Below are 57,065 nucleotides of genomic sequence, written 5' to 3'. Positions count from 1 at the left end.
GCGGACGATGCGCAGGCCGAGGCTCCTGGAGTTGGCCGGATCGAAGCCGTCGGGCGGGCCGGCGCCGTCGTCGCGGACCGTCAGAACATGGGTCTCGCCGGACTGGTCGAGATCGACGCGCACCTGGCCCGCGCGGGCTTCGCCGAAGCCGTGCTCCAGCGCGTTGTTGAAGCTCTCCAGCATGACCAGGGTGACGGGCGTGGCCTGGTCGGGGTGCAGGGGCTGGTCGCCGCCCTCGATGGTCAGGACGACCTTCGCGCCGGCCGCCTGCGAGGCGTCGTTCAGGACAGCCTCGGCGAAGGTCCGGAAGGGCGCGGGGTCGCCCACGGCGTTGTGCAGCTCCCGCTGGATGCTGGCGATCAGGGCGATCCGGCCGCCAGCCTCGTTGAGGGCGTGGCGGGCGTCCTCGTCGGCGACGCCGGCGGACTGCAGCCGCAGCAGCGAGCCCACGACCTGGATGTTGTTGCTGACCCGGTGGTGCAGCTCGCGATACAGCAGATCCCGGCTGTCGGCCAAGGCGGCGTAGCGCGCCCGCTCCTCCTCCAGCTGACGCAACGCCCGACGCATGCCGTCGATGAAGAAGATGTCGATCACCACCACGAAGGCGTAGAACGCCAGGGCCACGCTGGTCGGAAAGGTGACGTCGAACGTGCGGTAGGGCGGGATGAAATAGTACCAGGCCGCCGCGCCCGACAGGACCGCGCACAGGATCGCCGGCCGCAGGCCCGCGAAATAGGCGGTGATGACCACGGCCGGGAAGAAGGTCAGATAGGGAAAGCCGGGCGGGAACCAGTCGTTCAGCATCAGGCGCAGCGCCCAGGCCGCCAGGGTGGCGAGGACCGCGAACCCATAGCCGGCGAGCTTGCCGCGAATGAACGCTCCCATCGCCAGGCCCCCTCTGCTGATGAACCCGGATGCGGCAAAGCTCGCGGCGCGTCAAGCGACGACCCGACATAGCGGCGCATCGCCCCGGCGCACAGCAAAAGGCCCCGGAGATCGCTCTCCGGGGCCTTCGCTTAGATCAGTTCAGCTGACGCTGAGATCGATCGACTACTCGATGATCTTGGCGACGACGCCGGCGCCGACCGTACGGCCGCCTTCGCGGATGGCGAAGCGCAGGCCTTGGTCCATGGCGATCGGGGTGATCAGCTCGACGTCCAGCTCGGCGTTGTCGCCCGGCATGATCATTTCCACGCCTTCCTTCAGCTTGATGATGCCGGTGACATCGGTCGTGCGGAAGTAGAACTGCGGACGGTAGTTGGTGAAGAACGGGGTGTGACGGCCGCCTTCTTCCTTGTTCAGGATGTAGGCTTCGGCCACGAACTTGGTGTGCGGGGTGATCGAGCCCGGCTTGCAGAGGACCTGGCCGCGCTCGACGTCTTCACGCTTGGTGCCGCGCAGCAGCACGCCCACGTTGTCGCCGGCTTGACCTTGGTCCAGCAGCTTGCGGAACATTTCGACGCCCGTGCAGGTCGTCTTCTGGACCGGACGGATGCCGACGATCTCGACTTCCTCGCCGACCTTCACGACGCCCTTTTCGATACGGCCCGTGACCACGGTGCCGCGGCCCGAGATCGAGAACACGTCTTCGACCGGCATCAGGAACGGCAGGTCAACCGGACGTTCCGGCTGCGGGATGTAGGCGTCGACCTGGGTCATCAGTTCGTTGATGCGGTCTTCGCCGATGGCCGGATCACGGCCTTCGACGGCGGCCAGGGCCGAACCCTTGACGATCGGAATGTCGTCGCCCGGGAACTGGTAGCTGCTGAGCAGCTCGCGCACTTCCATTTCGACGAGCTCCAGCAGCTCTTCGTCGTCGACCATGTCGACCTTGTTCATGAACACGACCAGGGCCGGCACGCCGACCTGACGGGCCAGCAGGATGTGCTCGCGGGTCTGCGGCATCGGGCCGTCGGCGGCCGACACGACCAGGATCGCGCCGTCCATCTGGGCCGCGCCCGTGATCATGTTCTTCACGTAGTCGGCGTGGCCGGGGCAGTCGACGTGAGCATAGTGACGGTTGGCCGTCTCGTACTCGACGTGCGCGGTGTTGATCGTGATGCCGCGGGCCTTTTCTTCCGGCGCGGCGTCGATGTCGGCGTAGTTCTTGGCGGTCGCGCCGCCCGACTTCGCCAGCGTGATCGTGATCGCCGCCGTCAGCGTCGTCTTGCCATGGTCAACGTGACCGATGGTGCCGATGTTGCAGTGCGGCTTAGTGCGTTCGAACTTTTCCTTGGCCATCTTCTTAGCTCCAGGACCCCAGAGGGGCCTTCAAAATAGGTGGGACTTCTGGGTGTTGCGAGAGGGTTCCAAGGAACCCTCTCGATCTCTAACCCACGCTTTTCCTTGGGAAAAGCTTAGGCGTACTTCTTGATCACTTCGTCGGCGACGTGTTGCGGCACCGGATCGTAGTGATCGTAGACCATGCTGAACTGAGCGCGGCCTTGCGACATGCCCCGCAGGGTGTTCACGTAACCGAACATGTTGGCCAGCGGCACGTAGGCGTTCACGACAGTCGCGTTGCCGCGCATGTCCTGACCCTGGATCATGCCACGGCGGCTGTTCAGATCGCCGATGACCGAGCCCAGGTATTCTTCCGGCGTCACGACCTCGACCTTCATGATCGGCTCGAGCAGCTTCGGATTGCCCTTCTCGCGCAGTTCCTTGAAGGCGGCGCGGGCGGCGATTTCGAAGGCCAGGACCGACGAGTCGACGTCGTGGAACTTGCCGTCCGTCAGGGTCGCCTTGAAGTCGATCAGCGGGAAGCCGGCCAGCAGGCCGTTGTCCTTGACCGATTCCAGGCCCTTCTGGACGCCCGGGATATATTCCTTCGGCACCGCGCCGCCGACGATCGCGTTCTCGAACACAAAGCCCGAGCCGGGCTCGCCCGGTTCAAACGTGATGATGACGCGGGCGAACTGGCCCGTACCACCGGTCTGCTTCTTGTGCGTGTAGTCGATCTCGACCTTGCGGCCCAGCGATTCACGATAGGCGACCTGCGGCGCGCCGATGTTGGCCTCGACCTTGTAGGTGCGCTTCAGGATGTCGATCTTGATGTCGAGGTGCAGTTCGCCCATGCCCTTCAGGATCGTCTGGCCCGAACTCGTGGTCGGTCGAGACGGTGAAGGACGGATCCTCGGCGGCCAGCTTCTGCAGGGCGACGCCCAGCTTTTCCTGGTCGGCCTTCGACTTGGGCTCGACGGCGATCTCGATCACGGGCGCCGGGAATTCCATGCGCTCCAGGATGACCGGCGACTTCAGCGGATCGCACAGGGTGTCGCCCGTGCGGGTTTCCTTGAGGCCAGCCAGGGCGACGATGTCGCCGGCATAGGCTTCCTTGATGTCTTCGCGGTTGTTCGAGTGCATCAGCAGCATGCGGCCGACGCGCTCGCGCTTGTCGCGCGTGGCGTTCAGCAGCGACATGCCGGTTTCCAGCTTGCCCGAGTAGATGCGGCAGAAGGTCAGCGAACCGACGAAGGGGTCGTCCATGATCTTGAACGCCAGAACCGACAGCGGCTCGTCGTCCGAGGCGTGACGCACGACTTCTTCTTCGGTCTTGAAGTCGATGCCCTTGGTCGGCGGGATGTCCAGCGGCGACGGCAGGTAGTCGACGACGGCGTCCAGGAGCGTCTGCACGCCCTTGTTCTTGAAGGCCGAGCCGCAGAGGATCGGATAGAAGGCGCCGGTCAGAACGGCCTTGCGCAGGCACTTCTTGATCGTGGCTTCCGAGGGCTCTTCGCCGCCCAGATAGGCTTCCATCGCCTCGTCGTCGAGTTCGACGGCGTTCTCGACCAGATAGGCGCGGGCTTCGATCGCCTTGTCCATCAGGTCGGCGGGGATTTCCTCGTCGCGGAAGTTCGCGCCCAGGGCGTCGTTGTCCCAGACCACGGCCTTCATGCGGACCAGGTCCACGAGGCCCTTCAGGTTCGTTTCCGAACCGATCGGGAATTGGATCGGCACGGCCTTGGCGCCCAGACGGTCGCGGATCGATTCCACCGACTTGTCGAAGTCGGCGCCGATCTTGTCCATCTTGTTGACGAAGACGATGCGCGGAACCTTGTACTTGTCGGCCTGACGCCAGACGGTTTCCGTCTGCGGCTCGACGCCGGCGTTGCCGTCCAGCACCGTCACGGCGCCGTCGAGCACGCGCAGCGAGCGCTCGACTTCAATCGTGAAGTCGACGTGCCCGGGGGTGTCGATGATGTTGAGGCGCTTGCCGTTCCAGAAAGCGGTCGTCGCGGCCGACGTGATCGTGATGCCGCGTTCCTGCTCCTGCTCCATCCAGTCCATCGTGGCGGCGCCGTCGTGGACTTCGCCGATCTTGTGCGACTTACCCGTGTAATACAGGATCCGCTCGGTCGTCGTGGTCTTACCGGCGTCGATGTGCGCCATGATGCCGAAGTTGCGGTAGTCTTCGATTTTTATGCTGGCGGGCCATGATGAAGCTCTGCGTAGCGCTGCGGTGAGGCAGGGACATTTAAACGTGCGGCGCGGGCGGTTTATCGCAAACCGCCCGCGCCTGAAAGAGTGCTGGTCGCGAAAAGCTTACCAGCGATAGTGCGAGAACGCCCGGTTGGCTTCAGCCATCTTGTGGGTGTCTTCGCGCTTCTTCACGGCGGTGCCGCGGTTGTTCGAAGCGTCGAGCAGCTCACCAGCCAGCTTTTCGGTCATGGTGTTTTCACCGCGCTTGCGAGCGGCGGTCACCAGCCAACGGATGGCCAGGGCGCGGCGACGGTCCGGACGGACTTCAACCGGCACTTGGTACGTGGCGCCGCCGACGCGGCGCGAACGGACTTCGATCGCGGGAGCGACGTTGTCCAGAGCGGAGTGGAAGGTCTCAAGCGGACCTTGGTCCTTGCGCTTGGAACTTCCAGGATGTCGAAAGCACCATAGATGATGTTTTCGGCGACGGCTTTTTTGCCTTCGTACATCACGTAGTTCATGAACTTCGTGACAACCAGATCCCCAAACTTGGGGTCCGGCAGGACTTGACGCTTCTCTGCGCGGCGACGGCGGGACATTCTTCTTTTTCCTTACTTCGGACGCTTGGCGCCGTAGAGCGAACGACGCTGCTTACGATCCTTGACACCTTGGGTGTCGAGGACGCCGCGCAGGATGTGATAACGGACGCCGGGCAAGTCCTTGACGCGGCCGCCGCGGATGAGCACCACCGAGTGCTCCTGCAGATTGTGGCCTTCGCCCGGAATGTAGCACACGGCTTCGATGCCAGTGGTCAGACGGACCTTGGCGACCTTACGCAGAGCCGAGTTCGGCTTCTTCGGGGTCGTGGTGTAGACGCGCGTGCAGACGCCGCGACGTTGAGGGCAGCCCTTCAGGGCCGGCACCTTGTTCCGCACCGGCTTCGGAGAGCGCGGCTTACGGATGAGCTGGTTAATGGTAGGCATTAAGTCTCTGCTCTGATGGAAGCGTGTGCCTTTCGGCCGGGGCGCTTCAGGTCCTTGTCTTTGTTGTTCTTGGTTCAAGGCTCCGCTTGGAGACCCGATAAACACGAAACTCGCCGGGGCGCGGGAAGCACACCGGCGGGTTCTCCGCCCGCGAGGACGGAAGCTCATCGGAACGGACGCGAACGACCGCCTCGAAAAAGAGCGCGGTATGTACTCGCGAAGGGGCTCAACGTCAACCGCCTGTTCCCGCGCCGGTTAACGCCGCCTTAAGGAGCCTCCCAAGGCCAAGATTTCGCCACCGCAAGCTGTGCAGGTTCGCGTCGGGATGGAGCGCCTTGTCTCATCCGCCTCGCGCACCACGTGGGGAGGGCGACGGCAAGGCTGGGGAGGCCAGGTGAGAATCATCGTGAGGCGCGGCAGGGACAATCGGCGGCGGGCGACGATTCTCGCCGGATCGTTGCTGCTGCACGTGGCGCTTCTGGCCTGGCTGGCGATTCCCGCGCGGCCTCTGCTTGAGAACATGGTCGCCGACGACCTGTCGGTGATGACCCTGGACCTTGAGCGTCCGGTTCCCGAGACGCGTCCGGGAGCCCCGCCCCGCGCCCGCCTCGGCGGCGACCGCCGCGCCCTCGCCCGCCCCATCCTTCCAGGCGCGCGCGCCGGCCCGGTCCGCGCCGGCCGGCGTTCCGACCCTGTCGGTTCCCGCGACGGGAATCGCCCGCCCGGGAACGGCGATCCGTCCCGCGCCGCTGCCCGGCGAAGGCGCGGGCGACCTGAAGACGGCCCTGCGGGGCAGCGCCACGGGCTGCGTCAGCGCCGACGCCGTCGGCCTGAACCGTCGCGAGCGCGAGAAGTGCGACGAGCGCTTCGGCGCCGCCCCGCCGCGCGGGACCTATGCCGGCCCGCTGAACGCGGCCAAGGCGCGCGAGTTCGAGGCCCAGGCGATCATGCAGGAGCTGGCCCGCAAGGCGAACGAAGCGCCGATGGGGCTGGGTGTCGACCATCGCAGCAAGGACCAGCCCGGCACGATGAAGGAAATCCCCTTCGTGCTCGGCGCCGAACAGGACGGCCTGGGTCGCACGCGTAACGCCCAGCAGCAGCGCCTCAAGCAGCTGCGCGACTACGACAAGGCCGACGCCCGCGCCAAGCAGCGGTCCCGCGAGAACGACCAGCGCTAGAGAGCGAGCCGCCGAAAAAGGGGGTTTCCTCCGTACGCCCTCGGAATACCCTCCCCGCCAGGTTGGCGCGCGGGCCCAAGGGGCGCGCCTTGGTTGTGAGGGGACGTCATGCGTTTTTCGGCTTCATTGTGCGCCGCGCTGATCCTGGTCACGTCGACGACTCCGTCGGCGGCGATGGCCCAGGACTATTCGCAATTTTCCGACGCCGCGCTGGATCGCGAACTGGCGGCCAAGGCCGACGTGCAGCTGTACGTCATGGTGCCGATGCGCGACGGCGTGCGGTTGGCGACCCACGTCTATCGCCCCAAGGGCGCGACCGGGCCGCTGCCGACCATCCTGATCAAGACGCCCTATAACGAGATGCCCTACAAGGCCGCCAGCACCCGCAACGCGCTGGACGCCATCAAGCACGGCTACGCCCTGGTGCTGCAGAACGAGCGCGGCCGCTACTATTCCGAAGGCGAGTGGGAGATCCTGGGTCATCCGCAGACCGACGGCTATGACACTCTGACCTGGATCGCCAAGCAGAGCTGGTCGAACGGCAAGGTCGGCACGCGCGGCTGCTCGTCGACGGCCGAATGGCAGCTGGCCCTGGCCGGCCAGAACCACCCGGCCCACGCCGCCATGGTTCCGCAATCGTCGGGCGCCGGCATCGGCAAGGTCGGCGAGTTCCAGGAACAGGGCAACTGGTACACCGGCGGCGTGCCGCGCAACCTGTTCTTCGTCTGGCTGTACGGCGTCGACAATCCGTTGCGCGCCCAACCGCCCAAGGGGCTGGATTCCAAGACCATCGCCCGCCTGGCCAAGTACAACGACCTGGAGGCCAAGAAGCCCGAGGTGAACTGGCCCACCCAGATTCGCCACCTGCCGGTCAACGAGATGCTGCAGGATCTGGGCGAGCCCAAGGGCACGTTCGAGGAACTGATCAACCGCGACGGCCCGGCCGACCCGGCCTGGCGCAAGGGCGGCCTCTATCACGACGACAAGGGCTGGGGCGTCCCGGCCCTGTGGTTCAATTCTTGGTACGACGTGTCGATCGGCCCGAACATGGCCCTGTTCAACCACGCCCGCGCGGTGAAATCGGACAAGGAAGCCAGCGACAACCAGTACGCCATCGTCACGCCCAGCAACCACTGCGGCTTCAACGCCCGCGTGCTGCAGGCCCCCTACAAGTCCGGCGACCGCGACATGGGCACGGTCAATTTCGACGCCGACAAGGAGGTCTACGCCTTCTTCGACCGCTGGCTGAAGGGCGACGTCAACGCCTTCCCGAAGTCGACGCCGCCGGTCCGCTACTATTCGATGGGCGCCAACAACTGGAAGCAATCGGCCCAGTGGCCGCCGGAGGGCTCGGCCCCGATGAAGCTCTATCTGCGCTCCAGCGGCCGCGCCAACAGCCTGGCCGGCGACGGCAAGCTGACGGCCGTCGCGCCGGAGGCCGGGGAACAGGCCGACCGCTACGCCTATGATCCTGCCAATCCGGTCCAGACCGTGGGCGGCGGCGACTGCTGCAATGGCGGCCTGGTCATCGCCGGGGCCTTCGACCAGCGCGGCGTCGAGACCCGCGACGACGTGCTCGTCTACACCAGCGAGCCGCTGACCGAGCCGCTGGAGGTCTCCGGCTTCGTCCGCGCGGTCCTGAAGGTCTCGTCGGACGCCAAGGACACCGACTTCGCCGTCAAGCTGGTCGACGTCGGGCCGGACGGCACGGCCTATATCCTGGGCGACACCATCATGCGGGCCCGCTATCGCGACAGCTACGAGAAGCCCGCGATGATGACGGCCGGCCAGACCTACACGGTCAAGCCGACGCCGATCACCACCAGCAACACCTTCCTGCCCGGCCACCGCATCCGCGTGGAGGTCACCTCGTCCAACTTCCCGAAGTTCGTCCGCAACCTGAACACCGGCGGCGACAACGAGAAGGAGACCAAGTTCGTGGTGGCCAACAACGCGATCCACCACGCGGCGGGGGATGAATCCTACATCGAGCTGCCGGTGGTGGGGCGGAAGTAGGCGAGACCGCGCCGGCCCCTCCCTCTCTCAGCGAGAGAGGGAGGGGCCGATGAGGTCACGCGACAAGCCGCCCCGCGGTCACTATCTACGCAGCACGATCGAATAGAGTGACCTGAAAGGACGACGACATGGCTTTGCTCGACCAGCTCAAGGCTGACCAACTGGCGGCGCGCAAGCAGAACGATCGCCTGAAGGCCGACCTGCTCACCACCTTGATCGGCGAAGCCACGCAGATCACGACCGAGGAATTCAAACGCGGCGTGACCGAGGTCACCGATGACAAGGTCGTCGCCACCGTCGCCAAGTTCTCGAAGAACAGCAAGCTGACGCTGGAAAACCTTGCGTCCGAACGCGCCCGCCTGGCCGAGGCCGGCGGCGATGCGTCGAAGGTGGACGAGCGGATCAAGGCGGCCGAGACCGAACTGGCGATCCTGTCGTCGTACGGCCCCAAGCAGATGACGGAAGCCGAACTGCGCGCGGCCATCGACGCCTTCAAGGCCAACAACCCCGACGCCAATGTCGGGGCGATCATGGCCCACCTGAAGACCAACTTCGGCGGTCAGTACGACGGCAAGGCGGCCAGCGCCCTGGCCAAGGGCTAGACCGCCTTCCTCTCCCGCCCCTCCCTCTATGAGAGAAGGGCTTTTAGGCCGCTCGGCGCATCGACGCCGCGCCGCCGACCTTGAAGCGTTGGACGAGGGCGGCGAGGCCGTTGACCTCGTCCAGCAGCGCCTGGCTGGAAGCCGCCGAGCGGCTGGCCATGGCCGTCGTATGCTGGGTGCCCTGGTCCATCTGGTTCACGGCCGTATTGACCTGTGACAGGCCGGCGGACTGTTCCTGGGCCGAGGCGGCGATCTCGGTGATCACGCCGCTGATCGCGCCGACCTGGTTGGCGATGCGCTGCAAGGTCTCGCCCGCCGCGCCGACGAGCGACACGCCCGCCTCCACCTGGCGCGCCGAGTCGCCGATGTGGATCTTGATCTCCTTGGCCGCGTCGGCCGAGCGCTGGGCCAGGGCCCGCACCTCCTGGGCGACGACCGCGAAGCCGCGACCGGCCTCGCCCGCACGAGCGGCCTCGACGCCGGCGTTCAGGGCCAGAAGGTTGGTCTGGAAGGCGATCTCGTCGATCACCCCGATGATCTGGGCCACCTGGCGCGACGAGGCCTCGATGCCGCCGATCGCCTCGACCGCCGAGGCCACGACCTCGCGGCTGCGACCGGCCTCGGCCTGGGCGTCGCCGACCGCGCGGTGGGCCTCCTTGGCGCCATCGGCCGTGCGGCGGACGGTGGCGGTGATCTCGTCGAGCGCGGCGGCGGTCTCTTCCAGGCTGGCGGCCTGGGCCTCGCTGCGGCGCGACAGATCGTCGGCGGCGCCAGCGATGCCGCCGGCTCCGGCGTTCAGGCCCGACACGGCCGAGACCACGGCGCCCATGGCGTCTTCCAGGCCCTCCACGGCGCGATTGAAGTCGGCGCGCAGGCCTTCGTAGTCGGGGGCGAAGGGTTCGCTCAGGCGCACGGTCAGGTCGCCGGCCGACAGGCGGTGGAGGCTCTCGGCCAGGCGGCGCACCACCTGGGCCTGCTCACCCGCGCGGCGGGCGTTGTCGGCGCCGGTGGCGTCGCGCTCGGCTTCCGAAGCCTCGCGATGGGCGGCGGCCTCGGCGGCGATGCGCCTCTTCTCCAGCGCCTCGTCGCGAAAGCGATGCACGGCGTCGGCCATCAGGCCGATATCGTCCGCCCGGCCGGCGAACGGCAGGGTGACGGCGAGGTCGCCGCCCATCAGCCGGCTCATGGCGTCGCGCAAGGTCGACAGCGGCGAAAGCTGGCGACGGGTCATGAGCACCGAGAGACCGCCCCCGGCCGCGCCCAGCAGCACGCAGGCCAGCGCCAGCAGGGTCACCTGGCGATAGACCGGCTGGAAGTAGTCGGCCTGGGGCACGCCGACATAGAGCACGCCGATCACCTGGCCCGACGCGTCCTTGATCGGATCGTAGGCGACGAAGAACGGCTTGCCGAGGATCTTGGCCTCGCCGCGATAGGCCTCGCCCCTGCCCAGCACCGCGTCGTGGACGGGACCCCGGGCCAAGGAGGTGCCGACGGCGCGCGAGCCGTCGTCCTTGGTGACGTTGGTGGTGATGCGCGTGTCGCCCATGAAGACGGTGGCGGTGCCGCCGACCAGGGCCTTGACGCGATCAACGCCGTCGAAGTCGCCGTTCAGCGCATGGTCGCCGACCAGCAGCTTGTCGCCCTCGCGGCGGAAGCTCTTGCCCCGCTCGCCGATGACGTCCCACGCCACCCGCATGCTGGCCTCCTGCGCCTGCGTCGCCTGACGACGGGCGAAGTCCAGCGAGCTGTGCGCCACGATCGCCAGGACCGCGACGGTCAGGACGAGGAAGGCGGCGGCGATGGTCAAGCTGACCTTGGTCGAGATGCTGGCGCGCATGAGCTCTGGGCTTTTTGAGGCGGATCAAAAAGCTGCATCGCCCCTGGGGCTTAAAATCTTGATGAATATCAACGTTATGAAAACGTCACCACGACCCACCGCGACGTTTGGTCGCGGCGGCGTGACATGCTGGGACGGCCCCCAGCGGTCGAGTTGGTCCGTCCCAGGCGACGCTTCCGGCTCTTAGAACGTCGCGGCCGGCGTCGGGCCGGGCGGGATCGGCGGAACGCTCGGCGTCCCCCGGGGTTGTGCAAGCGTCTCGCGGCGAGCCCGCGCCCCCTTCCCGCCCCCCGAGGTTCGATCATGACCGACTATGCCGACAGCCTGACTCCCCAGACGACCGCCAAAGCCGCCCGCGCCAAGGTCGAGCCCAAGCTCAAGGCCGTCGCGAGCAGCGCCCACGACGCCTATGACAGCCTCAAGGAGGTCGCCTCCGAGGCGGTCGACGAAACCCGCGCCCGGGTCAAGGACATCGCCGCCCAGGCCAGCGACGAGATCCAGACCCGCTATGGCGACCTCGAAGCCTGGGCGCGACTGAAGCCGGCCCGGGCCCTGGGTATCGCGGCCGGTCTCGGCGTGGTCCTGGGCCTGTTGCTCCGCGGCCGCTCGACCAAGACCATCTACGTGCGCGAACCGCGCTAGAGCATTTTTCGATCCTACTGGATCGATAAAGGGCTCTAGTCCTTTGTTTTAACGCATTTTCTGGCGACGAACCGGCGGTCACTTCGTCGGAAAATGCTCTGGCCTTACTCGCCCAGCACCTTCCTGAGCGACGCCTCGATCTGGCCGCCGCACCAGGTGTCGCCGTAGTCCTCGCGGGCCTTGTCGGCCAGCGCGCGCAGCGGCGGCAGCTGGGCGACGCGACGGACCAGGGCGGCGGTCATGGGCGCGGCCTCGTCGAGAAGCTCGCCGATCGACGCGAAGCGCTCGGTCAGGGTCGACCACAGGGTGGCGGTGACGACATCGGCGACGCCGGGCGTCTCGCCGCCCAGCAGGAAGCCGGCGTCGGCCGTCAGGCCATGACGGCGGCCGGTCTCTTCCCAGAAGGACATCCATTTCTTCAGGCGGGGCACGAATGCGGCCCAGCGCTTGTCGGTCCACATCTCGCGCCCGCCGTCATTGGTCATCTCGTCGATGACGTCGTTGGCGTCGCAGACGATCTTCAGCGTCAGGGCGCGCAGCTCCGGCGTCGACGGCAGCAGGTCCAGCGTATCGCCCAGATAGAGGACGATCGCCGGCGTCTGCGCGATGGCGACCTTGGCCTTCTTGTCGACCAGCATCGGCGGTCCCATGAACGGGACCGGCATGGCCTTCACCGGCCCGCCCATCAGGTCCGCGATCGCCGCGTCGCCGCCTTCCGTCCAGCTCTTGCCGGCATGGGCCAGGACGGCGCGCACGAACTGCCCGCGAAACGGCGCGGACCAGTAGTAGAGCTCGTAATCGGACATGGCGTTCTCCAGTCGCTGAACGTCCCGGACAACGAAAAAGGCCCGGGATCGCTCCCGGGCCTTTCCGTATCTGCTCTAAGCCAGAAGGCTTACTCCGAATCCGCGAGCGCGATCTCGGCCGGCAACGGCTCCATCGCTTCTTCGCGCTGCTGGGCCAGCTGCTCGTCGCGCTTGGCGGCGACGCGCTGCAGGCTGCGCAGATAGGAACCCGTGCCCGCGGGGATCAGGCGACCCACGATGACGTTTTCCTTCAGGCCTTCCAGGGTGTCGGTCTTGCCGTGCACCGAGGCTTCGGTCAGGACGCGGGTCGTTTCCTGGAACGACGCGGCCGAGATGAAGCTCTTGGTCTGCAGCGAGGCCTTGGTGATGCCCAGCAGCACCGGCTGGGTCACGGCCGGACGGCCGCCGCGGGCGATCGCCTTGTCCTGTTCCTTGTCGAACTCCGGCTTGTCGAGGTGGTCGCCCTTGATCAGGCCGGTGTCGCCGGGCTCGAGGATCTCGACCTTCTGCAGCATCTGACGAACGATCGTCTCGATGTGCTTGTCGTTGATCGGCACGCCCTGCAGACGATAGACCTCCTGGATCTCGTCGACGAGGAAGTTCGCCAGGGCCTCGACGCCCAGGATGCGCAGGATGTCGTGCGGATCCGGGTTGCCGTCGATGATGTACTCGCCCTTGGAGATGAAGTCCCCGTCGTGGACGGCGATGTGCTTGCCCTTCGGGATCAGGAACTCGACCGCCTCGGCCTGGTTGCCATCGGCGTCGACGTCCGGCGTGATCTTGATCCGGCGCTTGTTCTTGTAATCCTTGCCGAATTCGACACGGCCGTCCATTTCCGCGATGACCGCGCAGTCCTTCGGACGGCGGGCTTCGAAGAGTTCGGCGACGCGCGGCAGACCACCGGTGATGTCCCGGGTCTTGGCGCCTTCGGTCGGGATACGCGCGATCACTTCACCCGGCTTCACTTCGTCGCCATCGGCGACGGAGAGAATGGCGCCGGCCGACAGGAGGTAGCGAGCCTCGCCGCCGTTCGACAGGCGCTTGTACGAGCCGTCTTCCGACAGCACGCCCATGGCCGGACGCAGGTCCGAACCGCGGGCCGACGTACGCCAGTCGGCGATGACGCGCTGGGCGATGCCGGTCGCCTCGTCGACTTCCTCGCGGATGGACAGGCCATCCACCAGGTCCTCGGCGCGGATCTTGCCGGCCACTTCGGTGATGATCGGGGTGGTGTAGGGGTCCCAGTCGCCGAGGCGTTGGCCGCGCTTGACCGTGTCGCCGTCCTTGACCCGCAGGCGGGCGCCGTACGGCGGCTTGTAGGTTTCGCGCTCCTTGCCGTCGACCAGCACGCTGACCGAGGTGTTGCGGCTCATGATGACCAGCGCGCCGTCGGCGCCGACAACGGTCGGGCCGATCACGCGGACCGTACCTTCGTTGGAGGCTTCGAAGAACGACTGCTCGGCCACCTGGGCGGTGCCGCCGATGTGGAACGTACGCATGGTCAGCTGCGTGCCGGGCTCACCGATCGACTGGGCGGCGATGACGCCGACCGCTTCGCCGATGTTCACCGGGGTGCCGCGGGCCAGGTCGCGGCCGTAGCAGGCGCCGCAGACGCCAACCTTGGCTTCGCAGGTCAGGACCGAGCGGACCTTCACCGACTGGACGACCGCCGCCTCGATGGCGTCGGCGATGTTCTCGTCGATATAGGTGTCGGCCGGAACGACCAGCTCGCCGGTGCCCGGATCCTTGACGTCCTCGGCCGTGAAGCGGCCCAGGACGCGGGTGCCCAGCGAGACCAGCACGTCGCCGCCCTCGACGACGGCGCGCAGGGTGATGCCCCGCGTGGTGCCGCAGTCTTCCTCGACGATGATGCAGTCCTGCGCGACGTCGACCAGACGACGGGTCAGGTAGCCCGAGTTGGCGGTCTTCAGCGCGGTGTCGGCCAGACCCTTACGGGCGCCGTGGGTGGAGTTGAAGTACTCCTGAACGGTCAGGCCTTCCTTGAAGTTCGAGACGATCGGGGTCTCGATGATCTCGCCGGAGGGCTTGGCCATCAGACCGCGCATGCCGCCCAGCTGCTTCATCTGAGCTTGCGAACCACGGGCGCCGGAGTGGGCCATCATGTAGATGGCGTTGATTTCCTTCTCGCGGCCGTTCTCGTCCTTATGCTTCATCTGAAGCTCGGCCATCATCTCGTCGGCGACGCGGTCGGTGGCCTTGGCCCAGGCGTCAACGACCTTGTTGTACTTCTCGCCCTTGGTGATCAGGCCGTCGGCGTACTGTTGCTCGTACTCCTCGGCCAGCTTGCGGGTCTCATCCACGATCGCGGTCTTGCGCTGCGGAATGATGATGTCGTCCTTGCCGAACGAGATGCCCGCCTTGGCGGCTTCCTTGAAGCCCAGGCCCATGATCTTGTCGGCGAAGATGACCGTCGCCTTCTGACCGCAGTGACGGTAGACGATGTCGATCAGATTGCCGATTTCCTTCTTGGTCAGCGCCTTTTCGATCAGGCGGTGGCCAATCTGCGGGTGGTGCGGCAGCAGGGCGGCGATCTTCATGCGGCCCGGCGTGGTGTCGATCACCTTGCGCAGAAGCTGACCGTCCGGGGTCATCTCGGTGTGACGCGCCTTGATCTTGGCGTGCAGCGAGACGACGCCGGCGTCCATGGCGGCTTCGATTTCACCCAGGTCGGCGAAGATCTTGCCTTCGCCCGGCTCACCCTCGCGGGCCACCGACAGGTAGTACAGGCCCAGGACGATGTCCTGCGACGGCACGATGATCGGGCGACCGTTGGCGGGCGACAGGATGTTGTTGGTCGACATCATCAGGACGCGCGCTTCCAGCTGAGCTTCCAGGCTCAGCGGGACGTGCACGGCCATCTGGTCGCCGTCGAAGTCGGCGTTGAACGCGGCGCAGACCAGCGGGTGCAGCTGGATGGCCTTGCCCTCGATCAGCTTCGGCTCGAACGCCTGGATGCCCAGACGGTGAAGCGTCGGCGCGCGGTTCAGCATGACCGGGTGCTCGCGGATGACCTCTTCGAGGATATCCCACACCTGCGGCTGCTCGCGCTCGACCATGCGCTTGGACTGCTTGACGGTGCCCGACAGGCCCTTGGCGTCCAGCCGCGCGTAGATGAACGGCTTGAACAGCTCCAGAGCCATCTTCTTGGGCAGGCCGCACTCGTGCAGCTTCAGCTCGGGACCGACGACGATGACCGAACGGCCCGAATAGTCGACGCGCTTGCCCAGCAGGTTCTGGCGGAAGCGGCCCTGCTTGCCCTTCAGCATGTCGGCCAGCGACTTCAGCGGACGCTTGTTGGCGCCCGTGATGACGCGACCGCGACGGCCGTTGTCGAACAGGGCGTCGACCGACTCCTGCAGCATCCGCTTTTCGTTGCGGATGATGATGTCGGGGGGCGCGCAGCTCGATCAGGCGCTTCAGGCGGTTGTTACGGTTGATGACCCGGCGATACAGATCGTTCAGGTCCGAGGTCGCGAAGCGGCCGCCGTCCAGCGGCACCAGCGGACGCAGTTCCGGCGGGATGACCGGAACGACCGTCAGCACCATCCACTCGGGACGGTTGCCCGACTCCTGGAAGGCTTCCAGGATCTTCAGGCGCTTGCTGAACTTCTTCTGCTTCATGTCCGAGACGGTGCCGGACAGTTCCTCGCGCAGGCGCTCGGCCTCTTTCTCGAGGTCGATGGCCTTGAGCAGGTTCTGGACGGCCTCGGCGCCGATCTCGGCGGTGAAGCTGTCGTCGCCGTACTCTTCCTGGGCGCGCATGTAGTCGTCTTCCGACAGCAGCTGGTGCTGCTTCAGCGGGGTCAGGCCCGGCTCGGTGACGATGTAGTATTCGAAGTACAGGACGCGCTCGATGTCCTTCAGCGGCATGTCGAGCATCATGGCGATGCGCGAGGGCAGCGACTTCAGGAACCAGATGTGGGCGACCGGCGAGGCCAGCTCGATGTGGCCCATGCGCTCGCGACGGACGCGGGCCAGGGTGACTTCAACACCGCACTTTTCGCAGATGATGCCCTTGTACTTCATGCGCTTGTACTTGCCGCACAGGCATTCGTAGTCCTTGGTCGGGCCAAAGATACGGGCGCAGAACAGGCCGTCACGCTCGGGCTTGAACGTGCGGTAGTTGATGGTTTCCGGCTTCTTGATCTCGCCGAACGACCACGAGCGGATCTTTTCCGGCGAGGCCAGCGAGATGCGGATCTGGTCGAAGGTCGGAGCGGCCTGGACCGGATTGAAGATGTTCAGGACTTCCTGGTTCATCTTGGTTCCTTCTGCGGGAGCGTCCCGCGAAAATTCAAAGTTGGAGAGGGCTGACGGGAGGCCCCTCCCCCGCGATCACGCGGAGGAGGGAGGTCCGGATCAGCTGTTCTCCAGCTCGACGTTCAGGCCGAGCGAGCGCATTTCCTTGACCAGCACGTTGAAGCTTTCCGGGATACCGGCTTCGAACGTGTCGTCGCCACGGACGATCGACTCGTAGACCTTGGTCCGGCCGGCCACGTCGTCGGACTTCACCGTCAGCATTTCCTGCAGGGTGTAGGCCGCGCCGTAGGCTTCCAGCGCCCACACTTCCATTTCCCCGAAGCGCTGACCGCCGAACTGGGCCTTACCACCCAGCGGCTGTTGCGTGACGAGCGAGTACGGACCGATCGAACGGGCGTGGATCTTGTCGTCGACCAGGTGGTGCAGCTTCAGCATGTAGATGTAGCCGACCGTGACCGGACGCTTGAACTGGTCGCCGGTCTGACCGTCGAACAGGATCGACTGGCCCGACGGATTGACGCCGGCCATTTCGAGGTGCTCCTCGATATCGCTCATGCGCGCGCCGTCGAACACGGGGGTGGCGATCGGAACGCCCTTGCCCAGGTTCTTGGCCAGCTCGACCAGCTCTTCCTCGGTTTCCGGCAGCTCTTCGTCCGGGCCGTAGATGTCGCGCAGGCGATCGATCAGGGCCTGCTTCTGACCGCCGTGCTGCCAGTCTTCCAGCAGGTTGGTGATCTGCTTGCCCAGGTTGGCGCAAGCCCAGCCCAGGTGGGTCTCGAAGATCTGACCGACGTTCATGCGCGAGGGCACGCCCAGCGGGTTCAGAACGACGTCGACGTGCGTGCCGTCGGCGAGGAACGGCATGTCCTCGATCGGCAGGATGCGCGAGATGACGCCCTTGTTGCCGTGACGGCCGGCCATCTTGTCGCCCGGCTGCAGCTTGCGCTTCACGGCCACGAAGACCTTGACCATCTTCATGACGCCCGGAGGCAGTTCGTCGCCGCGCTGCAGCTTGTCGACCTTGTCCTCGAAACGACGGTCGAGACGCTTGCGGTTCTCGTCGAACAGGCGGCGCAGGCTTTCCAGTTCGCCCATCGCCTTCTCGTCCTCGAGCGCGATCTGCCACCACAGGCCCGAAGCCACCTGGCTCAGGTTCTCGGCGGTGATCTCGCCGCGCGACAGGCCCTTGGGACCCGACAGAGCGACCTTGCCGACCAGCAATTCCTTCAGGCGGCCCGAGATGTTGCGGTTCAGGATCGTGAACTCGTCGTCGCGGTCCTTTCCCAGACGGTCGATCTCGGCGCGTTCGATGGCCAGGGCGCGTTCGTCCTTGTCGACGCCGTGACGGTTGAACACCCGCACGTCGACGATCGTGCCGGCGACGCCCGGGGGCAGACGCAGGCTGGTGTCGCGAACGTCGCTGGCCTTTTCGCCGAAGATGGCGCGCAGCAGCTTTTCTTCCGGCGTCATCGGGCTCTCGCCCTTCGGCGTGACCTTGCCGACCAGGATGTCGCCCGGCTGGACCTCGGCGCCGATCGCCACGATGCCGGCTTCGTCGAGGTTGCGCAGGGCTTCCTCGCCGACGTTCGGGATGTCGCGGGTGATTTCTTCCGGACCCAGCTTCGTGTCGCGGGCCATGACCTCGAATTCCTCGATGTGGATCGAGGTGAAGACGTCGTCGCGGACGATGCGTTCGGAGATCAGGATCGAGTCTTCGAAGTTGTAGCCGTTCCAGGGCATGAACGCGACGAGCGCGTTGCGGCCCAGGGCCAGTTCGCCCAGCTCGGTCGACGGACCGTCGGCGATGATGTCGCCGGCGCGGATCCGGTCGCCCACCTTCACCAGCGGGCGCTGGTTGATGCAGGTCGACTGGTTCGAACGCTGGAACTTCGACATCCGGTAGATGTCGACGCCCGAGCGGGCCGCGTCGGTTTCTTCCGTGGCGCGGATGACGATACGCGTACCGTCGATCTGCTCGACCACGCCGGTGCGCTTGGCGATGACGACGGCGCCGAGTCACGGGCGACGACGGCTTCCATGCCGGTGCCGACCAGCGGGGCGTCCGACTGCACCAGCGGTACGGCCTGACGTTGCATGTTCGAGCCCATGAGGGCGCGGTTGGCGTCATCGTTTTCGAGGAACGGGATCAGGGCGGCGGCCACCGACACGACTTGGCGCGGCGACACGTCCATCAGGTCGACCGTCTCCTTTTGCAGGAGGGTCGGTTCGCCGTTGATGCGGCCCGGGACCAGGTCTTCCAGGATCTCGCCGTCGACCACCTTGATGTTCGACTGGGCGATGACGTGCTTGGATTCCTCCATCGCCGACATGTAGACGACTTCGTCCTGCGGCTTGCCGTCCTTCACGCGACGGTACGGGCTCTCGATGAAGCCGTACTTGTTGACGCGGGCGTGGGTGGCCAGCGAGTTGATCAGACCGATGTTCGGGCCTTCCGGCGTTTCGATCGGGCAGATCCGGCCGTAGTGGGTCGGGTGAACGTCGCGGACTTCGAAGCCGGCGCGCTCGCGGGTCAGACCGCCCGGGCCGAGGGCCGAGAGACGACGCTTGTGGGTGATTTCCGACAGCGGGTTGGTCTGGTCCATGAACTGCGACAGCTGCGAGGAGCCGAAGAATTCACGCACGGCGGCCGCGGCCGGCTTGGCGTTGATCAGGTCGTGCGGCATCACGGTGTCGATGTCGACCGACGACATGCGTTCCTTGATGGCGCGTTCCATGCGCAGCAGGCCGACGCGGTACTGGTTTTCCAGCAGCTCGCCGACCGAGCGGACGCGACGGTTGCCCAGGTTGTCGATGTCGTCGATTTCGCCGCGACCGTCGCGCAGGCCCACCAGGACCTTCAGCACGGCCAGGACGTCGTCCTTGCGCAGGATGCGGACTTCGTCCGACACGTCCTGCTCCAGACGCATGTTCATCTTCACGCGGCCCACCGACGACAGGTCGTAGCGCTCGGCGTCGAAGAACAGCGACTTGAACATCGCCTCGGCGGCTTCGACGGTCGGCGGCTCGCCCGGACGCATGACGCGATAGATGTCGAACAGCGCGTCCTCGCGGACGGCGTTCTTGTCGACGCGCAGGGTGTTGCGCATGTAGGCGCCGACCGTGACGTGGTCGATGTCGAGCACGTCGATGGTGTCGAAGCCTTGGTCGGCCAGGGCCTGGATCGAGGTCACGTCCAGCTCGTCGCCGGCCTCGGCGTAGATTTCACCGGTCGAGAAGTTGACCGCGTCGCGGGCCAGGTAGCGGCCCGTCAGGGCTTCCGGGGCCAGCAGCAGGGTCTTCAAGCCGCCGTCGGCGAACTTCTTGGCCTGGCGAGCCGTGATCTTGGCGCCGGCCGGAGCGACTTCCTCGCCCGTGTCGGCGTCGACCAGCGGGAACTCCGGCTTCACGCCGCGCCAGCGCTCGGGCTTGTACGGGGTGGCCCAGCCGCCCGCGCGCTTCTCGAACGGGACGACGTCGTAGAACGTGGTCAGGATCTCTTCGCCGTCCATGCCCAGGGCATAGAGGAAGGTCGTGGCCGGCAGCTTGCGGCGACGGTCGATGCGGACGTAGACGATGTCCTTGGCGTCGAACTCGAAGTCCAGCCACGAGCCGCGGTACGGGATCACGCGAGCCGCGAACAGCAGCTTGCCCGAGGCGTGGGTCTTGCCCTTGTCGTGGTCGAAGAACACGCCCGGCGAGCGGTGCATCTGCGAGACGATGACGCGCTCGGTGCCGTTGACGATGAAGGTGCCCTTGTCCGTCATGAGCGGGATATCGCCCATGTAGACGTCCTGCTCCTTGATGTCCTTGACCGAGCGGGCGCCGGTTTCTTCTTCCGTCTCGAACACGATCAGGCGCAGCTTGACCTTCAGCGGCGCGGCGAAGGTCATGTCGCGCTGGATGCATTCCTCGACGTCGTACTTGGGCTCTTCGAATTCGTACGAGACGTATTCGAGCACCGCGCGCTCGTTGAAGTCCTTGATCGGGAAGACCGACTTGAACACCGCCTCGAACGCCTTCGTCGCGGCGTTGGCCCGGACGGACCTCGCGCTGAAGGAACTGCTCGTAGGAGGAGCGCTGAACCTCGATCAGGTTCGGCATCTGCACAGCCTCGGGGATGCGGCCGAACGACTTCCGGATCCGCTTCTTGCCGGTGAAGGATTGCGCCATGTTGTTTCCCTGCGGCGCGGATGGAATCCGCGCGTGAATTAGAATGTCCGTAGCGTCCACCCTCGCCGCTCGCCTTCTCAGGGAGCTGCGGACGCTGGAATTCCCCTATCGGGCGACCGGGACCGGAAGCCTGACGGGCGCCCCTTCGCGCGGATCGGAGGGCGGCTGATCGCGCCTCGGGGCGTAATACGGACGCGCCAAAGCGCTCCGCCGATGTAATCGTGAACGCGGGGATATAGGGGAACGGAGCGGGGAAGAAAAGGGGGATTCGTAAATGGGCGTAAATAGGCCTCGCGAAACGCGTCGGCCTTGTATGGCCGGGCCTTCAGTGAACCACGCTCAGCCTAGGTCTGCTTGTTCATCGCCTTCATGACCAGCGAGACGCCCAAGGCGATCAGGCAGACGAAGAACGCGACCTTGGTGATGGCGCCGGCCACGTTGGCGACGAAGCCGAGGATCCCGAACAGGATCATCAGGACGAGCAGGACACCGGCGACCTTGAGCATGGCGAAGCTTCCCAACGGATGACCCGCTGTTAGCGCATGGCGACGCTTGACGTTCCCGCCTAGGCGCTGAAATCCACGAATTGGGGGACGCCCGTACCGCCCAGCGGCTGGCCCTTTTTCTTGGCCTCCTCGCGCGCCGCCTCCATCGCCTCGTCGATCTTGCGCCGCACATATTCGTCGATCTGCTGCATCGCCTTGGCCCGGTCCTCCGGCGACATGGCGTCCAGCTTCTCCTGCGTCAGGCCCATCGCCTTCATGGCCTCGTCACGCCAGCGCCTCACCTTCTCGGCCCAGGCCTCGGCCTTGGCTTGCTTGGCGAAGGCCGTGAGCCCCTTCTCGCGAACCTTGTCGACATCGCTGCTTTCTCCCGTATCAACGCGGAGGGTCGTGGTCCCGCGCGTGCGCTCGGCGCTCGCGGCGGCATAGGCCGACCAGTTTCCGTTTCCGATACCCGAGACCGACATCCCGTCCTCCAAGGCGAGCACGCCCGGAGGTTGCAAGAAGCACGCCAACGCGAGTGGCGTTGAAAAGCTTCAGCTTTCGCGGAAGCGAGGCGGCGCCCTTTGCCGCCTTTAGGCCCGCCAGAGACCGATCGCGCCCTTCGGTCCGCACAGCACGGCCGATTTTTCCGAGGACAGCCGCACCGTGTTCATCGGCGCGGCCGAGACCCGCTGGAACGGCCCGCCCTTGCGGCTGACGATGGTCCCGGCCAGGCCGGTGGCCATGACGGTCGAGCCCTTGACCGAGATCCCCGACAGGTAACCGGTCGGCGCGGCGACCGCCTCGAAGCTGACCCGGCCCGGCTCCATGCGCGCCAGATTGACGCCGTCGGCCTTGGGCTTCTGGTAGTCGCCGCCGCAGACCCACAACACGCCGTGCTTGTCATAGGCCACGGCGAAGGCGCCCTTCGATGGGGCGTCGGCGAGGATCGGCGTGTCGGTGGCCACGAACACCCCGCCCCCGCCGCGCGAGACATAGACCCGCGCCTTGCCCGCCCCGCCGGAGCAGAAGGCGACCTGGCCGCGCGGGCCGATCGCCACGCAGCCGTTGCTGGCGGCGAATGCCCCCTCGTTCGGCGCGGCCGGCGGCACGCCTTCATCCTTCAGCCGCGCCCAGGTCTCGCCGCCATCGGCGGTGTAGAGCACCGTGAACCGCCCCTTGGTCGGGTCGCCCAGGATGAAGCCTCGCTTGCTGTCGACGAAGGCGATCGAGTCCCAGAAGCCCTCCGGATCCTGGTTGGCGGCGATCCGCTTCCAGGTCTTGCCGCTATCCTTGGTGCGCCAAAGCTGCGAGGCCTCGCCGGGCCCGGCGCTCATAGCCAGGACATGGCTGTCGTCGAAGGCGTGCAGACCCCGGAAGTCCAGCGTCTCGGCGCCGACGATCCGCATGGCGTCCTGGCGCTCGTCACGCCCGCGGATCAGCCAGCCCTTGGAGCCCGAGGTCCAATAGCGCTTGCCGCCGGTCGGCGAGAGGCCGCGCAGCTCGCTGTCGATCACCGAGGCCGGCATACGGATGCCGCCCAGCCCGTCCTGAGCGAAGGCGGGCGTGGCGGCGAGGGCGGCGGCGCCCAGCACGAGATCGCGGCGATGGATCGAAAGCGTCATGCGACTCCCCGGGAAAGGGGGCAGGTTCGACGCTGAGGCGCGGCGCGACAAGCCGCAAAAGAAAGCGGCCCCGGAGGTTTCCCTCCGAGGCCGCTCGGCAGTTCCAAAGGAACGCAGTCCCAGCGAAAGCCGGGGCCAGATTACTTGATTTGGATCTTGGCGCCGGCTTCCGTGAGCTTCTTCGCGACTTCGTCGGCTTGAGCCTTCGAGACGTTTTCGACGACGTTCTGCGGAGCGCCTTCGACCAGGTCCTTGGCTTCCTTCAGGCCGAGGTCCGGACGGACGCCGCGGACTTCCTTGATCACGTTGATCTTCTTGTCGCCGCCGTCGACCAGGACGACGGTGAACTCGGTTTGCTCTTCAGCGGCTTCGGCCGGAGCAGCGGCGGCGCCGCCAGCAGCGGCGACGGCGACCGGAGCGGCGGCCGAGACGCCCCACTTTTCTTCCAGCAGCTTCGACAGTTCAGCGGCTTCCAGCACCGACAGGGTGGACAGTTCTTCGACCAGCTTTTCGAGCTTCGACATGTGTCAGTTCCTAAAGAGAGATTGGGATAGATTTGCGGGGATGACCGTTACGCGGCGTCTTTGGTCGCGTAGGCGTTGAAAACGCGAGCCAGCTGGGCAGCCGGGGCCTGCAGGACGCCAGCGATCTTGGTCGCCGGAGCCTGGATGAGGCCGATAAGCTTGCCACGCAGTTCGTCCAGCGACGGCAGGGTCGCCAGAGCACGCACGCCGGCTTCGTCGAGCACGTTGGTCTGGTCCAGAACGCCACCGACAATCTTAAGCTTGTCGTTTTCCTTGGCGAACTGCACCGCGATCTTCGCGGCCGAGACGGCGTCCGGGCCATAGGCGATGGCGACCGGACCGGTGAAGAGCGTGTCGCCCTTTTCACCGAGCTTGCCGTCCAGAGCCTTGAGGGCCAGGGTGTTCTTCACAACCTTGATCGCGGCGCCTTCCTTGCGGAGGCGAAGACGAAGGTCGGTCATTTCCGCAACGGTCAGACCCATGTAGTGGGTCACGACGACAGCGCCGGCGTCGGCGAACACGCTTTTCAGCGATTCGATCGACTCCTGCTTTTGAGCGCGGTCCATTGCGGTCTCCTACTCAGTTAGCAGCGGCCGGACCATTCCGGCAGCCAGATGCGGTCCCATGCGGAATTGCTCCCGCGTGCGAGTCGCATATGCCTGTTCCAAGGAAAGTCGGCCGCGCCCCGGTCTCGGACTGAAGTCACGAGCAGGAGAACTTGGCGTCTCTATCCCTGTCTCCCGACGGCGAGGAAGGGCTCTTCCTCGATTACGGCGTTGGTGACCCCACGCCCCGTAGTTCTCAAACAGGTTCTCCATCGGACCGAAGTCCGTCGGAGAGGCCGGCCGTATAGACGAAGATCGACGGGATATCAACAGCGCGCGGAAATCCCCTCCCAAAACACCTCACGGTCAGGCTCTAATGGCCCAAGCTTAGAGGGGGACCCGCCATGCACCGCACCGTCGCCGCGCTCACCGCGCTTCTGCTCGCCGTCGCCAGTCCCGCCTTCGCCGAGCTGAAGGCCCCGCCGACGCCGCGGGCCGTGGTCGCCGATCCGGCGCGCGACAAGGATCACCCGGCCGACATGGCCGCCTTCCAGGTGGACATCGCCGGCTCCAAGGTCAACGCCATCCTCTATCTGGCTTCCGGGGCGGAGCCGCATCCGACAATGCTGTTCCTGCACGGCTTCCCGGGCAACGAGACCAATATCGACCTGCTGCAGGCCGTCCGCCGCGCCGGCTGGAACGCCATGCGGATCAACTACCGCGGTTCCTGGGGCAGCCAGGGGACGTTCAGCTTCGCCAACGCCCGCGCCGACGGCGAGGCGGCGGTGGCCTGGCTGCTGGATCCGGCCAACGCCGCCAAATACCATGTCGACCCCAAGCGCATCGTCGTGGCGGGCCACAGCATGGGCGGCTTCATGGCCGCCGACGCCGTCGCCGCCGAACCCCGCGTGGCCGGGGCGGTGCTGATCGACTCCTGGGACATCGGCAAGGAAGCGGCCAAGCTCACCAGCGACCAGGTCCGCAAAGGCGCGGCCGAGGCCATGCGTCCCGACACCGCCCCGCTGGCCGCGACCTCCGAAGCCCTGATCGCCGAGATCGAGCGGGACGCGGCCAAGCTGGATCTCGAAAAGCTCTCCGCGAAGATCGCCGACCGCCCGGTGCTGATGATCGGGGCCGAGTTCGCCGGCGCGCCCACCACGCGCAAGCTGGCGGCCGCCGCCCGCGCGGCCGGGGCGCAGGCGCTCACCGAAACCTACATGGCCACCGATCACAGCTTCTCGGACGCGCGCATCGCGCTGGAAAGCGAGGTGATCCGCTGGCTGGCCCAGTTCGATCCGACCATAGCGCCGGCCGGGTCGCGGATTCCCCTGAAGGCCGCCTACGACCCGAACAACGTCTTCGCCAGGATCATCCGGGGCGAGCTGCCGGCCTACAAGGTCTATGAGGACGCCGACGTCCTGGCCTTCATGGACCGCGCCCCGCTGGAAGCCGGCCACGTGCTGGTGATTTCCAAGACCTCCAAGGCCCGCAACCTGCTGGAGATGGATCCGAAGGACCTCGCCAAGGTCATGGCCGTCGCCCAGAAGGTCGGCCAGGCGGAGGTCGACGCCCTGGGGCTGGAGGGCTTCGTCGATCCTGCAGAACAACGGCGTCGGCCAGAGCGTGCCGCACCTGCACGTCCACGTGATCCCGCGCATCGCCGGCAAGCCGGTCTATCTGGCGGAGAACGCGGTGGCGGATCCGAAGGACCTGGAGGCGATGGCGGCGAAGATTAGAGCGGCGATGAAGCCCTAAAGCCGCGCCAGCGCCTGCTTTCCCGCCGCGACGCCGGTGGCGAAGCAGGCCTGCCACAGATAGCCGCCGGTCGGAGCCTCCCAATCCAGCATCTCGCCGGCCAGGATCACCTCGGGGCGGTTCTTGAGCGCCAGGCCGTCGAGGCTCTCGAATGTCACGCCGCCGGCCGCCGAGATGGCGCGATCCAGCGGCTGGACGGCGGTCAGCGCGATCGGCGCGGCCTTGATCGCCTCGGCCAGGACCGCCGGCTCCGCGGGCAGGTCCAGCCCGTGGGCCTCGCGCAGCAGGTTGACCTCGACCGGCGACAGCTTGACGGCCTTGCGCAGGAAATTGGCCAGGCTCTGGCCGCCGCGCGGCGCGCGCAGCCGGCGTTCCAGGGTCTCGATGGGGATGTCGGGCCGCAGGTCGATGGTCAGCACCGCCCGGCCGTCGGTCTCGATCGCATCGCGCAGGCCGGCCGCCAGGGCGTAGACCGCCCCGCCCTCCAGGCCGTAGCCCGCGACCATGGCGTCGCCCCGCGCGGTCGCCTCGCCATGGCGCAGGCCGATGTTCTTCAGCGGCTCGCCGGCGAAGCGCTCGCGAAACAGGTCGCTCCAGGCAACGTCGAAGCCGCAGTTGGCGGCCCGGAACGGCGCGACGGCCGCGCCCTGTCCCTCCAGCGCCGGCGCCCAGGCCGCGTCCGAACCCAGCCTGGGCCAGCTGGCCCCGCCCAGCGCCAGCACCACCGCCCGGGCGCGCACCGCCTCGCCATTGATCAGCAGGCCGCCGTCGGCGCTCCATCCCGTCCATTCGGCGCGCGTCCGCAACTGCACGCCCAGTCCCTCCAGCCGCGCCAGCCAGGCCCGCAGCAGCGGCGAGGCTTTCATCGCCTTGGGAAACACCCGGCCGCTCGCTCCGACGAAGGTCGGCTGGCCCAGCCCCTCGGCCCAGGCCACGAGGTCCTTCGGCGAGAAGGCCTTAAGCATCGGCCCCAGGGTGGGCGACCGCGCGCCGTAACGCCGGCCGAACCGCTCGAAGTCTTCGGAATGGGTGAGATTGAGCCCACCGCGCCCAGCCATCAGGAACTTGCGCCCGAAGGTCGGCATCTTCTCGAACACCGCCACGGACTTGCCCGCCCGCGCGACCGTCTCGGCCGCCATCAGCCCGGCCGGCCCGCCGCCAATCACGGCGACGTCGAGGATTTGTTCGGTCACGTCAGGCCGCCTCGATGTCGGTCAGGACGAAGTCGTCGCCCTTGTAGAGCAGCGGGACGCCATGAACCTTGGCGCAAGCGTAGGCGAAGCAATCGCCCATGTTGAGCTTGGCGGGATGGACGCCCTTGCCGAAACGGGCGGAGCGCCATCGTCGCCTCGCGCAGGCCGATGTCGATCGTCACGACTTCCGCCGCTCCAATGTACTCAAGGACCTCGATTTCGGCCTGAGCTATGGTCAGGCCCTTGCCCCGCGAAAGCGTGCGAACCGTTTCCCAGACCGCAACCCCTGATGTGATCGCGCCGACGGTCGCCGCCAAACGCTCTTCGAAGGACTGTCTATCGGGCTCGCCGAGAAGAATGGCGCAGAATGCGGGAAGCGTCCACAAACATCTAGTCGCCGGACATCTCGTCGAAAAACGCCTTGTCGACATTAAGGCCCGTATCAGGAAGCTTGGCCACACGTTCGCTGATGGCCCGCATTCTCGCCAGCTTCTCGGTCTTGGTTCTGTCCTCGGCCTCGCGCGCCTTGGTCACGGCAAGCTTGATGGCTTCCGTGATGCCAACGCGCTTTTCCTCCGCATACCGGCGAACCAAGGCGTCGGTCTCGGGATCGCGAATATGGAAGGGCATCGGAATCTCCGTCTAGACGAAAGATAGCATCGGCTAGCCGAGCTCACAACGACGCCCCAAACGCAAGACGGGCGCTGGATCGCTCCAGCGCCCGTCCAGGTAACTCAGCTTCGAGCGGCGATTAGCCGACCGAGGCGGTGTCCACCTTGAAGCCCGGACCCATCGTCGACGACAGGCCGATGCGCTTCACGTAGACGCCCTTGGCGCCCGACGGCTTGGCCTTGTTCAGGGCGTCGATCAGGGCCTTGACGTTGATGACCAGGGCTTCGTCGGTGAACGAGGCCTTGCCGATGCCGGCGTGGACGATGCCCGCCTTCTCGACGCGGAACTCGACGGCGCCGCCCTTGGCGTCCTTCACGGCTTGACCGACGTTCGGCGTCACGGTGCCGACCTTCGGGTTCGGCATCAGGCCGCGCGGGCCCAGCACCTTACCGAGACGACCGACCAGGGCCATCATGTCCGGCGACGCGATGACGCGGTCGAAGTCCATGAAGCCGCCGGCGATCTTTTCGTACAGGTCTTCGGCGCCGACGTGCTCGGCGCCCGCCGCGACGGCTTCGGCCGCCTTGGCGTCCTTGGCGAAGACGGCGACGCGGACGTCGCGGCCGGTGCCCGACGGCAGGTTCACGACGCCGCGGACCTGTTGGTCGGCGTGACGCGGATCGACGCCGAGGTTGACCGAGATCTCGATCGACTCGTCGAACTTGGCCTTGGCGTTGGCCTTCACCAGGGCGATGGCGGCTTCGACCGAGTGGGTCGCGTCGCGGTCGCCGGTCCAGGCCTTGATGCGCTTGGGTTGCTTAGCCATTGGATTAGGCCTCCACGATCTTCAGGCCCATGGCCTTGGCGGAGCCTTCGATGATCTTGGCCGCGGCCTCGATGTCGTTGGCGTTCAGGTCCTTCATCTTCTTTTCGGCGATTTCGCGCAGTTGCGTGCGCGTCACTTCGCCGACGGTCTCGCGACCGGTCAGCTTCGCGCCCGACTTCAGACCGGTGATCTGCTTCAGGTAGTGCGTCGCCGGGGGCGTCTTGGTGATGAAGGTGAACGACTTGTCTTGGTAGACAGTGATCACGGTCGGCAGGGGCGTGCCCTTTTCGACGTTCTCGGTGCGCGCGTTGAACTCCTTGCAGAAGCCCATGATGTTGACGCCGCGCTGACCCAGAGCCGGGCCGATGGGGGGCGAAGGCGTGGCCGAGCCAGCCTTCACCTGGAGCTTGATGTAGCCCAGGATCTTCTTAGCCATATTATCCTCTCGTGAGGGCCGGAGCCCTCGCTGGTGAGCCGTGGTGCGGGCTTGGCGGCCCTCCCACGGATTTGAGCCTGTCGCCTAAACGACAAGCACGCCCCAGAACCGGGGTTCGGGGGCGAGGCGCGGCGTTTAGCAGGTGGTCAGCGGCGAGTCAAAGGCTCCGGGGCCTTTAGCTCAGGCCGCGTTCGGGCAGCGCAGCATCGAGTAGAGCTGCGCGGTCAGGCCCGGCCGAGCCGCGTCCGTGGCGCAGGCGGCCGCGGGAGCCAGCACGGCGACCTGGCTGGTCTCCAGGAACACCTCATCGCTGGCGTCCCCACAGGCCCAGTCGTAGATCGCGCCCAGATAGTTGGCGTAGATCACCCGCCCCAGTCGGTCTGGATCGACGTGCGACGCGATCTCGCCGGCGGCCTGGGCCTGGATCATCGCCTGAATGACGATCTGGGCGACGTCTCGTCCCAGGTGCGTGCCTTCGAACAGCACGCGGGGGATCCGCACCAGCACCTGGCGATAGAGGTGGCTGTCATCGATATAGAGCTGGGCCGAGGCCCGCGCCGCCTCCAGCGCGAAGGCGACGCCCTTCGCCGAGGCGCGCGACAGCAGCGACTCGACCCGGTTCATGGCCACGTTGATCACCGCCAACCCGACCGCGTCGAGACCGCCGATCAGATTGTAGATGGTCTGGGGCGAGACCTCGGCGGCCGCGGCGATTTGACTCAGGGAGACCTTGTCCAGCCCGTGCTCGCGCCAGAGATCGGCCGCCGCGCCGACGATCTCGGCGTAACGGCGCGCCTTGCCCCGAGCCCGCAGGGCCATGCCAGAGTTTGGAATGGAATCCATTTTCATTGATGCATCTATTTTTAGACTGTATTCCATTTTCGCAACAAGCGGAACCATGCGGCCGACGCAAAGGGCCGAACTCAGAAAGCACGCACTTGGGACTCTTCGACAGCCACTCCGCCCTGGCAGCCCGCTACGAGATTGCCCGCGCTACCGGCCAGATGCCGACCGGCGTGGTGATGGACCAGCTCCTCTCGGCCAGCGAGGCGATCATCAACGGCCGCAAGACCGTGACGGTGGGCACGCACAACTATCTGGGCCTGGCCTTCGACGAGGCCAGCATCGAGGCCGCGGTCGAGGCGGTGCGCCGCGAAGGCACGGGGACCTGCGGCTCGCGGATCGCCAACGGCTCGTTCTCGGACCACGTCGCGCTGGAGCGTGAACTGGCCGAACTGCATGGCATGGCCCACGCCATGGTGTTCTCGACCGGCTACCAGGCCAATCTCGGCATCATCTCGACCCTGGTCGGCGCGGGCGACTTCCTGCTGCTGGACGCCGACAGCCACGCCTCGATCTACGACGCCTGCAAGCAGACGCAGGCCAGCGCCATCCGCTTCAAGCACAACGACGCAGCCGACCTGGACAAGCGCCTGCGCCGCCTGGCCGATGAGCCGGGCAACAAGCTGATCGTCGTCGAGGGCATCTATTCGATGCTGGGCGACATGGCCCCGCTGAAGGCGATCGTCGAGGTCGCCAAGCGCCACGGCGCCTACATCCTGGTGGACGAGGCCCACTCGATGGGCGTGCTGGGCGACAACGGCTGCGGCCTGGCCGAGCGGGAAGGCCTGCTGGATCAGGTCGACTTCGTGGTCGGCACCTTCTCCAAGAGCCTGGGCGCGGTCGGCGGCTACTGCGTCTCCAACCACGAGCAGTTCGACATCCTGCGCGTGGCCTGCCGCCCCTACATGTTCACCGCCTCGCTGCCGCCGGCGACCGTCGCCTCGGTGCGCGCCTCGCTGAAGGCCGTGAAGGAACGTCCGCACCTGCGCGCCAAGCTGTGGGCCAATGTCAGCCGGCTCTACGGCGCGCTGGAGGCCGCCGGCTTCCAGCTGGGCTCGACGCCCAGCCCGATCGTCGCCGTCTGCCTGGAATCGGACGCCACGACCCTGGCCATGTGGCGCGCGCTGCTCGAGGCCGGCTACTACGTCAATATCGGCCTGCCGCCGGCCACGCCGTCGGGCGAAAGCCTGCTGCGCTGCGCCATCTCGGCGGCCCACACCGAAGCGCAGATGGACGGCCTGGCCGAAGCCCTGATCCGCCTCGGTCACGAGTTCGGCGTGCTGGCCGAGCCGCGCCTGATGGCGAAGGCCTAAGCTTCAATTCTCGTCATCCCGGAAGCCCCGTAGAGGCTTTCCGGGAGGACAAGCATTTGAGCCCCCTACCCCTTCGCCAGCTCGGCCTCGACCTGGCCGAGCCGCTCCTTGCCGAAGAACATCTCGCTTCCGACGAAGAAGGTCGGGATGCCGAAGGCGCCCCGCGCGACGGCGGCCTCGGTGTTGGCGACAAGCTCGCCCTTCACCTCAGGATCGGCGGTCGCCGCCAGCAGGGCCGCGCCGTCGAGGCCGGCCCCGTTCGCCGTGGCGACGAACACCGCCGGATCGTCGAGCTTGAGGCCATTCTCCCACATGCCCTTCAGCATCGTTTCGAGATAAGCCTCGCCGACGCCCATCCGCTGGGCGGCGATCTGGCCGCGCATCAAGAGCAGGGTGTTGACCGGGAAGTGCGGATTGAACCGGAACGCGGCCAGTCCGTGCGCTTCGATGAAGCGGCGCATCTCCAGCATCTCGTAGTCCAGCTTCCCCTTCACCCCGCTGAAGGCCACGCCCGGCGCCTGGTTGCCGGTGGCCTTGAAGATGCCGCCCAGCAGGCACGGCAGCAGGGTCACGGCCGCGCCATGGCGGGCGGCGATGTCCGGCAGCACCTTCCAGGCCAGGTAGGCGTTGGGGCTGCCGAAGTCGAAGATGAAGTCGACGGATTGGGTCACCAGGTCTCTCCCCCTACCAAGTTTCAGAATGGGGCCGCAGGTCGATCTCATGGGTCCAGGCCGAGCGCGGCTGGCCATGCAGCCAGACATAGTTGGCGGCGATCTCGGCGGGCTTCAGGATCTCGTCGCGATCCAGCAGGCCTTGGACGTCCTCGCGGATCGAGCGGGTGAAGACCCCGTCGATCGCTCCGTCGACCACGACATGGGCCACGTGGACGCCCTTCGGCCCCAACTCGCGCGCCGCGCTCTGGGCCACCGCCCGCAGGCCGGCCTTGGCCGAGGCGAAGGCCGAAAAGCCGTCCTTGCCGCGCAGGCTGGCGCTGGCGCCGGTGAACAGGATCGTGCCGCGGCCGCGCGGGACCATCACCCGCGCCGCCTCGCGGGCGGTGAGGAAACCGGCGAAGCAGGCCATCTCCCAGACCTTGCTGAACACCTGGGCCGTGGTCTCGACCAGGCCGAAGCGGACGTTCGCGCCGATGTTGAAGACGACGACCTCCAATGGCCCGACCGCGGCCTCGATCCGGTCGACCAGGCCAATCATCTCGGCCTCCTGGCGGGCGTCGACGCCATAGGCGCGGGCCGCGCCGCCGCGCTCACGGATCTCGGCGGCCAAGGCCTCCAGTTGGTCGAGGTGGCGCGGGCGGCGGGTCATGCAGACCTCATACCCCTCGGCCGCGAAGGCCTTGGCGATCGCGCCGCCGACTCCATCGCCGACGCCCACCACCAGGCAGGCGCCCTTTGGACTGCCCATCGCCGCTTCCTCCGCTGTTATGGCGTCAAGTTCGTATTGAATCTGTACTGAGTCAAACGCAGAATGGCGCCATGAAGTGGGAAGATCTCTCCGACCAGCCCTGCTCGATCTCCCGCGCCCTGGCGGTGATCGGCGACCGCTGGACCCTGATGATCCTGCGCGACTGCTTTCTGGGCGTGCGGCGGTTCGAGGTGTTCCAGCGCCGGCTGGGCGTCTCGCGCACCATCGTCACGGACAGGCTGCGGGTGCTGGTTGACGAGGGGGTCCTGCGCCGCGTGGCGTATCAGGACAAGCCGGTCCGTCACGAATACCGGCTGACGGAGAAGGGCCTGGACCTGCATCCCGTGGTCATGGCCATCGCCCACTTCGGCGACAGCCACTATGCCGACGCCGCCGGTCCGCCGGTGCTGCGGCGGCACAAGGGGTGCGGGTGTGATTTCCACCCCGTGCAGGTGTGCTCGGAATGCGGCGAGACCGTCACCGCCCGGCAGGTCGAGGCGCGGGCCGCGCCGGGCTTCCCGGAGCCCTAGCGCGCGCCCTGGAAGAACGCGACAAGGCTGAACGGCGCCCGCTCGTCCAGGCACAGTCTCAACGTCTCGTGCGAGTCCTCGGCCGCCTTGCGGCTGCGCGGGAACATCGCCGCCTCATAGGCTGTCAGCGCCGCCTCCACATCACCAGGATGCGCCACGATCGCCTGGCCCAGTTCCGCGCCATCCAGCATCGCCAGGTTCGCCCCCTCGCCGGCCGGCGGCGCCAGATGGGCCGCGTCACCCAGCAGGGTGACGCCCGGCGTCCGGGCCCAGCTATGATCGTCGGGCAATGCATGCAGCGAACGCGGGACCAGCGGTCCGTCGCTATCGGTGATCAGGGCCACAAGCTCCGGCGCCCAGCCCGCGAACTCGGCCGCGATCCGGGCCTTGGCGGATGCGTCGTTGGTGAAGTCGATCGCATCGAACCACGCTGTCGGACGGTTCAGGGCGACATAGGCGTGCAGCACGCCGCCCGGCTCGCGATGCGCGAAGATCCCCTGCCCCGGCGCCATCGCGAACAACCCGCCGCCGCCAACGGCCGCGGCGGTCGCTGGATAGCGCGTATCGACATCGCGCAGCCAGGCCTCCACGAAGGTCGCACCGACATATCGAGGCTTGGCGTCCGATAGCAGCGGCCGGACCTTCGACCATGCGCCGTCCGCGCCAACGAGCAAGCCGGTGGTCACAACCTCACCGTCCGAGAAGGTCAGTTGATGGCGCCCCTCGCCCAGCGCCACGACGCCGGCCAGCTTCTTGCCCCACCGCACTGTGCCCTCCGGCAGCGACTCCAGCAGGATCCGCCGCAGTTCGCCGCGCGGGACTTCAGGTCGGCCGCCCTGGCCATTGTCGGGCAGGTCCAGCACCACCACACCATGCTTGTCGAGCACGCGCGAGGCCTGTCCGCCCTCGTGGATCAGCGCCTGGAAGTCCTCGAACAGCCCCGCCGCCTTCATGGCCGACTGGCCGTCCATCTCGTGGATGTCGAGCATGCCGCCCTGCGTCCGGGCTCCGGCCGAAGCCTCGGCTTCATAGACCGTCGCGGCGACGCCGTGAACGTGGAGCACACGCGCCAGGACCAGACCCCCCAGGCCCGCGCCAATGATCGTGACCGAAGCCGTCATGAGATACTCCCGAATAGATTGGAACATCGTTCCAGAGGCGGCCTATTGGAACATCGTTCCAATCGTGTCAAGAACGCACCCATGGCTCCCCGGACCGAACGACGCGCCGACGCGCTCTCCAAGGCGAAGATCGTTCGAGGCCGCGATCGCGATCCTCGACGCCGACGGCGAAGCGGCCCTGACGTTCCGCGCCCTGGCGGCGCGCCTGTCGACCGGGGCCGGGGCGATCTACTGGCACGTCGCCGACAAGAACGACCTGCTGGCCGCCGCCGCCGACGACATCGTTGCCCAGGTCATGGCCAAGATCCCCGCCGAGGCCGAGCCAAGGGCGGCGATCCGCGCCATGGCCCTCAATGTCTTCGAGGCCGTCGACGCCCATCCCTGGGTCGGCGCCCAGTTCTTCCGCGATCCATCGCGGCCGGCGGCGCTGCGGATCCTGGAAGGCGTGGGTCGTCAGCTCCACGCGCTGGGCGTGCCCGAGGCCGCGCAGTTCGACACCGCCACCGCCCTGGCCAGCTACATCCTCGGCGTCGCCGGTCAGAACGCGGCCAACGCCCGCCAGGCGCGCGAAAGCGGCCGCACGGACCGTTCGGCCTTTCTCGGCGAGATCGCCGACCGGTGGGCGGCGCTGGATCCCGAGCAGCATCCATTCGTGCGGCGGATGGCGGCCCAGTTGCGCGACCATGACGACCGCGCCCAGTTCCTGGCGGGCGTCGACCTGATCCTGGCTGGCGCGGCCTCGCTGATCGGATAACGTATCCCCAACAAGCGCAAGGCGCGGGGGAGTTTTAATGGATCGTCGTCAGTTTCTGCTGGGCGTCGCGCTGACGCCGTTCGCCGTCTCGCCCGCGCTCGCCGCGCCTGGATCCAAGGACGCCGAGCTCAGGGCGCTGCTGGACCAGTTCTGGGAAGCCGACCTCGACGCCTCGCCCGAGACCGCCACCAGCCGAGGTCTGGACGTCGGGGCCCGCGCCGGCCAGCGCGCCCAGCTGAACGACGGCTCGCGCGCGGCCCGCGCCGCCTGGGTGGCCCAGCGCAAGGACCGCGTCGCGGCCCTGGCCAGGATCGACCCGACCCAGCTGTCGCCGGCCGCCCGAGTCGACCACGAGGTCACCACCTACACCTACAAGCGTATCGTCGAGGGCGGCGAGACGTTCACCTATGGCGAGGGGCCGGCCGGCTTCGGCTATGCCCCCCTATTCGCCCTATGTGCTGAGCCAGCTGACCGGCCCCTACCAGTCCGTCCCGGACTTTCTCGATTCGCGCCACCCGGTGAAGACCAAGGAAGACGGCGAGGCCTATCTCTCGCGGCTGGAGGCCTACGCCAGGGTTCTCGACGACAATACCGCGGCCTTCAAGATGGACGCCGCCGCCGGCGTTCTGGCCCCTGACTTCGCCCTCGACGCGGCCCTCGCCCAGCTGAAGCGCCAGCGCGCCCCGGCGCCGGAGCAGACCAGCATCGTCCAGTCGCTGGTCGCGCGCGCGGCCAAGGCGGGCCTTTCCGGCGACTGGTCGGCGCGCGCCAGCGCCATCGTCGGCGGCAAGGTGCAGCCGGCCCTCGACCGCCAGATCGCCGCCCTGGAGGCCCTACGCCCCAAGGCCACTGGCGACGCCGGGGCCTGGAAACTGCCGATGGGCGAGGCCTTCTACGCCGGGGCCCTGGCCTTCCAGACCACGACCCGCCGCACGCCCGAGGAGGTCCACAAGCTGGGTCTCGACCAGGTGGCCGATCTGACCGCCCAGATCGACGTGCTGCTGAAGAAGCAGGGCCTGACCACCGGCACGGTCGCCGCGCGCCTGACGACCCTATCGGCGCGCCCCGACCAGCTCTACGCCAACACCGACGCGGGCCGCGCCCAGCTGCTGGCCGACCTCAACGCCCAGACCAGAGCCATCCGCGCGCAGCTGCCGACGCAGTTCCGCACCCTGCCCGCCGCTCCGGTCGAGATCGTCCGCGTGCCACCCGAGATCGAGGACGGCGCCCGAACGGCTACGCCCAGCCGCCGTCGCTGGACGGCGCGCGGCCGGGCCGCTTCTACATCAACCTGAAGGACACCACCGAGTGGCCGAAGTTCAGCCTGCCGACCCTGACCTATCACGAGGCCCTGCCCGGCCACGTCTGGCAGGGCTCGATCGCCCTGGGCTCGCGGGAGATCCCGATGCTGCGCCGGGCCGGCATGGGCTTCGCCGCCTATAGCGAGGGCTGGGCCCTCTATGCCGAGCAGCTGGCCGCCGAGATGGGGGCCTATAGGGACGACCCGCTGGGCGAGATCGGCTTCCTGCAGTCGCTGCAGTTCCGCGCCGTGCGCCTGGTGGTCGACACCGGCATGCACCACAAGCGCTGGAGCCGCGCCCAGGCCACCGACTACATGGTCGATAACACCGGCATGCCCCGCTCGCGGGTCCAGCGCGAGATCGACCGCTACTGCGTCTGGCCGGGCCAGGCGTGCAGCTACAAGATCGGCCACACCGAGTGGGAGCGCCTGCGCGACGTCGCCAAGGCCAAGGCCGGCGCGAGGTTCGACCCCAAGGCCTTCCACGACGTGCTGCTGCGCGGGGCCATGCCGCTGGTGGTGCTGGAGCAGGTGCTGAGCACGATGACCTTCACCGCTTGACCGCTCAATCTTGACGTTCGCGCCGCCGCGCGCACAGCTTGAGCAAAGCCCGGGCGGACGCGGCGGCGATTGAAGACCTCGCGCGGCCCCGGGACGGGAGAGAGACTTGGCCGATCCGCGCGACTTCCACACGCCCAAGGACCACTACACCAAGGCCGACCTGCTGGAGTCGGGCCGGGGCGGCTACTTCGGGCCGGGCAACGCCCAGTTGCCCGCGCCGCCGATGCTGATGATGGACCGGATCGTCGAGATCAGCCTGGACGGCGGCGACTTTGGCAAGGGCCACGTGGTCGCCGAGCTGGATATCACCCCGGACCTCTGGTTCTTCGACTGCCACTTCATCGGCGATCCGGTCATGCCCGGCTGCCTGGGCCTGGACGCCATGTGGCAGGTGATCGGCTACTGGCTGGGCTGGTCGGGCTCGCCCGGCAAGGGCCGCGCCCTCGGTGTCGGCGAGGTTAAGTTCCGCGGCGACGTCACGCCCGCGTCCAAGCTGGTCCGCTACGAGATCAGCCTGCGGCAGGTCCGCCGAGGCCGGCTGGCGCTAGGCCTGGCCAACGGCCGGCTGATCGTCGACGGGGAGTGCGTCTACACGGCCAACGACCTGAAGGTCGGGATGATCGAGCAGCGCGACTGAGGCGCGCGGCTGGGCCCCAAAAGCAAAGGCCCCGCGCCGTTTCCGACGCGAGGCCTTGAAAGCTCCGGTGAAGGACCTCGCCTTACGAGATCTTCTCGACCTGGGCGTATTCCAGCTCCACCGGCGTGGCGCGGCCGAAGATCGAGACGGTGACCCGCAGGCGGGCCTTTTCCTCGTCGACCTGCTCGACGGAGCCGTTGAAGCTGGCGAACGGACCGTCGATGACGCGGACGTTCTCGCCGACTTCGTACAGCACCACGGTCTTGGGCTTCTCGACGCCTTCCTCGATGGCGCCGACGATGCGCTGGACTTCCTTTTCGGAGACCGGCATCGGCTTGGAGCCGCTGCCCAAGAAGCCCGTGACCTTCGGGGTGTTCTTGATCAGGTGGTAGGCTTCGTCCGAGAGGTTCATCTTCACCAGGACGTAGCCCGGGAAGAACTTGCGCTCGGCGTTGACCTTGCGGCCGCGGCGGATCTCGACGACATCTTCGGTCGGCACGAGAATCTCGGAGAAGTTTTCTTCCAGGCCCTGGTTCTTGGCCTGCTCACGGATGCTCTCGGCCACCTTCTTCTCGAAGTTCGAGTAGGCGTGGACGATGTACCACTTGTGGTTCGGGTTCGAGGCGGTTTCGGTGCTCATCGCTCTATCTTATCCCGAGGTCGCCAGCTTCAGGAGCTGATTGATGGCCAAGCCGAGGCCGCCGTCGACGGCCATGAAGAACAGCGACGCCAGGACCACCATGATGAAGACCATCACGGAGGTGATCCAGGTTTCCTTGCGGCTGGTCCAGGTGATCTTGCGGGCTTCGGCGCGCACTTCACGGAAGAACTGCACCGGCGTGGTGCGCTTCTTCGGGGCGGCGGGCGCGGCGACGGACGCGGCGGCCCCTGCGGGCGCCATCGCCGCGGCCGTCTTGGCGGCGCGGTTCTTGATCGCTGACGGGCTGGATCCCGGTTTCCTGGCCATGCTCTAGAGGCTCACGACTTCCTAAACTGGACCCGGACCGACAAGCGGCCCGGTGGCCATAGCCGGGCCCGAAAGCGACCCGTCAAACATATATAGTGGCAGGAGTGGGGGACTCGAACCCACGACTTTCGGTTTTGGAGACCGACGCTCTACCAGCTGAGCTACACTCCTGCGGACCGACTACCCTTTCGGGCCGACGGACATCCGGAGACAGACAGCGCGCCGGGAGGCTTGGAAGCCTCGGCGCGCCACGTCCTGTCGCCAGAGCCGCGCCATTTAGCAGGGTCGCGTACGGCGGGCAAGCGGCGCGCAAAGGATTGAGCGGCTTCGAGGGCTCGATCGTGGCTTTCTTCCCGGCCCATGGGGCCCCCGCGAGGATGGAAGGCGAGGATCGAAGCCTCGGGCTGGGCGTTATTTGGCCATGCCCACGATCACCAATCCGCCCCAGGCGACCTCACCCTCCGACCGCCCGTCGAATCGGGAAGTCGAGAACGAGAACCAGAAGGCCCCGCCCCGCGAAGGCGAGCCGCCGCGACCGGCCACTGAGCCTCACGGCGCGGCCGACAGCACCCGTTCGCCGAAGACCCGGACGGATCCAGGCTCCGGCGAGGGTTAGCGCTCTTCAGTCCGACCTAGCCGGCCTTGGCCAGCTTGGTCTTTTCGCCCTTGTCGGCCGCGGTCGAGTCGCTGGCCGGCAAGGTCGCGCCGCACTGTATGCCCAGATACGACCACTTCACGTCCGTCAACTCGCGGCCGCATTGGGTGTTCTTGCCAGAATCCCTGCCGCGCAGCGAGACCGCGACGCCCTTAGACATGTCCGGCGCCGGACTGGCGCTGCTGATGTCATAATAGCCGCCGCCACGCCCCTTCACGACGAGGCAGTTGGTCTTCTCGACCGGCCGGACGCATCCCGACGCGGTGACCGACGTGGATTCCACGACAACTTGATTAGCTTGCGCGACTTTCGTCTTCGCGCCGCCGTCACTGCAGGCAGCCAAACCAAACGCTAACAGACCGGCCGCCGCGGCGGCCCCTACGAACCAAACCCGCATACGTTCCTCCGTATCGTTGGCTCCGCGAACGAAGCAACCGGAAGTTTGCGCTTCGTTTTGGAATACCGGCAATCACATTTTTGCCGTTTTCGAAAAACCGGTCCGGCGTCATGACGATTTAAGAAAGAGAATTTCCTTAATCCGGTAACGCGCGCACGCGGTTACGCGACGGATGCAAGGACATTGAAATCCCATGCCGCACTCGCGACATTTCGTCTTATCTAAATATTTGCTTCCGAACCGAGACGCCGCTTTTTCTCGCCGCGCGAATACTCAGCCTGATCTTTTGGCCCCTCGACACGTCGTCGAAGCCCGCCGGGCGGGCGGACGAAACGGCGACGAAGTTTTTCCGAGGACGACTTTAGACAACCGGCGTTGACATCAAGACGGGCTTGCACAAATGAGACAGGCGTCGCCTCAGGGCCGCGGCGGCGCCCATTTCTCTCAAGGATTTCAGAGCACAGATGACGGCCACCGCGACCGCCGCAGCCCCTAATGGCGCCCCCGCCAAGGAGGCCCCGTTCCACGTCGAGAAGGTGCTGTGGGTCAAGCACTGGACCGACCGCCTGTTCAGCTTCGGCATCACCCGTCCGGCGTCCTTGCGCTTCCGCTCGGGCGAGTTCGTGATGATCGGCCTGCCGCCGCGTGAAGCGCTGGGCGAAAAGAAGCCGATCCTGCGCGCCTACTCCGTGGCCTCGCCGCACTTCGCCGAGGAATTGGAGTTCTTTTCGATCAAGGTTCCTGACGGTCCGCTGACCTCGCGCCTGCAGCTGATCCAGCCGGGCGACGAGATCCTGCTGGGCAAGAAGCCGACCGGCACCCTCGTCCTGGACGCCGTCCGCCCGGGCAAGCGCCTGTTCCTGTTCGGCACCGGCACCGGCCTGGCGCCCTGGCTGTCGGTGGCCCGCGACCCCGACGCCTACAGCCGCTTCGAGCGCGTGATCGTCGCCCACGGCGTGCGCGAGGTGAAGGAGCTGGCCTATCGCGACCTGTTCACCCACGACATCTTCGACGACCCGCTGGTCGGCGACGAGGCCCGCGCCCAGCTGACCTACTATCCGACCGTGACCCGCGAGCCGTTCGAGCGCCAGGGCCGCTTCACCGACCTGATCGAGAGCGGCAAACTGTTCAAGGATCTCGGCCTGGACCAGACGACGTTCGACCCCGAGAACGACCGCGCCATGCTGTGCGGCTCGATGGCCATGATCAAGGACACCGCCGCCCTGCTTGAGGCCCACGGCCTGAAGGAAGGCTCCAACGCCGATCCGGGCGACTTCGTGATCGAGCGGGCGTTCGTCGGGTAGAGGGGCTTAACGCTCAATCAAAGCCCCCTATACCTTGTCATCCCGGAAGCCTCGCAGAGGCTCTGTCCGGGACCTGGCTCCACGCTTCGCTTTGGCCGGGATGACAGGATTTGGATTCCCGATGACCGATTCCGCGCCGCGCCAGCTCAAGAACCTCACCGTCGAAGACGCCCGCGCCCGGATCCTTGAGGGCGCCGGCCGCCTCGGCGTCGAAACCGTCGCGCTCGAAGCCAGCCTGGGCCGCGTCCTCGCCCAGAGCGTCGCCGCCGCCCGCCCGCAGCCGCCGTTCGACGCCTCGGCCATGGACGGCTGGGCGATCCGGCGCGCGGACTACGCCCCGGGCAAGGCCTTCACGATCGCCGGCGAAAGCGCGGCGGGCAAGGCCTACCCGCATGACGTCCAGGCCGACCAGGCCGTGCGAATCTTCACCGGAGCTCCGATCCCTGCCGGCGCCGACCTCGTCGTCATCCAGGAAGAGGCCGTCCGCGACGGCGATACGGTCCGCTTCGAAGCGGGCGAGACCCCCAAGTCCAACAGGCGCCCGGCGGGCGGCGACTTCCAGGCCGGCGACGTCCTGCTCGAGCCCGGCGTCGTCATCGATCCGTGGCGGCTCAGCCTCGTCGCCTCTGCCGGCCTCGCCCAGGTCGCCGTCGCCCGCCGGCCGCGCGTGGCGATCCTGGCGACCGGCGACGAGCTGGTCCCGCCCGGCGCCAGCCCGCGTCCCGACCAGATCTTCGAGAGCGGCTCGTTCAGCCTGGTCGCCCTGGTCCAGGCCTGGGGCGGCGAGGCCTTCCGCCTGACCGCCCAGGTCGACGACGCGGCGGCCATCGCCGCCGCCGTTCAACCGGCCGAAGCCGACCTGATCGTCACCATCGGCGGCGCCTCGGTCGGCGACCACGACCTGGTCAAACCGGCCCTGAAGACCCTGGGCCTGGAGCTCGCCGTCGAGACGATCGCCGTGCGCCCTGGCAAGCCGACCTGGTCCGGCCGCCTTTCGGATGGTCGCCGCGTGCTGGGCCTGCCCGGCAACCCCGCCTCGGCCCTGGTCTGCGCCGAGCTGTTCCTGCGCCCGCTACTGGCGGCCCTGGTCGGCGCCGACGCCGAGGTCCGCCTGGTTCCCGCGGGCCTGGCCGAGCCCCTGCCCGCGACGGGTCCCCGCGAGCACTGGATGCGCGCGGCCTTGTCCATCGATCCCGAGGGGCGAACGATCGCGCGGGCGTTCCCCGATCAGGATTCCTCGCTGGTCGGCGTCTTCGCGCGGGCCGATGCTCTGCTGCGGCGACGGGCGGGAGCCTCCGCCGCTTCGGCGAACGCCGTCGTCGAAGTTCTGCCGCTGCGCCGGGGCTGAAACCGCGACGGCGGCAATTTGACGTGCTAAGCCCGGATGAGTTTCACGGGCGCGACCCGACCTTCAGGCCGAGAGGTTCGTTTCATGGGGCATGCAGGCAAGATCGCGACCCACGTCCTGCTGGCTGTTCTGGCCTTGCTGGTCGGGCGCTACCTCGTCATCGACATGCCCTTCACGCCCGACACCCTGGTTCAGGCGGGCTATTACGGCCTGGGCGCGCTGATCGTCGAGCTGCTGTTCCGCGTCGAGCGCGCGCCCTGGCGATTCGTCTCGGCCAGCGACCATCTGCGCCTGTTCCGCTCCGCCGTGCTCACGGCGGCGACCTTCCTGGCCATCACCCGCCTGGTGCATCCGGGAATCGACGGGGGCCTGCGCATGGTCGCCGGCGCGGCCCTGATCCAGGCCACCTTCCTGTCGGCCCTGCGCGTCATCCGCCGCAGCCTGCACGAGCGTCAGCTGTTCGATTCGGTTCTGCGCCTGGGCCCCGCCTCTATGCAGCCGGCCCTGCCCCGCCTGCTGATCATCGGTTCGGCCAACGAGGCCGAGGCTTTCCTGCGCGCCCCGGCCGGCCTGGGCGAACGCTACGCCCCGATCGGCGTGGTCTCGCCGCATGACCGCGAAATGGGCGACGAGCTGCGCGGCGTCTGCGTGCTGGGCTCCATCGCCGACTTCGACAGCGTGCTGGCCCGCCTTCGCGACAGCGGCCTCTCGCCCTCGGCGATTCTGTTCCTGACCGACAGCGCCATGAGCACCTTCGGCGCCGAGCGCTTGGGTCGCCTGAAGACCGAGGGCGTGCGCCTGCTGCGCCGTCACGGCGTGGTCGAGATGGGCGCCGACGCGGCCGCCGTCGCCTCCCTGCGCGAGATCAGCATCGAGGAACTGCTCAGCCGTCCGCCCGTGCGTCTCGATCCCGAGCCCGTCCGCGCCCTGGTCGCGGGTCGCCGCGTTCTGGTCACCGGGGCCGGCGGCAGCATCGGCTCGGAGCTGTGCCGCCAGATCGCCGCCAGCGGCTGCGCCCACCTGACCATGGTCGACGCCTCGGAATACAACCTGTTCCACATCGACCGCGAAATGGCCCAGACGTGGCCGGGCATGCCGCGCCGGGAGATCCTCTGCGATGTCCGCGACGCCGCCCGGGTCCACCGCGTGTTCGCCGAGCAGCATCCCGACATCATCTTCCACGCCGCGGCGCTCAAGCATGTGACGCTGGTGGAAAACCATCCGTGCGAAGGCGTTCGCACCAATGTGCTGGGCACCCGCAACGTCGCCATCGCGGCCAAGGCCTGCGGCGCGGCGCATCTGGCCCTGATCTCCACCGACAAGGCCGTGGCCCCCACCAGCGTGATGGGCGCGGCCAAGCGCGTGGCCGAGGCCGTGGCGCGCCAGTACGGCGGCGGCGGCGACATGCGCGTCAGCATCGTCCGCTTCGGCAACGTGCTGGGCTCGGCCGGCTCGGTGGTGCCGATCTTCCAGAGCCAGATCGCCCGCGGCCGGCCCGATCACCCTGACCGACGCCGCGGTCGAGCGCTACTTCATGACCATCCCGGAGGCCGTGCAGCTGGTGCTGCGCGCCGTGGCCCTGTCGCGCATCGCCTCCGAGCCGGAGGCAGGCGTCCTGACCCTGGAAATGGGCGAACCGGTCAAGATCATCGACCTGGCCCGCCGGATGATCGAGCTGCAGGGCCTGACGCCCGGCAAGGACATCGAGATCCTGATCACCGGCCTGCGCCCCGGCGAGAAGCTGACCGAGACCCTGGTCGACGTGAACGAGATCGCCCGCCCCAAGGCCCCCGGCATCATGGAAGCCCTGCGCCTGGCCGATGCGCCGATCATCGAGCCCGAGCGCCTGATGGCCCTGGACGCCCTGGCCGAGGATGGCGACGAGGCCGCCGTGCGGGCCCACCTGTTCGACCTGGTCGAGGAACTGCGCCAGGTCGGGCCGTCCAAGGTGGTCAAGATCCGGGCGTCCTGAGACGCGCTAGCGCAACAGCGGCGCCCGCGCGGCCAGATCGTTGCGCAGCGTGGTCGCGGCGACCCCGGCCTCGCCCATGGCGTGGCTGATCTGGTCCAGACCCAGCACCACATCGCCAGCCGCGTAGAGGCCAGGAATGCTGGTGCGCTGATGGGCGTCGACCTTGATGCAGCCATCCTCGGTGACGGCCGCGCCCAGGGCGCGCGCCAGGTCCGAATGGACGTCGGAGCCCAGGGACGGATAGACGGCGTCGAAGCGCAGCCGGCCCGCCGCGCAGGTCACGACCAGACCGTCGCGCTCGAGATGGAAGTCACGCACCGGGCCGGCGAAGCGCTTGACTCCGATGGCGTCGAGGCGGGCGTGCGCGGCGTCGTCGAGACCATCCTGGCCGGTCAAGCCGATCAGGCTGACATCGGCGGTATAGCCGCGCAGGAACTCGGCCTCGCGGGCGGCGCGCGGACCGCGACCGACGACCGCCACGGCCTGGTCGGTGACCTCGTAGCCGTCGCAGACCGGACAATAGCGCAAACGCCCCTGCCGCAGCGCCTCGGCATGGAGCGCCTCGTCCATCAGCGGCCGCCGATTGGTCACCCCCGTGGCGAGGAGAACGGTTCGGGCCGAAATCCCGCGATCGGGCAGCGTGGCGAGGAAGCCGTCCTCGCCACGCTCCAGGTTGGTGACCCGTCCCGCGATCAGCGCGGCTCCGTAGAGGATCGCCTGTTCGCGCATGCGTTCCAGCAGCGCCACGCCGGAGATTCCCTCGGGAAAGCCGGCGTGGTTGCGGGTGAGCGGGATCTTCTCGGCGCGGCTGTCTCCGGCGTCGACCACCTGCACCGACAGGTGGAAGCGCGCGGCGTAGATCGCGGCGGTCAGGCCGGCGGGCCCGCCGCCGATGATGAGACAGTCGATCATGGGCGCCAGAGGACCGCCTAGTCTCTGAGGGTCGCCGGAACGTGGCCGCCGTTCTCGGCCAGCTTGGCCCAGACCGCCTTTTGCAGGGCGATATTCTGTTCGGCGCTGCCGTCGGCGCCGGCGTGGACGCCAAGTTCCTGGCCCAGGGCCGCGCGGGCCTGCAAGCTGGAATCGAGATCCAGCAGCTTCAGCAGATCGACGATCGAGGTCCGCCAGTTGCCGCCACCGCCCTTCTCGGGTCGCGAGCTCGGTCAGGACGGCCTCGACGTCAACCGGCGCCGACGTCGCCGGAGCAGGCGCCGCGGCCGTGGTCGGCGTGGCCGGCGTCGGCGCCGCCTGAGGGGCCGGGCGCGGCGCTTGCGCGGGCTGATTGCGATGGAAGATCTTGTTCAGGATGTTGCCGAAGATGCTCATGAAGTCCTGCGATGGGTCTGACGCTAGGCGCGCTTTGATGGGCTAATCCGCCCGGATGGGCTTCGTTCCGTGACTTGCTCAGGCCGCAGCGACCAGCGGTTTGGGCGGCGGACGCACGAGGGGCTCGCGCGCCCAGATCCGACCGGCCGAAGCCGCGGCGATGAAGTCGTCGAGGCTGGCGTCCGGCAATGCGATCAAGCCCGCGTCGTCATCCGGCCCGACGTCGACGACGCCACCCGCCGCGAACAGAGGCGCGGCCGAGGGCAGGTAGGCGATGACCTTCAGGTGGCCATAGGCGTCGCGCAGAAAGTTGACCGCCGCCGCCTCGATCGCCAACTGCTCGCCGCCGTCGTCGGACGGCAGGATCGCCACCGCGTCGAACAGCACCGAGGGACCGCCGTCGATCTTGTGGTCGACCGGCAGCAACGCGCCGCTGGCCGTGGTCACGCCGTAAATGGTCGGGCCGACGATCTGCAGCTTCGCGCCCGCCGCCTCGACCGCGGCCTTCAGTTTAGCGACCAGCTTGTCATCGCAGCCGTCGCTGACGAGAGCGCCGATCTTGCGGCCCTCCAGGGTCGGCGCGGCCTTGGCCAGCAGGCTGAGCATGGGCGAGGGGTCCATGTCCTTGGCCGGGACCGGCGCGGGAGCCGGGACGATCTTGCCCGGGAAGCCCAGGCCCTCGGCCACCGACTGGGCCAGGAACTGATCGATATGGATCAGCCGAGACAGCACCGCCTCGCGAACGCGGGGCGTCACGCACTTGCTGAGCTCGAAGACCAGGGCCGCGACGATGTGATCCTGCTCGGGCTTGGTCTGGCTGGCGAAGAATAGCCGCGCCTGGGTGTAGTGGTCGGCGAAGGTCTCCGGCCGCAGGCGCAACTGCTCGCCGGCCTCGGGGTTGGGGAAGGTGTGGAAGCCGTTCTCCAGCGACTCGCGCGCCACGTCGGCGCCAAGGCTGGAGGGCTCATAGTTCACCTGGCCCTTCGGGACGCCCATCTGCATGTGGCCGTCGCGCTGCAGATTGTGGAACGGGCACTTGGGCTGGTTGATCGGGATCTGGTGGAAGTTGGGCCCGCCCAGGCGCTTGAGCTGGGTGTCCTGGTACGAGAACAGCCGGCCCTGCAGCAGCGGGTCGTTGGTGAAGTCGATGCCCGGCACCACGTGGGCGGCGCAATAGGCGACCTGCTCAGTCTCGGCGAAGAAGTTGTCGGGGTTGCGGTCCAGCACCATGCGGCCGACCACGCGCAGGGGGATGAGCTCCTCCGGGATCAGCTTGGTGGCGTCCAGCACATCGAAGTCGAAGCCGTCGGCCTGCTCCTGGGTGAAGTTGCAGGCAGAACTCCCATTCGGGGAAATCGCCGCCCTCAATGGCTTCCCAAAGGTCGCGGCGGTGGAAGTCGGGATCGGCGCCGTTGATCTTGAGGGCCTCGTCCAGACCACCGACTGAGAGCCCAGCTTGGGCCGCCAGTGGAACTTGACGAAGGTCGAGTTCGCCCGCCGCGTTCACCAGCCGGAAGGTGTGGACGCCGAAGCCTTCCATCATCCGCAACGAGCGCGGGATCGCCCGGTCGCTCATCGCCCACATGATCATGTGCATGCTCTCGGGCGTCAGCGAGATGAAGTCCCAGAAGGTGTCGTGGGCGGTGGCGGCCTGCGGAAACTCGCGGTCCCGGGTCCTGCTTGGCCGCGTGGATCAGGTCGGGGAAACTGATGGCGTCCTGGATGAAGAACACCGGCATGTTGTTGCCGACCAGATCGAAATTGCCTTGCTGGGTATAGAACTTGACCGCGAACCCGCGCACGTCGCGCGGCAGGTCGGCCGAGCCCTTGTTGCCGGCCACGGTCGAAAAGCGGGTGAACACCGGGGTGCGCTCACCCGGGCGCTGCAGGAAGTCTGCACAGGTGACGTCGGCGCAGGACTCCAGGCACTCGAAGAAGCCGTGCGCGGCCGAACCCCGCGCGTGAACCACGCGCTCGGGGATGCGCTCGTGGTCGAAGTGCATGATCTTTTTCGCGCAGGATGAAGTCCTGCAGCAGCACCGGCCCACGCGCGCCGGCCTTCAGCGAGTTCTGGTTGTCGGCGATCGGCACGCCCTGGTTGGTGGTCAGCTGGGTGGCCGGACCGTCGGCCTGCTGATGCGTTTCGCCGCCGGGGGCGACCAGCGTCTCGCCCTCGGTCGACGGGCCCGCGGGTCGGGGGACCTTTGTCCCGGTCGGGGGCTTGGCGCTTACGCGCGTGGCCGTCTTGGCCTTGGTCTTCGCCGGGGTGGCCATGAGCGTCTTCCGATTGTGTGGATGTGAGAACCTAACGTCCGCTCGTGGCGCGAGGTTGCGGTCGTGAACTCGACACATCGGCGACTTCGGTATCGCGTCCCGAAGATGAGCTGCTAAACCGGAGGCCCATGGCCGAACTTCACGACACCTACGATCCCCTGACCCCCCGTGCCGGAAGCACGCCGGGCGTTCCGCGCCCAGGACGCGTTTTCGCTGTGGTTCAGCCTGGGCATCGGCCTTCTGGTGCTGCAGGCCGGCGCGTTCCTGGTCCCCGGCCTGAGCCTGGGCATGGCGCTGGCGGCGATCGTCACCGGCTCGGTGCTGGGCGCCCTGCTGCTGGCCGCCGCCGGGGTGGTCGGGACCGACACCGGCCTGTCGTCGATGGGCGCCCTGCGCCTGGCCCTGGGCGCGCGCGGCGCGGCCGTCCCGGCGGTGCTCAACGCCATCCAGCTGACCGGCTGGGGCGCGTTCGAGATCATCGCCATGCGCGATTCCGCCGACGCCCTGGCCAAGCAGACCTTCGGCTTTTCCAGCCCGGTGATCTGGACCCTGGCCTTCGGCCTCCTGGCGACCTTCCTGGCCATCCAGGGGCCGGTGTCGTTCGTGCGCCGCTTCCTGCGCGCCTGGGGCCTGTGGCTGCTGCTGGCCGGCGCCGGATGGCTGAGCTGGCGGCTGCTGGCCGAGCACGACCTCTCCGCCCTGCTGGCCAGGGCCGGAACCGGCGAGATGAGCTTCGGCGCCGGCGTCGACCTGGTGGTGGCCATGCCGCTGTCGTGGCTGCCGCTGATCGCCGACTACACCCGCTTTGGCCGCACCAGCGGCGGCATGTTCAAGGGTTCGGCGGCCGGCTACGTCCTGGCCAACATCTGGTTCATGGCGCTCGGAGCCGCGTACGCCCTGGCGGCCGGCGGCGGCGAGAGCCTGTTTGCTGACGGCCCTGGCGGCCAGCGGCGGCGGGATCGCCCTGCTGCTGATCGTCATCGACGAGACCGACAACACCTTCGCCGACATCCATTCGGCCGCCGTCTCGACCGCCACGCTCGTCCCCGCCAAGCCCGCCAACCTGGCCCTGCTGTTCGGCGCGCTGTGCACGACCATCGCCCTCTTCGCGCCGATCACCCAGTACGAAGGCTTCCTGCTGCTGATCGGCTCAGTGTTCGCGCCGCTGTTCGGCGTGCTGCTGGCCGACCACTTCGTCCTGCGCCGTCGCGCCGCCGCCGTGTCTGGGGGCGGCGTGAACCTGCCCGGCCTGCTGGCCTGGGCGATCGGCATCGCCGCTTATCAAGCGCTTAGCCGCCTGGCCCCGGACCTCGGCGCGACCCTGCCCAGTTTCGTGGCGGCGGGGGTGGTTTATCTGGGGCTGAAGCGGGCATGGGGCGGGCGGAGGTCGTCCGACCCGACTCTTTGACATGCAGCAATGCGCCAATGCCGCTGACGACCAAGGCTGTCCCCCACAGCGACGGCAGAGGACAAGGCGAATGACCACGCCAACCGGCACGGCAAGAAGGTTGCCTCGGCATCCGGCCGCACTGCAGATACTTCTACGCAAGTGGCACGCCTACATCGGCATGATCATCGCGCCAACCGTCCTGCTCTTCGCCATGACGGGCGTGTTGCAGATCTACGAGTTGCACGAAGCCCATCCTGGCTACGCGCCGCCGGCGGTCGTGGCCAAGCTGGGGGTTTTGCACAAGAAGCAGCTCTATCGCGAGGGGCGTCGTCCCCAGTCGCAGCCCTCCGCGAAGCCCTCGCCGGGGCCCGCCCCGGCCGCATCGCGTCCAGAAGCCAAGGCCCAGCGGCTTCCGACGACCTTGCTGAAGGCGTTCTTCGCCCTGGCGTCGGTCGGCCTGATCATCTCGACGATCACCGGCGTCTGGATGACCCTGCGCCAGCCATTGCACCGTATGCGCCATATCCTGCTGCTGGTGGTCGGGACGGTCGTTCCCTTCGTCCTGTCCTGCCTTAGCCAATGAACGGCGAAATCCGCGGCCTCGTCTAGAGCCCTTTAGCTTTAGATGGAATCATCTAAAGCTAAAGGGCTCTAAATGTTTAATTCTAGAGCCTGTTTTCCCGTTTAGATGGTTCCATCTAAACGGGACAGGCTCTAGTGGAAATCCCGGCTCCGTAGCAGACGGCCCGACACCTTCTGGCGCACGCGGGGGGCCGGCGCGCCCGGCTCGTCGCGCAGAGCGGACAGGTGCGCCGACAGGTCGGTGAAGCCCTCGGCCACCACGTGGATGACGTTCTCGGCCCTTTGCACCCGGCCATGGACGACCAGGAACGAGGCGGTCATCACCACATTGCGGTCGGCCTCGAAGCGGTCCTTCCAGACCACTGCGTTGGCCACGCCCGTCTCGTCCTCCAGGGTCACGAACACCACGCCCTTGGCCGTCCCGGGCCGCTGGCGGATCAGGACGAGCCCCGCCACCGACACCTTGCGGCCGTCCTTCAGGGTCAGCAGCTGCTCGGCCGTGATCACTCCGCGCCGCGTCAGCATCGACCGGTAGAAAGACCATCGGGTGATGTTTCAGGGAAAGGCTGGTGGTGCGGTAGTCCTCGGCCACCTCCTGCGGCTGGCCCATGGCCGGCAGCGCCGCGCGGTCCTCGAACAGCGGCAGGCCGGCCAGCAACGGCGCCTGCACCGGCGCCTTGTGCTCGCCCTTCAGTCCCTTCACCGCCCACAGCGCCTCGCGGCGGGTCAGCCCGACCGAAGCGAAAGCATCGGCCTCGGCCAGCAGCTCCAGCGCGCGCTGGGGCACGCCGCCCTGGGCGAACTCACCCGGGGTGCGGGCGCCCTCGGCGCGAACATGGACCAGGGTTTTCACATCGTCTTCCTTCAGGCCCTTGATCTGGCGAAACCCCAGACGCACGGCCTTCCACCGTGGGCGGTTCTGGTCGCTGGCGATCTTGTCCGCGCGGATCCGAGGCGCGCGGAAGCCCGCCGTCACGCTCTCCAGCGTGCAGTCCCAGTCGCTGGCCAGGATGTCGGGCGGCAGCACCTCCACCCCATGCTCGCGCGCGTCTCGGACCAGCTGGGCCGGTTGGTAGAAGCCCATGGGCTGAGAGTTGATCAGGGCCGCGCAGAACACGTCCGGCCAGGCCCATTTGATCCACGCCGAGACGTAAACCAGCTTCGCGAAGCTGGCCGCGTGGCTCTCCGGAAAGCCGTAGTGGCCGAAGCCCTCGATCTGCTTGAAGCACCGCTCGGCGAAATCGCGCTGGTAGCCGCGCGCGACCATGCCTTCGACGAACCGGTCGCGATATTCGTCCGGCGTGCCCAGGTTGCGGAAGGTGGCCATGGCCTTGCGCAGGCCGTCGGCCTCGTCGGGCGTGAACTTGGCCGCCTCGATGGCCAGGCTCATGGCCTGCTCCTGGAAGAGCGGCACGCCGTAGGTGTTGCCCAGGATCTGTTTCAGCTCATCTTCGGGGCCATGCTCCGGCGACGGCGCGGGCATGTCCACGGGTTCGATCCCATTCCGCCGCTTCAGGTACGGGTGCACCATGTCGCCCTGGATCGGGCCGGGTCGGACGATCGCCACCTCGATGACCAGGTCGTAGAACCGCCGTGGCTTCAGCCTCGGCAGCATCGACATCTGCGCCCGGCTCTCCACCTGGAAGACGCCCACGCTGTCGGCGACGCACAGCATGTCGTAGACGCCGGGCAGCTCGACCGGGACATCGGCCAGGTCGACGATCGGCTCGCCATGATCGGCCCGCAACATGCCGAAAGCGCGCTGGATGGCGGTCAGCATGCCCAGGGCAAGCACGTCGACCTTCATCAGCTTCAGGCTGTCGATGTCGTCCTTGTCCCACTCGATGAAGGTGCGGTCGGGCATGGCCGCGTTGCCGATCGGCACGGTCTCGTCCAGCCGCCGCTTGGTCAGGACGAAGCCGCCGACGTGCTGCGACAGGTGGCGCGGGAAACCCATCAGCTCGGTCGCCAGGTTGACCGCACGAGCGATCTCCGGCGCCTCGGGGTCCAGACCCGCGTTGCGCAGATGCTCCTCGGGCAGGCCCGAACCCCAGCTGCCCAGACCGTGCCGGCCAATAGCGAGGTGACGTCCTCGGTCAGGCCCAGGGCCTTGCCGACATCGCGGATGGCGCTGCGCGGGCGGTAGTGGATCACCGTCCCGCAGATGGCGGCATATTCCCGGCCATAGCGCCGATAGACGTACTGCATCACCTCCTCGCGGCGCTCGTGCTCGAAATCGACGTCGATGTCCGGCGGCTCGCCGCGGTTCTCGGAGATGAAGCGGGTGAACAGCAGCCGGTGCTCGGTCGGATCGATCGCCGTCACGCCCAGGCAGAAGCAGACCGAGGAATTGGCCGCCGACCCCCGTCCCTGGCACAGGATGCCCATGCTTCGGGCCTCGCGCACGATGTCGTGCACGGTGATGAAATAGTTGGGGTAGTCCATCTTGGCGATCAGCCGCAGCTCTTCCTTCAGTTGCGCCGCGACCTTCTCCGGCACGCCGGCCGGATAACGCCAGGCCGCGCCGGACCAGGTGAGATCGCTCAGGTGCTGCATCGCCGTCTTGCCGGGGGGGACCGGTTCGTCCGGATATTCCTCGTTGAGCTGCCCCAGGTCGAAGCCGATCCGCTCGACGATCTCGACCGTGCGCTCGACCGCGCGGGGCCAGCGTTCGAACAGGCGCGCCATCTCGGCCGGAGACTTGATGTGGCGCTCGGCATTCGGCCTCCAGCCGGAAGCCGGCCTCGTGGATCGCGCAGTGCTCGCGCACGCAGGTGATGACGTCCTGCAGCGGTCGCCGTTCGGGGCCGTGATAGAGCACGTCATTGGTCGCCACGATCGGCGCGCCGGCGGTCCGCCCCAGGTCGTCCAGGCGCGAAAGCCGCTTCAGGTCCTGGGCGGCGTAGGCGCGGCTGGCCGCCAGCCAGGATCGGCCGCGCAGGTCGCCGGCCATGCGAGCCAGATCGCGTTCGAAGGCTTCGTTCAAGTCCTTCGGCGGAACGATCAACCCGAGCTGACCATCGGCGTGGTCCAGGAAATCCCGCCAGGACAGATGGCACTCGCCTTTCCCGGCCCGGCGCTGGCCGACGGTCAGCAGCCGCGTCAAGCGCCCGAACGCCTCGCGGTCGGTCGGGTAGCAGAGCAGACTGGGCGTGCCGTCCATGAAGTCCAGCCGGCAGCCGCTCAGCACCCGGACATTCCGCGTCTTGGCCGCCGTCCAGGCCCGGACGACGCCCGCCAGGGTGTTGCGGTCTGTGACGCCGATGGCGGAGAGGCCCAGCGCTTCGGCCGCGATCGCCAGCTCCTCCGCGTGCGACGCGCCGCGCAGGAACGAGAAGTTGGTGGTGGTCTGGAGCTCGGCATAGGCGGTCATCGACTTGCCCCCTCCGCGCTTCGCGCGCCTCCCCCGGAGGGGAAAGAAGGATGGCGAGCCTTCCGCCCGCCTTTGGGGGCGGACGACCGCGAAGCGGTCAGGTGGGGGAAACCCTCAACCAAACAGGCCATGGATCCACCACTTCGGCGCTTCATCGACGCCGAACAGCCCCTGCCTGAAGATCCAGAACCGCCCCCCCACGTCATCCTCGACGCGGTAGTAGTCGCGGAGCTTGCCGGGGCCGGTATCGGTCTCGCCGACGCCGGCGCGCCACCATTCCTGGCCGATGCGCTCGGGGCCTTCGGCGCGGCGGACGCGGTGGGCGCGGCCGCGCCAGGTGAACGACATCGGCGGGTCGTCGGGCAGTTTGGCGATGGCCGTGATCGCCTCGGGCCGCTTGAACAGCCGCACCGGCCGCGGGCGGTCGAGATCCCATTTCGCGGCTGCCGGCGGGTCCAGCGGGGCATTGCGGACGACCGAGCGTTCGGGCACGTGGCTCTCATAAGGATCGGCGCGCCAGACGCGGGCTTCGCCCAGGCGGTTGACCAGGCGGTCGATCAGAGGGGCCAGGGTCTCGTCGAGGCTGGTCCCGACTCCCCCGCCATTTGGGGCGTCCAGCCGGTCCTGAGCGGCGGCCAGGGGCTCGACGGCGGCGGCGTGGACGGTGACGACCTCGACGCCGAAACCGGGGTCGACCTTGTCCAGCTTCGGGATGATCAGCTTGGTCAGCCGCTTGGCGTCGCGACCGATGCGGGCCAGGTTCGCGCGGACCGGATAGGCCTGGCCGTCCAGGCGGTGGAACACCGCCTCGAAGCGCTTGGCCCCGCGCCCCTCGGCCTCCAGCCGTTGGCAGATCAAGGCCAGGGCGTCGCCGGCCGCGCGGGCCAGGTCCTCGGGCGCGCTGATCGGCTCGAAGAAGGCCAGGCGGTCGAACCAGGGCGTGGCCGGGCGGCGGAAGCTCAGGGCCTCGGCCGCCATGCCCAGGGCCTGATCGAGGCGTAGGGTCAGGCCCAGGCCGAAGCGCTTGGCCAGTTGGGCGCGGGGCAGAGCGAAGAGCTGCCCGACGCGGTGCAGGCCCAGGCGCGGCAGCTGGGCCTCGGCGGCGTCCTCCAGGCGCAGGGCCGCGACGGGCAAGGCTTCGATCGCCGCGCGCTGCTCGCCCGGCGCGGCGATGGCCAGGTCGTCGCCAAACCGCGCCAGGGCCCAGGCCGCCCCGGCGGTGTCGGCGATCGCCGCCCGGGCCGGCACGCCCCAGCGCGCCAGCCGCGCCACGAGATCGACCAGCATGTCGCGCTCCCCGCCCCACAAGTGGTCGGTCCCGGTGATGTCGAGAAATAGGCCGTCCGCCCCGTCGATCGCCACGGCCGGCGAGAAGCGCACGCACCAGTCGCACAGGGCCTCCAGCGCGATCCGGTCGGCGACGGGGTCGTGGTCGAAGGTGACGAGGTTCGGAACCAGGGCCATGGCGTCGGCGGCCTTCTGGCCGGCGCCGAGGCCAAGGGCGCGGGCGGTCTCGTCGACGGCGGCGAGGCGGCGGGTTCCGCCCTCCGTGGCCAGCAGGGCGAAAGGCGCGGCTTCAGCCGACGTGTCGTAGCCCGGGTTCCGCCGCCGCCACGTCGTGATCGGCCAGTTGGGACACCAGACGGAAAGGATGCGGGCCATGGCCGGCCTCCTGTGCTTCCAAGATCCAGGACCCGGGACGTCCGCCCCGGCAACGTTCCAGTTCGACCCGCCAGCGCGGAGGGCCAAGGCCGATGTCGTCCGGCGGCGGCGGGGTCGGCGACGGTCCGATCCGCCAGCGGCTGAACGCGGCCGAGCCGGACACCGCCTGGCCCGCGCCCGCTCGTCCCCCGTAAGGTCTTCGGTGCAGCACCACCCCGAAGCCGCCCCGCTTCTCGCAGGCCAGTTGCAGGCGGCGGCCGGCGGTCAGGTCCGGGGCCTCGGCCTCGCCGACGGCGGCGGCGACGCCCTGGGTGGAAAGCGCGTCCTCCAGCACCGACAGGGTCTCGGCCTCATCGCGCGCGCGGACCTGGATCAGCCGTTCGACCGGGAAGCCCAGGCCGAACAGGCCGGGCGCGAACAGGTCGCCGCGCCGGGCGATCCAGACGATGGCGCCCGCCTTCACCAGTGGCCGCAGAAGCAGACCGACGAAGGCGGCGGGGGCCGCGCCGGTCTCGCTCTCCAGCCCGGCGCCCGTCACCTCGTGCCAGCCGCCCAGCGGCAGGCCGCCGCCCGGGAAGCAGCCATCGATGGCCGGATCCCCGAACGGCAGGACCGGAGTCGGAGTCCGAGTCCCCGCTTCGATCGCGGCGATCCGGCCTCTCAGGGCCGCAAGACGCGCCTCGCGCGATCCGGCCATTCCTTACTCCTTGTTCCACTTTTGTTCTGATCTTGCAGCGCTGCGGAGTCAAGCCTTGGAGAGTCGGGCGCGACCGGCCAAAGTGTCTCAAACGGCCGTATGAAGCCTTCGCAGGAACCCTCATGTCCCTCACCCGCGTCCTGATCGCCAACCGCGGCGAGATCGCTATCCGCATCGCCCGCGCGGCGGCGGAGGCTGGACTGGAAAGCGTATCGGTCCACGCGACCGATGACGCGGGCTCGCCCCATGTCAGCGCCGCCGACCAGGCGGTCGCCCTGCCCGGCGCGGGGGCGCGGGCCTATCTCGACATCGCCGCGATCGTGGCGGCGGCCAAGGCGCAGGGCTGCGACGCCCTGCATCCCGGCTATGGCTTCCTGTCGGAGAACCCTGGCCTGGCGCGAGCGTGCGCCGAGGCGGGGATCGTCTTCGTCGGCCCCTCGCCCGAGCACCTGGAGACCTTCGGCGACAAGGCCGCCGCCCGGGCGCTGGCGGCCGAGCGGAACGTGCCGCTGATCCCGGGGACGGGGGCGATCTCACCGGACGGCGCGCGGGCGTTCCAGGCCGAGCACGGCGCGATCATGCTGAAGGCGCGGGCCGGCGGCGGCGGGCGCGGCATGCGGGCGGTGCTGGATCCCGGCGAGTTGGACGCCGCCTTCGCCGCCTGCGAGCGGGAGGCCCTCGCGGCCTTCGGGGACGGCGGGCTCTATGCCGAGAAGCGGATCGAGCGGGCGCGCCATGTCGAGGTGCAGATCGTCGGCGATGGGCAGCGCGTGCTGGCGATCGGCGACCGCGACTGCTCCCTACAGCGGCGGAACCAGAAGCTGGTCGAGATCGCGCCGGCCGCCCTTCCCGCTCCGCTGCGGGCCGCTCTGTGGAAGCACGCCGAGACGCTGTGCGCCGGCTATCGCGGCCTGGCCACGGTCGAGTTCCTGGTCGACGCGGAGACCGACAAGGCCTTCTTCCTGGAGGTCAATCCGCGCCTGCAGGTCGAGCATACGGTGACCGAGGAGGTCACGGGACTGGACCTGGTGCGGCTGCAGTTCGACCTCGCGGCCGGCGCGCCCCTCGACCTGGAGGTTCCGCCGGCCTTCGGGGTCGCGATCCAGGCGCGAATCAATGCCGAGACCCTGACCGCCGAGGGCCAGGTGAAGCCGTCCAGCGGCGCGATCGGCGTCTGGAGCCCGCCGGGCGGTCCGGGCGTGCGGGTCGACGCGGGCGTGGCGGCCGGTACGACGGTCGGCGGGTCCTACGACAGCCTGCTGGCCAAGGTGATCGCGCGCGGGCGGACCCATGCCGAGGCTTCGGCGCGACTGGACCGGGCGCTGGCGGAGTTCCAGATCACCGGTGTTTCGACCACCGCGCCGCTGGTGCGCGCGATCCTGGCGGCCGCGCCGGAGAGGCCGACCACGCGGTTCATCGAGGACCACGCCGCCGAACTGGTCGCCGACTTGCCGGAGGACAGCGCCGCCCCAGACCTTCGAGACCCTGGACGGCGCGGTCGCCGTCGCCGCGCCGCTCTCGGCCACCGTCGGTTCGATCGCGGTGGCGGAAGGCGACCTCGTCCGCCCCGGCCAGGCCCTGGCGGTGTTGGAGGCCATGAAGATGGAGCATCTCGTTCCCACCGTCACCGGCGGGCGGGTGCTGAAAATCCTCGCCCCGCCCGGCGCGACCGTCGCCGAGGGCCAGCCGCTGGCGTTCC

Annotated in this window: 40 protein-coding genes, 1 tRNA gene and 13 pseudogenes (2 of these 54 running past the window's edge); 18 read left to right on the top strand and 36 right to left on the bottom strand. The window is 67.9% G+C overall.

The window, feature by feature from the left end; translation table 11 throughout:
* The 5 genes and pseudogenes from ACHMW8_RS12230 to rpsL form a co-directional block, all read right to left on the bottom strand.
* Positions 1–885, bottom strand: the 5' portion of a protein-coding gene (locus ACHMW8_RS12230) for a sensor histidine kinase (RefSeq protein ID WP_395445687.1). It extends 93 nt beyond the left edge of the window; the window shows 885 of its 978 coding nt (coding positions 1–885); it begins with the start codon at positions 883–885; its stop codon lies off the left edge, out of view.
* Positions 886–1,050: 165 nt separating this feature from the next.
* Positions 1,051–2,241, bottom strand: coding sequence for an elongation factor Tu (gene tuf, locus ACHMW8_RS12225; RefSeq protein ID WP_395445686.1), 1,191 nt, complete (start codon positions 2,239–2,241; stop codon positions 1,051–1,053).
* Positions 2,242–2,357: 116 nt separating this feature from the next.
* Positions 2,358–4,392 (bottom strand): annotated as a pseudogene (fusA, locus tag ACHMW8_RS12220) (elongation factor G).
* A gap of 153 nt (positions 4,393–4,545) precedes the next feature.
* Positions 4,546–5,021 (bottom strand): annotated as a pseudogene (gene rpsG / locus ACHMW8_RS12215) (30S ribosomal protein S7).
* 12 nt (positions 5,022–5,033) lie between these two features.
* A complete protein-coding gene (gene rpsL / locus ACHMW8_RS12210) occupies positions 5,034–5,405 on the bottom strand; it encodes a 30S ribosomal protein S12 (RefSeq protein WP_004624021.1) in 372 nt (123 codons plus the stop codon).
* A 23-nt stretch (positions 5,406–5,428) separates the two neighbouring features.
* Between rpsL and ACHMW8_RS12205 the strand changes: the two are divergent.
* From ACHMW8_RS12205 to ACHMW8_RS12190, 4 genes and pseudogenes are all read left to right on the top strand, one after another.
* Positions 5,429–5,675, top strand: a pseudogene (locus tag ACHMW8_RS12205) (hypothetical protein).
* Between the two features lie 287 nt (positions 5,676–5,962).
* Positions 5,963–6,583 (top strand): hypothetical protein, encoded by a 621-nt coding sequence (locus ACHMW8_RS12200; RefSeq protein WP_395445685.1) that lies wholly within the window; start codon positions 5,963–5,965, stop codon positions 6,581–6,583.
* Between the two features lie 174 nt (positions 6,584–6,757).
* The gene (locus tag ACHMW8_RS12195; protein ID WP_395445957.1) at positions 6,758–8,599 is read left to right on the top strand and encodes a CocE/NonD family hydrolase; all 1,842 of its coding nucleotides are present in this window, start codon (positions 6,758–6,760) and stop codon (positions 8,597–8,599) included.
* Between the two features lie 128 nt (positions 8,600–8,727).
* Positions 8,728–9,201, top strand: a complete 474-nt coding sequence (locus ACHMW8_RS12190; protein WP_125159067.1) for a GatB/YqeY domain-containing protein — start codon at positions 8,728–8,730, stop codon at positions 9,199–9,201.
* A 43-nt stretch (positions 9,202–9,244) separates the two neighbouring features.
* Here the strand turns inward: ACHMW8_RS12190 and ACHMW8_RS12185 are convergent, their stop codons facing one another.
* The gene (locus ACHMW8_RS12185) at positions 9,245–11,038 is read right to left on the bottom strand and encodes a methyl-accepting chemotaxis protein (protein WP_395445684.1); all 1,794 of its coding nucleotides are present in this window, start codon (positions 11,036–11,038) and stop codon (positions 9,245–9,247) included.
* A 303-nt stretch (positions 11,039–11,341) separates the two neighbouring features.
* Between ACHMW8_RS12185 and ACHMW8_RS12180 the strand changes: the two genes are divergently transcribed.
* Positions 11,342–11,680: a DUF883 family protein gene (locus tag ACHMW8_RS12180; protein WP_125159069.1), complete on the top strand. Its 339-nt coding sequence runs from the start codon at positions 11,342–11,344 to the stop codon at positions 11,678–11,680.
* A gap of 104 nt (positions 11,681–11,784) precedes the next feature.
* Here ACHMW8_RS12180 and ACHMW8_RS12175 read toward each other — a convergent pair whose 3' ends face one another.
* The 8 genes and pseudogenes from ACHMW8_RS12175 to rplJ form a co-directional block, all read right to left on the bottom strand.
* Positions 11,785–12,486, bottom strand: coding sequence for a glutathione S-transferase (locus ACHMW8_RS12175; RefSeq protein ID WP_395445683.1), 702 nt, complete (start codon positions 12,484–12,486; stop codon positions 11,785–11,787).
* A gap of 89 nt (positions 12,487–12,575) precedes the next feature.
* A pseudogene (rpoC, locus tag ACHMW8_RS12170) lies at positions 12,576–16,767 on the bottom strand (DNA-directed RNA polymerase subunit beta').
* A gap of 99 nt (positions 16,768–16,866) precedes the next feature.
* A pseudogene (rpoB, locus tag ACHMW8_RS12165) lies at positions 16,867–20,937 on the bottom strand (DNA-directed RNA polymerase subunit beta).
* Positions 20,938–21,281: 344 nt separating this feature from the next.
* Positions 21,282–21,443: a hypothetical protein gene (locus tag ACHMW8_RS12160; protein WP_125159073.1), complete on the bottom strand. Its 162-nt coding sequence runs from the start codon at positions 21,441–21,443 to the stop codon at positions 21,282–21,284.
* A 59-nt stretch (positions 21,444–21,502) separates the two neighbouring features.
* Positions 21,503–21,907 (bottom strand): hypothetical protein, encoded by a 405-nt coding sequence (locus ACHMW8_RS12155; protein WP_125159074.1) that lies wholly within the window; start codon positions 21,905–21,907, stop codon positions 21,503–21,505.
* Between the two features lie 108 nt (positions 21,908–22,015).
* Positions 22,016–23,047: a WD40/YVTN/BNR-like repeat-containing protein gene (locus ACHMW8_RS12150; RefSeq protein WP_395445682.1), complete on the bottom strand. Its 1,032-nt coding sequence runs from the start codon at positions 23,045–23,047 to the stop codon at positions 22,016–22,018.
* A gap of 140 nt (positions 23,048–23,187) precedes the next feature.
* On the bottom strand, positions 23,188–23,571 hold the full coding sequence (gene rplL, locus ACHMW8_RS12145) for a 50S ribosomal protein L7/L12 (RefSeq protein WP_125159076.1): 384 nt from the start codon (positions 23,569–23,571) through the stop codon (positions 23,188–23,190).
* A 47-nt stretch (positions 23,572–23,618) separates the two neighbouring features.
* Entirely contained in the window at positions 23,619–24,137 is a 519-nt protein-coding gene (rplJ, locus tag ACHMW8_RS12140) for a 50S ribosomal protein L10 (protein ID WP_125159077.1), read from the bottom strand.
* Positions 24,138–24,520: 383 nt separating this feature from the next.
* On the opposite strand from rplJ, the pseudogene ACHMW8_RS12135 reads away from it, so the two are divergent.
* Both ACHMW8_RS12135 and ACHMW8_RS12130 read left to right on the top strand, forming a co-directional pair.
* A pseudogene (locus ACHMW8_RS12135) lies at positions 24,521–25,624 on the top strand (alpha/beta fold hydrolase); the annotation flags it as partial.
* A gap of 115 nt (positions 25,625–25,739) precedes the next feature.
* Entirely contained in the window at positions 25,740–25,871 is a 132-nt protein-coding gene (locus ACHMW8_RS12130; protein ID WP_395445681.1) for a hypothetical protein, read from the top strand.
* Here the strand turns inward: ACHMW8_RS12130 and ACHMW8_RS12125 are convergent.
* The 5 genes from ACHMW8_RS12125 to ACHMW8_RS12105 all read right to left on the bottom strand — a co-directional run bounded on the left by ACHMW8_RS12125 (position 25,868) and on the right by ACHMW8_RS12105 (position 29,781).
* Positions 25,868–27,064 (bottom strand): NAD(P)/FAD-dependent oxidoreductase, encoded by a 1,197-nt coding sequence (locus ACHMW8_RS12125; RefSeq protein ID WP_395445680.1) that lies wholly within the window; start codon positions 27,062–27,064, stop codon positions 25,868–25,870. The two genes, ACHMW8_RS12130 and ACHMW8_RS12125, sit on opposite strands and share 4 nt — an antisense overlap.
* Positions 27,065–27,454: 390 nt before the next feature.
* A complete protein-coding gene (locus ACHMW8_RS12120) occupies positions 27,455–27,694 on the bottom strand; it encodes a type II toxin-antitoxin system VapB family antitoxin (protein WP_395445679.1) in 240 nt (79 codons plus the stop codon).
* Between the two features lie 121 nt (positions 27,695–27,815).
* Complete coding sequence (rplA, locus tag ACHMW8_RS12115; RefSeq protein ID WP_395445678.1) at positions 27,816–28,502, bottom strand: 50S ribosomal protein L1; 687 nt, start codon at positions 28,500–28,502, stop codon at positions 27,816–27,818.
* A gap of 4 nt (positions 28,503–28,506) precedes the next feature.
* Positions 28,507–28,938, bottom strand: coding sequence for a 50S ribosomal protein L11 (gene rplK, locus ACHMW8_RS12110; RefSeq protein WP_058346464.1), 432 nt, complete (start codon positions 28,936–28,938; stop codon positions 28,507–28,509).
* 180 nt (positions 28,939–29,118) lie between these two features.
* On the bottom strand, positions 29,119–29,781 hold the full coding sequence (locus tag ACHMW8_RS12105; protein WP_125159216.1) for a TetR/AcrR family transcriptional regulator: 663 nt from the start codon (positions 29,779–29,781) through the stop codon (positions 29,119–29,121).
* A gap of 95 nt (positions 29,782–29,876) precedes the next feature.
* Between ACHMW8_RS12105 and spt the strand changes: the two genes are divergently transcribed.
* Entirely contained in the window at positions 29,877–31,094 is a 1,218-nt protein-coding gene (spt, locus tag ACHMW8_RS12100; RefSeq protein ID WP_395445677.1) for a serine palmitoyltransferase, read from the top strand.
* Positions 31,095–31,159: 65 nt separating this feature from the next.
* Here spt and ACHMW8_RS12095 read toward each other — a convergent pair whose 3' ends face one another.
* Together ACHMW8_RS12095 and ACHMW8_RS12090 are read right to left on the bottom strand one after the other, a co-directional pair.
* A complete protein-coding gene (locus ACHMW8_RS12095) occupies positions 31,160–31,816 on the bottom strand; it encodes a 2-hydroxychromene-2-carboxylate isomerase (RefSeq protein ID WP_395445676.1) in 657 nt (218 codons plus the stop codon).
* The gene (locus ACHMW8_RS12090; RefSeq protein WP_395445675.1) at positions 31,779–32,516 is read right to left on the bottom strand and encodes an SDR family NAD(P)-dependent oxidoreductase; all 738 of its coding nucleotides are present in this window, start codon (positions 32,514–32,516) and stop codon (positions 31,779–31,781) included. The genes ACHMW8_RS12095 and ACHMW8_RS12090 overlap by 38 nt, the downstream gene beginning before the upstream one ends.
* A 71-nt stretch (positions 32,517–32,587) precedes the next feature.
* On the opposite strand from ACHMW8_RS12090, the gene ACHMW8_RS12085 reads away from it, so the two are divergent.
* Positions 32,588–33,046, top strand: coding sequence for a helix-turn-helix domain-containing protein (locus ACHMW8_RS12085; protein WP_125159085.1), 459 nt, complete (start codon positions 32,588–32,590; stop codon positions 33,044–33,046).
* Here the strand turns inward: ACHMW8_RS12085 and ACHMW8_RS12080 are convergent.
* On the bottom strand, positions 33,043–34,167 hold the full coding sequence (locus ACHMW8_RS12080; protein ID WP_395445674.1) for an FAD-dependent oxidoreductase: 1,125 nt from the start codon (positions 34,165–34,167) through the stop codon (positions 33,043–33,045). The two genes, ACHMW8_RS12085 and ACHMW8_RS12080, sit on opposite strands and share 4 nt — an antisense overlap.
* Positions 34,168–34,231: 64 nt before the next feature.
* Between ACHMW8_RS12080 and ACHMW8_RS12075 the strand changes: the two genes are divergently transcribed.
* From ACHMW8_RS12075 to fabA, 3 genes and pseudogenes are all read left to right on the top strand, one after another.
* On the top strand, positions 34,232–34,921 hold the full coding sequence (locus tag ACHMW8_RS12075) for a TetR/AcrR family transcriptional regulator (RefSeq protein WP_395445673.1): 690 nt from the start codon (positions 34,232–34,234) through the stop codon (positions 34,919–34,921).
* A gap of 37 nt (positions 34,922–34,958) precedes the next feature.
* Positions 34,959–36,782 (top strand): annotated as a pseudogene (locus ACHMW8_RS12070) (DUF885 domain-containing protein).
* Between the two features lie 106 nt (positions 36,783–36,888).
* On the top strand, positions 36,889–37,419 hold the full coding sequence (gene fabA / locus ACHMW8_RS12065) for a bifunctional 3-hydroxydecanoyl-ACP dehydratase/trans-2-decenoyl-ACP isomerase (protein ID WP_125159089.1): 531 nt from the start codon (positions 36,889–36,891) through the stop codon (positions 37,417–37,419).
* 82 nt (positions 37,420–37,501) lie between these two features.
* Here fabA and nusG read toward each other — a convergent pair whose 3' ends face one another.
* The 4 genes from nusG to ACHMW8_RS12045 form a co-directional block, all read right to left on the bottom strand.
* Positions 37,502–38,059 carry a transcription termination/antitermination protein NusG gene (gene nusG, locus ACHMW8_RS12060; RefSeq protein WP_125159090.1) on the bottom strand — a complete coding sequence of 186 codons (558 nt, stop codon included), beginning with the start codon at positions 38,057–38,059 and terminating at the stop codon, positions 37,502–37,504.
* 9 nt (positions 38,060–38,068) lie between these two features.
* Positions 38,069–38,386, bottom strand: a complete 318-nt coding sequence (gene secE / locus ACHMW8_RS12055) for a preprotein translocase subunit SecE (protein ID WP_125159091.1) — start codon at positions 38,384–38,386, stop codon at positions 38,069–38,071.
* A gap of 96 nt (positions 38,387–38,482) precedes the next feature.
* Positions 38,483–38,557 (bottom strand) — tRNA-Trp (locus ACHMW8_RS12050).
* Positions 38,558–39,018: 461 nt separating this feature from the next.
* Positions 39,019–39,438: a hypothetical protein gene (locus ACHMW8_RS12045; protein ID WP_395445672.1), complete on the bottom strand. Its 420-nt coding sequence runs from the start codon at positions 39,436–39,438 to the stop codon at positions 39,019–39,021.
* A 464-nt stretch (positions 39,439–39,902) separates the two neighbouring features.
* Here ACHMW8_RS12045 and ACHMW8_RS12040 point away from each other — a divergent pair, with 464 nt between their 5' ends.
* The 3 genes and pseudogenes from ACHMW8_RS12040 to ACHMW8_RS12030 all read left to right on the top strand — a co-directional run bounded on the left by ACHMW8_RS12040 (position 39,903) and on the right by ACHMW8_RS12030 (position 44,062).
* On the top strand, positions 39,903–40,742 hold the full coding sequence (locus ACHMW8_RS12040; protein WP_125159093.1) for a ferredoxin--NADP reductase: 840 nt from the start codon (positions 39,903–39,905) through the stop codon (positions 40,740–40,742).
* Positions 40,743–40,863: 121 nt separating this feature from the next.
* On the top strand, positions 40,864–42,090 hold the full coding sequence (gene glp, locus ACHMW8_RS12035) for a gephyrin-like molybdotransferase Glp (protein WP_395445671.1): 1,227 nt from the start codon (positions 40,864–40,866) through the stop codon (positions 42,088–42,090).
* Between the two features lie 84 nt (positions 42,091–42,174).
* Positions 42,175–44,062: pseudogene (locus tag ACHMW8_RS12030) on the top strand (polysaccharide biosynthesis protein).
* A gap of 6 nt (positions 44,063–44,068) precedes the next feature.
* Here the strand turns inward: ACHMW8_RS12030 and ACHMW8_RS12025 are convergent.
* The 7 genes and pseudogenes from ACHMW8_RS12025 to ACHMW8_RS11995 form a co-directional block, all read right to left on the bottom strand.
* Complete coding sequence (locus ACHMW8_RS12025; protein ID WP_395445956.1) at positions 44,069–44,974, bottom strand: NAD(P)/FAD-dependent oxidoreductase; 906 nt, start codon at positions 44,972–44,974, stop codon at positions 44,069–44,071.
* Between the two features lie 17 nt (positions 44,975–44,991).
* Complete coding sequence (locus tag ACHMW8_RS12020; protein WP_395445955.1) at positions 44,992–45,138, bottom strand: DUF3597 family protein; 147 nt, start codon at positions 45,136–45,138, stop codon at positions 44,992–44,994.
* Between the two features lie 124 nt (positions 45,139–45,262).
* A pseudogene (locus tag ACHMW8_RS12015) lies at positions 45,263–45,388 on the bottom strand (hypothetical protein); the annotation flags it as partial.
* Between the two features lie 78 nt (positions 45,389–45,466).
* Complete coding sequence (locus ACHMW8_RS12010; protein ID WP_395445954.1) at positions 45,467–46,009, bottom strand: hypothetical protein; 543 nt, start codon at positions 46,007–46,009, stop codon at positions 45,467–45,469.
* Positions 46,010–46,072: 63 nt separating this feature from the next.
* Positions 46,073–46,870 (bottom strand): annotated as a pseudogene (locus ACHMW8_RS12005) (catalase); the annotation flags it as partial.
* Positions 46,871–47,118: 248 nt separating this feature from the next.
* Positions 47,119–47,358: pseudogene (locus tag ACHMW8_RS12000) on the bottom strand (catalase); the annotation flags it as partial.
* Positions 47,261–47,662: a catalase gene (locus ACHMW8_RS11995; protein WP_395445670.1), complete on the bottom strand. Its 402-nt coding sequence runs from the start codon at positions 47,660–47,662 to the stop codon at positions 47,261–47,263. The gene ACHMW8_RS11995 and the pseudogene ACHMW8_RS12000, both read right to left, overlap by 98 nt.
* A gap of 168 nt (positions 47,663–47,830) precedes the next feature.
* Between ACHMW8_RS11995 and ACHMW8_RS11990 the strand changes: the two genes are divergently transcribed.
* Positions 47,831–48,955, top strand: a complete 1,125-nt coding sequence (locus ACHMW8_RS11990; RefSeq protein ID WP_395445669.1) for a cytosine permease — start codon at positions 47,831–47,833, stop codon at positions 48,953–48,955.
* 185 nt (positions 48,956–49,140) lie between these two features.
* A complete protein-coding gene (locus ACHMW8_RS11985; RefSeq protein ID WP_395445668.1) occupies positions 49,141–49,635 on the top strand; it encodes a hypothetical protein in 495 nt (164 codons plus the stop codon).
* Positions 49,636–49,766: 131 nt separating this feature from the next.
* On the opposite strand, the pseudogene ACHMW8_RS11980 reads toward ACHMW8_RS11985, so the two are convergent.
* The 3 genes and pseudogenes from ACHMW8_RS11980 to ACHMW8_RS11970 all read right to left on the bottom strand — a co-directional run bounded on the left by ACHMW8_RS11980 (position 49,767) and on the right by ACHMW8_RS11970 (position 55,366).
* Positions 49,767–53,007 (bottom strand): annotated as a pseudogene (locus ACHMW8_RS11980) (error-prone DNA polymerase).
* A gap of 114 nt (positions 53,008–53,121) precedes the next feature.
* The gene (locus ACHMW8_RS11975) at positions 53,122–54,669 is read right to left on the bottom strand and encodes a Y-family DNA polymerase (RefSeq protein ID WP_395445667.1); all 1,548 of its coding nucleotides are present in this window, start codon (positions 54,667–54,669) and stop codon (positions 53,122–53,124) included.
* Complete coding sequence (locus tag ACHMW8_RS11970; RefSeq protein ID WP_395445666.1) at positions 54,584–55,366, bottom strand: ImuA family protein; 783 nt, start codon at positions 55,364–55,366, stop codon at positions 54,584–54,586. The genes ACHMW8_RS11975 and ACHMW8_RS11970 overlap by 86 nt, the downstream gene beginning before the upstream one ends.
* A 122-nt stretch (positions 55,367–55,488) precedes the next feature.
* Here ACHMW8_RS11970 and ACHMW8_RS11965 point away from each other — a divergent pair.
* Positions 55,489–57,065: pseudogene (locus ACHMW8_RS11965) on the top strand (carboxyl transferase domain-containing protein); it runs 1,611 nt beyond the window's last position.

The sequence above is a fragment of the Caulobacter sp. UC70_42 genome, assembly GCF_044056025.1.
Taxonomy (GTDB): Bacteria; Pseudomonadota; Alphaproteobacteria; order Caulobacterales; family Caulobacteraceae; genus Caulobacter.
This window is presented reverse-complemented; position numbering and strand designations above follow the sequence as displayed.

What these genes read in the sequence shown, in the direction of transcription:
- tuf (WP_395445686.1), bottom strand. Translation starts at nt 2,241, where the DNA reads ATGGCCAAGGAAAAGTTCGAACGCACTAAGCCGCACTGCAACATCGGC.
- rpsL (WP_004624021.1), bottom strand. Translation starts at nt 5,405, where the DNA reads ATGCCTACCATTAACCAGCTCATCCGTAAGCCGCGCTCTCCGAAGCCG.
- ACHMW8_RS12195 (WP_395445957.1), top strand. Translation starts at nt 6,758, where the DNA reads ATGGCCCAGGACTATTCGCAATTTTCCGACGCCGCGCTGGATCGCGAA.
- ACHMW8_RS12190 (WP_125159067.1), top strand. Translation starts at nt 8,728, where the DNA reads ATGGCTTTGCTCGACCAGCTCAAGGCTGACCAACTGGCGGCGCGCAAG.
- ACHMW8_RS12185 (WP_395445684.1), bottom strand. Translation starts at nt 11,038, where the DNA reads ATGCGCGCCAGCATCTCGACCAAGGTCAGCTTGACCATCGCCGCCGCC.
- ACHMW8_RS12180 (WP_125159069.1), top strand. Translation starts at nt 11,342, where the DNA reads ATGACCGACTATGCCGACAGCCTGACTCCCCAGACGACCGCCAAAGCC.
- ACHMW8_RS12175 (WP_395445683.1), bottom strand. Translation starts at nt 12,486, where the DNA reads ATGTCCGATTACGAGCTCTACTACTGGTCCGCGCCGTTTCGCGGGCAG.
- ACHMW8_RS12160 (WP_125159073.1), bottom strand. Translation starts at nt 21,443, where the DNA reads ATGCTCAAGGTCGCCGGTGTCCTGCTCGTCCTGATGATCCTGTTCGGG.
- ACHMW8_RS12155 (WP_125159074.1), bottom strand. Translation starts at nt 21,907, where the DNA reads ATGTCGGTCTCGGGTATCGGAAACGGAAACTGGTCGGCCTATGCCGCC.
- ACHMW8_RS12150 (WP_395445682.1), bottom strand. Translation starts at nt 23,047, where the DNA reads ATGACGCTTTCGATCCATCGCCGCGATCTCGTGCTGGGCGCCGCCGCC.
- rplL (WP_125159076.1), bottom strand. Translation starts at nt 23,571, where the DNA reads ATGTCGAAGCTCGAAAAGCTGGTCGAAGAACTGTCCACCCTGTCGGTG.
- rplJ (WP_125159077.1), bottom strand. Translation starts at nt 24,137, where the DNA reads ATGGACCGCGCTCAAAAGCAGGAGTCGATCGAATCGCTGAAAAGCGTG.
- ACHMW8_RS12120 (WP_395445679.1), bottom strand. Translation starts at nt 27,694, where the DNA reads ATGCCCTTCCATATTCGCGATCCCGAGACCGACGCCTTGGTTCGCCGG.
- rplA (WP_395445678.1), bottom strand. Translation starts at nt 28,502, where the DNA reads ATGGCTAAGCAACCCAAGCGCATCAAGGCCTGGACCGGCGACCGCGAC.
- rplK (WP_058346464.1), bottom strand. Translation starts at nt 28,938, where the DNA reads ATGGCTAAGAAGATCCTGGGCTACATCAAGCTCCAGGTGAAGGCTGGC.
- ACHMW8_RS12105 (WP_125159216.1), bottom strand. Translation starts at nt 29,781, where the DNA reads ATGGATTCCATTCCAAACTCTGGCATGGCCCTGCGGGCTCGGGGCAAG.
- ACHMW8_RS12095 (WP_395445676.1), bottom strand. Translation starts at nt 31,816, where the DNA reads ATGAGATCGACCTGCGGCCCCATTCTGAAACTTGGTAGGGGGAGAGAC.
- ACHMW8_RS12090 (WP_395445675.1), bottom strand. Translation starts at nt 32,516, where the DNA reads ATGGGCAGTCCAAAGGGCGCCTGCCTGGTGGTGGGCGTCGGCGATGGA.
- ACHMW8_RS12085 (WP_125159085.1), top strand. Translation starts at nt 32,588, where the DNA reads ATGAAGTGGGAAGATCTCTCCGACCAGCCCTGCTCGATCTCCCGCGCC.
- ACHMW8_RS12080 (WP_395445674.1), bottom strand. Translation starts at nt 34,167, where the DNA reads ATGACGGCTTCGGTCACGATCATTGGCGCGGGCCTGGGGGGTCTGGTC.
- nusG (WP_125159090.1), bottom strand. Translation starts at nt 38,059, where the DNA reads ATGAGCACCGAAACCGCCTCGAACCCGAACCACAAGTGGTACATCGTC.
- secE (WP_125159091.1), bottom strand. Translation starts at nt 38,386, where the DNA reads ATGGCCAGGAAACCGGGATCCAGCCCGTCAGCGATCAAGAACCGCGCC.
- ACHMW8_RS12045 (WP_395445672.1), bottom strand. Translation starts at nt 39,438, where the DNA reads ATGCGGGTTTGGTTCGTAGGGGCCGCCGCGGCGGCCGGTCTGTTAGCG.
- ACHMW8_RS12040 (WP_125159093.1), top strand. Translation starts at nt 39,903, where the DNA reads ATGACGGCCACCGCGACCGCCGCAGCCCCTAATGGCGCCCCCGCCAAG.
- glp (WP_395445671.1), top strand. Translation starts at nt 40,864, where the DNA reads ATGACCGATTCCGCGCCGCGCCAGCTCAAGAACCTCACCGTCGAAGAC.
- ACHMW8_RS12025 (WP_395445956.1), bottom strand. Translation starts at nt 44,974, where the DNA reads ATGATCGACTGTCTCATCATCGGCGGCGGGCCCGCCGGCCTGACCGCC.
- ACHMW8_RS12010 (WP_395445954.1), bottom strand. Translation starts at nt 46,009, where the DNA reads ATGGACCCCTCGCCCATGCTCAGCCTGCTGGCCAAGGCCGCGCCGACC.
- ACHMW8_RS11995 (WP_395445670.1), bottom strand. Translation starts at nt 47,662, where the DNA reads ATGGCCACCCCGGCGAAGACCAAGGCCAAGACGGCCACGCGCGTAAGC.
- ACHMW8_RS11985 (WP_395445668.1), top strand. Translation starts at nt 49,141, where the DNA reads ATGACCACGCCAACCGGCACGGCAAGAAGGTTGCCTCGGCATCCGGCC.
- ACHMW8_RS11975 (WP_395445667.1), bottom strand. Translation starts at nt 54,669, where the DNA reads ATGGCCCGCATCCTTTCCGTCTGGTGTCCCAACTGGCCGATCACGACG.
- ACHMW8_RS11970 (WP_395445666.1), bottom strand. Translation starts at nt 55,366, where the DNA reads ATGGCCGGATCGCGCGAGGCGCGTCTTGCGGCCCTGAGAGGCCGGATC.